Here is a 57,671-nt window from a genome sequence, read left to right on the forward strand (position 1 = left end):
CGCAGGCGTTCTGCTTGCCGGGGTTGTACAGCAGGTAGGCGACGCCGCCGGCGAACGCGGCCTGGCGCTGGACGGTGTACCCCGGGCCGCAGACGACGGCGGGCGTCTCGGCCGCCCGGCGGGACGCCGAGGCGGTGGTGGCGGTGAGGACCGCCGTCGTGCCGAGCACGGTCGCGATGACCGCACCGGCCATTCTCTTCGTGATTCTCACGTTCTTCAGCTCCGAAGGAGTCGAAAGGCGATTTGTCCGAGGGGCAATCCTGTGATGCCGGGTTCTTCGCGTCTTTAGCACAGAGCGCAGAATGTTTTGGCATTGAGCGCAGATTTCTTCTCGGCGACCGGACGGTTGTGATCGCTGGGACGGGTGGTGGTTAACATGCGAGTCGATGTTGTTTCGCAAGGGTTCGCCTTATTCATGTCGGCCAACCGGTATGCGAGACAAGGAAATGTCCACTCGGAGGTCCAGTGGCACTGTACGGAGCAAGTCCGACGCAGCTGACCAACGCTGCCGGGTACTGCGAGGACACCGCGCAGTACATCGAAGGCATGCGCCAGCGCGTTCAGACGATCAAGGGCGACCTGACCACTCAGGGGTGGCGGGGCGGCGCGGCCCAGAAGTTCAGCCACGCCCTCGACGAGTGGGACGTCGAGTTCAAGGCCGTGATCAAGATCCTTGAGGACATCCACGACCGGCTCAACATGGGCGCCGGGGTCTACCGGAACGCCGCCGACGAGAACATGGAGCTGTCGGGGTCCCTGGCCAGGGACGGCTTCACGGGCCGGATCGACAACGTCATCAACAGCAACTAGCCGGCCGACGCCACGGAGATCCCAGTGACCGTTCCCGATGATCACACATACGTCAAGTTCGGCAGCATGGAGCAGGCCTACGAGGAGCTCAAGAAGGTCGTGACCGAGCTCGACAAGGTCACCGACGACCTGTTCGCCGACATCAAGAAGGAGCTCGCCGCCAGCTGGGAAGGCGAGGCCGAGCAGTTCTTCAACACCAAGAAGGACCAGTGGGACGCCCACGAACGGGCCATGGGCAGGCAGCTCTTCGAGGCCGCCACCGCGGTCAACATCGCCAAGGGCAACTACGAGGCCGCCGAGCGGCGCAACATCGCCATCTGGACGGACTGACGCGCCTCCGCCTCCCGGTCGCCGCGGCCACGTGGTGACCGGGGTCTCGTATCAGCAGGGGTGAGCCGATGGGCAACCAGGAACCCGAACCACGAACCGACCCGCTGGGCATCCCGGCGCACACGGCCGACAAGTTCCAGGGCGACGGCAGGGTGCATGAACCCTCCGTGATGCGGTCGATCGCCGAGGCTCTGTCGAAGAATCTGCAGGCCATGGAGAAGCCGGGCGCCAGCGGGCGCACCCTGGCCGACGTCCAGCCCGGCGCCGCCCAGTTCGGCGAGTGGATCGACGCCAAGGTGTTCGGCTCGACCGCGGGCAGGGACGGCGCGGGGCAGAAGTTCGGCCAGGTCTACGCCGAGTTCGTGGAGGCGTACAAGAGCGTCATCGCCGCGATCGAGGCGAGCGCCGGCAACCACGCCGAGGCGGACACCCGGAACGAGGGCGGGTGACCATGGCCGGCGCCGGCTCCAGGCGTAAGACGCTCGTCCTCCGGGGCGACCAGGTCCCCTCCGGCGAGACGGAGGTCCATCCGAAGGCGGAGATCCAGCGCCTGCTGGCGACGTCACAGCCGGACCTGGTCAAACTCGCCGGATCCACCTACATCAGCACGGCCGAGGCGGTCCTCAACGCGGTCGTCGGGATCGAGGACGAAGCGGGCCGGATCCTCACCATCTGGAAGGGGCCGGACGCCGACCGGGCCCGCATCGCGCTCGAACTCCTGTACGCCACCGGCAACGAGCTGGCGCACAAACTCGCGGAGATGGGCCGCAGCCTGGAGGGCTACGCCGACTCCATCCCCGTGGCCATCGCCGAGGTCGAAGGCATCAAACTGGACAAGAACGACCCGGACGTCCAGGAGGTCGTACGGGTCCACCGGGCGCTGTACGGGCTCGACCGGCAGGGCGACGACGAGGCCAACGCCGTCGCCCTGCTGGAGAACATGCGGGCGCAGGCGGCGCTGCGGAAGCTCAACGAGAAGATCCGCGACCTGCATCTCGGCTCGGTCCCGTACGACATCACCTACGAGCTGCCGGCCGTCACGGTCCCGGGCGGCCCGCTCGCCACGACGAGCGTCGCCTACGGCGGGACGGGCGGGAGCGAGTCGCCCACGACCGGCGCGGGCGCCCCGGACGGGACGGGCACGGGCGAGGGGGGCACGACAGGCGCCGGCGACCCGGGCGCGCCGGACCAGATCCCCCCGGACGGCGAGGACGACGCCGCTCCGGGGACGCCCCCCGGCGAGCAGCCCGCCGGCGGAGACCAGCCCACCGGCGGGGACACACCTGGCCAACACCCCGGCGACCAGGCCGGCAACACCGGCACAGGCACAGGCACGGGCACGGGCACGGGCACGGAGGACGGCACCACCCCGCCGGTGATCGGCGCCCAGGACAGGACCGAGCTCGACGACGCCACGCCCGAGGCCGACCCGGTCCGGACCGAGAGCTCGGCCTACCAGCCCACGGTCGGCGAGCGTCCACCTCTCGTGGTGACCCCCAACACGACTGCGGCGCCGGTCGCGACGAACCAGCCCGTGCCGTCGGTGATCGGTTCGCCGAACGGCGCGTACACACCCGGCGGGCGGCTCGGGGTGATGCGCGGCGGCAGTGCGGCGGGCCTGTCCGGCACGCCGTTCCTCCCGATGACGGGCGGCGCGGGCCCGATCGGGGACGCGGGCGGAGACCTGGAGCGCACCACCTACCTGTCGGAGGACAGGTCGGCCTGGAACGGCAACCATGACGTGACGGACCCGGTGATCAGGTGAGCGACCAGCAGAAGAACGGCGCCGGCGCGCAGCCGACCGGGCAGCAGCCCTACGGCCAGTACGGCATCCCGATGAGCACCCAGGTGCCGCTGCCGTCGTCGGGCATCTCCTTCACGGACGGCGCGCTCAACGCGGCGAGCGGCCAGATCAACGGACAGACCGCGATCATCGACGCGCTGCGGGCCAAGTCCGGCCACATGGGGGTGCCCTTCCCCGCTTTCGGCGTGATCGGCTACGGGCTCACCAGGGCCCATGACAGGGCGATCTCGGCCCAGTCCACCGCCCTGGAGCGGGGCAAGAAGGCGCTGCAGAGCTGGCAGGCCGCGCTGAAGGCGGCCGACGCCAACTACCACAAGGCCGAGGAGGAGAACGCCGGCCTGTACCGCAAGGACCAGGAGTACGACCCGACCGGCGGCGGAGTGCCGACCCCGAAGATGCCCGAATCGCCGGACCTGAACATGCCGGACGCCGACCTGCCCGACGGCGACCTTCCGGACGCCGACCTGCCCGTCACGGACCGGCCGGATACCGAGCTGCCCGGCACGGACCCGCCCAACGGTGGCCTGCCGGACGCCGACCGGCCCGGGAGCGACCTTCCCGGCACCGACCTGCCGGGGATCGACCGGCCGGACTCCGGCCTGTCCGGCGCCGGTGATCCGAACATGAAGGTCCCCGACATCGACTCGGCGATCAACTCGCCGCAGGACACGACCGGCCTGTCGTCGTACGACCCCAGGGCCCTGAACGGGACGCCGAACCCGAACCTGACCGACCTGAGCACCCGGCCGGGGACCACCTGGGGGTCGCCGACCGGCAACGGCGCGGGCTCGGGCGGTGGCGCCGCCGCCGGTCCGAGAGTGCCCGGCATGGGCACGTCCGGGGGAATGGGCAGCGGCATGCCGATGATGCCCATGATGCCGATGGCCGGTTCGGGCAACGGCCTCGACGAACGCGACCGGCAGGAAGGCTCGCTGCTGTCGGAGGACGAGGGCGTCTGGGAGGACGACGAGGACATCGCTCCCGAGATCATCGGCAAGGAGACGTAGATGAGTTACGAGGAGGGCAAGGGCCTGTACATCACGGCGGTCGGTATCGCCTCGGGCGCGACGGTCCTGATCAGACGTCCCTGGGCCTTCTACATAGTGGCCATGATCGGGCTCATGACCTCCGATCCGGGGCGCATGTCGGGGTCGTCCAAGACCTGGCGCACCACCGACAACGGCGGGACGACCTCCGAACTGGCCGCGCTGGAGGAACAGCTCAAGCAACTGCAGGCCACGGTCACGGGCACGGGAACCACCTGGGAGGGCACGGCACGCGAGAAGTTCGACGAGGCCTACGCGGACTTCACCAAATCCCTGGCCACGCTCAGGTCGACACGGAACGCCACCGGCGAGGCGGTCGACCAGAGCGCGAAGTTGTACTACGCGGGAGCGATCACCTGCGTCGGCGTCGCCAGTCTCATGATGGCTGTCGCGTGGACGCTGTTCTATGTCCGCCGCAACGTCTTCACCAGCCCTCTCGGCGAGGTGATCCAGATAAGACTGGCCCGGACCGCGGTCGGCTCCGTGAGGAAGGTGCTGATCAAGCACGGCATCGCGGTCACCGTCCTCGGCACCCTGTTCTACCAGGCCGTCCAGCAGTCCGAGGCCAGCGGGAAGTTGTTCCCCACGATGAAGGGCATACCGAACGAGCTCGACACCCTGAAGTCCGGCGACCTGCCGGAGTTCAGCACCGCCGCGCTCGAGTACAGCGTGGAGACCCACTCGCTGGTGCCCAAGCAGGACACGCAGGCCGGTCTCCCCCGCACCTGAGCGGACGGGCTTCAGGACCGGCCGGGGAGGCGTTCGGACGACGTCTCCCCGACGGGCTTCCGCGCGGCGGCGGGGTCCAGGAGCGGGCCCTCCGGGATGAGCCGCAGCAGATGCGCGGGCACCGGCGCCACCTGGGCGGCGTCGTAGCCCAGCGTGCCGACGAGGTCGGGGGAGGCCAGCCGGAATCGTCTGCCCTCGTCGGTGATGAGGGAGTACTCGTGGATGGCGTCGATCTGGCCTTCACCCGAGAGTTGACCTGCCAGCGCCGCGCCGCCGGGCGGCAGCAGCACCTGGTCGACGCGGTCGGGGTTGCCGCTGCTCGGCGGCTTCGGAATGGCCAAGGTCGCCCCGGTCGTCAGCCGTGCCCGGACCGAGCCCCTGACCGTGTCGGCGTACACCGCGCACAGGGGGGCGTCCGCCGACGGGGCGCGGAAGCGCGGCATGGTGGTCGGCAGCCCGCCGCCCAGGAGGCGGAGGGCCGACATCTTGGCGGCGTTGACGGTGGCGGCGTCCACGGCGATCGGGCGTACCCGGCCGCGGCCGTAGGCGATCTTGGTGTCCGGGTCCTGGAGCAGGAGCGTCGCCTGCGTGTGGGTGACGGGCGTGAGGCCGTCGGCGAGCAGCACGTACCAGCGTTCCGGCACCCCCGGGACGGCGGCCGGCGTGAAGACCTGCCCCACCCGCGCGGGCGAGCCGCCGGGACCCGGCACCCGCTTGCCGCGCTGCGCGATCGCCGGCGCGGCGAAGTCCGGGCCCGCGGGGATGGAGTTCACCCAGGAGATCGGCACGCGGCGCGGCGCCTGGTCGGTGAGCCGGCGCGGGCTCCTGACCAGCATGCGGTAGTTGTTCCACAACACCCAGTTCTGCTGGCCGTCGTCGACGAGCAGCGCGTCGGTGCCCACCGGCGTGCCACCGACGTCGATCCCGCCCAGCAGCGTGACGTACGGACGGCGGACCCCTGTCGCGTCCTGCTGTTCGACCACGCAGACCGTCCAGGGAGATCTGACCAGCTTCTGGGGCTTCGGCAGCGAGTCGGGCGCGCCCGAGATGCCGACCTTCTGCCCCCGTGCGAAGCCGGCCAGCGACTCCGCCGACACCGTACGGACCTTGATCTCCTGGCTGTCCAGCAGGAGCCTGGCGGAGACGTAGTTCTCCACCGGCTGGAGCTTGCCGTCGCTCTGGTTGTAGACGTAGGAGGCGCCGGTCTCCTCCTCGACCAGCAGCTGGCCCGCCTCCTTGAGCTTGGTGGCGCCGCCGGGGCTGAGCATGCCCCAGATCCCGAACCCGGCCGTGATCAGCACCAGCAGGAGGATGCCGGCGAACGTCGCCACGTTGTACCGCCGCATGGGGGACTCGGGCAGGTCCGGCTCGCCCTGGAGCAGTGCCAGTCCCAGGCGCTGGGTCATCAGTTTGTGCGCCTGATAGAGATCCTTTCGGGTCTGCATGACGGACAATGTTACGCAGGTTCCGAAAGAAATTTAACGAGGGTGGATATCACGCTTTTATACGGCTGAGGAGACTAGTAGGCTCCTTGATCAACCACATGCGGGAGGCTGTCATGGCACCAACCGACAATGGTTGGCATTTGGAGCAGAGCTGGCCGGGTCTGGTCGCCGACAGGGACGGCGTCGAATACAGTTCCACCGAACTCGAAAAGGTCGCCAACGCCTTTTGGGAGAAGCTGCCGGAGGTTTACGGCAGCGACCCGACCGGACAACGGTCGCCCAGGAACGCCGGCCAGGGGTCCAGTCCTGACGTGGCTCAGCTCGGCCAGCTGCTGAACACGTTCGCCGAGCCACTGGAGAGGATCCAGAGCTGGGACGGCGGCAGGAACTTCGCCGCGACCCTGAAGCAGAGCCACCAGGGGCTGACCCAGGTGTACCACGAGGTCAACCAGAAGCTGGCGCTCGCGTTCGCGCTCATCGACGCCGGCGCGGGCAACTACAAGCGGGCGGACGCGGCGATCGCGGTGAGCAAGGACATGGGATGGCAGGAGACCTGACAGCCGACCACGCGATGCGCCCCGCCGGGAGCGTGTCCTTCTCCGTCAACACCCACCAAAGCGTGGCGGCGGTCAAGGACCTGATCACGGAGCTCACCCCGCAGACCCTCGAGACCGCGGCGGCGACCTACCGGATGGCTGCGGACCGGCTCACCTCGATGAACGAGACCCTGGTCTCGGGGGCGACCCAGATGGCCAAGTACTGGGAGGGGGCCTCGTCGGTGGAGGCGCAGCAGTCGCTGCGCACCCTGCACGCCACCATCCGCGAGCTGGCGGCGAAGTTCAGGGCGATGAGCGGGCCGCTGGAGGGGCTCGCCAAGCGGCTCAAGGAACACCAGAACTTCGTGAACCACAAGTTCGGCGCCTGGAGCCAATCCGACGGAAGAACCTGGGACGACGACTTCCCCGGCGTGTACATGACGATGGACAAGGGGCTCGAACTGGGCTCGCAGAACCACCTCGCCGGTCAGCACCTGCGGCTGCTCAACAATGACCTGCGCAAGGTCTTCGAGGAGTTGCCGGCCAGCCTCCGCAAGGTCGTGCCCGACCTCAAGCCGCCCACCGTCCCCGCTGCCGACGAAGGTCCGGGCGGTGAGAAGGAGGACTACAAGATCGATCCGACCCCCTACAAGGATCCGGGCGGCGACCCGAGGGCCGACGAGGTCGACTTCGACGACATCACGTCCGACGACACGGGCCCGTCCGGCGTGCCGGACGACACCCTCGACACGGGCGGCGGCTCCCCGGAGTCCGGGACCGACGTTCCCGGCACGGACGGCCGTGATCCGGACGGAACCTACCCCGGCGTCGCGGGTTCGGGCGGCAGCGGCCCGGACGGCGTCGACCGGACCGGCGCGTACCCGAGCGGCGGCGCCGGCCCGGACACCGCCGCCGGGACCCCGGGCATGGGCGGCCTGCCGGACGTTCCCGGTTCGAAGACCACCCTGGAGGACTTCCAGCGCCCGGCCGGCTGGGGCTCGGACACGTCCGTCCCGAAGGGTGGCTCCCCCAACCCGTTCACGGGCACCGGGAGCGGCAACGGCACCGGTGTCGGTGTCGGCGGCAACCTGCTGACCGGTCCGGGCGGCCTTCCGCTCACCTCCAGGTCCGCGTCGGCGATCGGCAGCGGCATGCCGTTCATGCCGATGTCCGGCGGGGGCGCGCACGAGTCGGAGGACAAGGAGAACAGCACCTGGCTGCACGAGGACGACGACGTCTGGGGCAACGACCCGGGCGATGCCGTCTCCGGCAGAATCGGCTAACCCGCAGAGGACCGGCGCAGCTCCCGCAGCGTGCGTTCGGCGACGGCCTGGCTCACCGCCGGACATCGGAAGTCCTGTGCCACGATGTGCGCGCAGAGCTCCTCGTCCGGCCGGATGCCGTGCTCCTCCAGGTAGTAGGTGACGGTGTCCGTCCAGACCCAGGTGCCGTCGGTCCGGAAGCTGAGCGGCACCACCGCGCCGCGCGCCGGGTCGAGCCGATCGAGGTCGAGATTCGCCGTGGAGAGAACGGCCGCGCCGGCCCTCAGGTAGTCGACCAGCCGCGGGTCCCGCACCCGCGGACGGTCGGGCAGGAAGTACGGCACGCCGTCCCTGACCCCGTCGAAGACCCTGGCCACCGAGATCTCCGGAACGATCTCCACGTAGCCGTCGCTCCAGCCGCGCAACCCGTCGAACGCCTCGGCCGGGCTCCACTCCCGCGCGGCGGCCATCGCCTCGATCAACGACCGGACGTCGGCCGAGCTGTACTCCACCTGGCCCCCGGCCCGCGTCACCCTGCCGATGACCGTGCCGGAGGCGATGACGACCACCTTGAGCGTGCTCATGCGCCGCTCACCTGGACGAACCCCGCCCGCCCGAGACTCGACAACAAGGAGAGGTCGTCCGTGGGGTCGATCCAGACGATCTCCCCGGTGGGCCTCGGCGGCGGGCAGAGCGTGGTGACGAGCACGAGCGGCACGGCCGCGGTCCAGTGCTCGACCAGGGGCATCCGCGCGCGGTCGGTCAGGATCACCTCACGCTCTCCGTCCGTGCAGTCGCCGAACCGTCCTGCCGCCGCCAGCCCGGCCTGCAGCCGCGCCGCGGCGGCGAGCGCGTAACGTTCCCTGTCCTCCAGGGTGCCGGCATAGCCGGGGATCAGCTCCGTGATCAGTTCGGCGGGCTCGTCGCCGTAGATCCGCCACCAGCCGTCGATGACCTCGTAGGCGTACGGCGTGCCGTCGGCCCTGGCCGGGGGTGGCGGCGGCGCCTCGGCCGCCGACGTGTTCCTGACGCGTACGCTCATCTCGCTCACCATCGTCCGTCGTCCGAGGCCGGCTGCCATGTCGTGATCGCGAACAGGGCGGTCAGCTGTTCCTTGTCGGCCTGGCGGGGGAACAGGGTGTTCACCATCTCGATGAAGGAGGCCGCGTCCCGTCGCGGGTCCCGGTCGTGTTCGAGGTGGGTGCCCAGTTGTTCCCGCGCGGGCAGGTGCTCCTCGCCGTTGCGCGCGTAGTCCACGATGGCGGCGACGAGCTTGATCCGTGCCTGGATGAACGAGGGATCCAGGTGCCCGTCGTTGTGGCGGAACTCCACGTGATCGTCGGCCGTGCCGATGACATGGGCCAGGTTGAGTGCGGAGGGGCGGCGGTGGACCTCGCGGAGCTCTTCCGTCGAGCGCTCGGTGCCGCCGGTGACCTCGTTGGGCTCGCAGTGCCGGTAGGGCCGGTGCATGCCGAAGGGCTCCCTGGGGTCCTGCCCGAGCCGGAACAGGATGTCCTCGTAGCCGTAGTAGAGCGTGAGCAGCCGGTGCATGGCCTTCACATCGGTGCCGAGACCCGGGGCGCCGACATGGATGTGCCCGCCCGTCGCCGGAGTGATCTCGCCGCCGTGGGACTTGATGATCTCGGTGATCCGGGCCAGCTCCGCCCACGTCCGCTCGGTGTCCCGGAGGATGCCGGAGACGAACTCGCCGGCGATGAGACGCGGGTTCGCCTCCCGCTCCATGTACGGCCGGCCGCTCATCGAGTCGGGGGCCTTGTGGTGACCGAACACCTCCGGGCTCGCGGCGAGCCCCGCCCGGTGGAGCTCGGCGGCCATCAGGCGCACGTCGCCGGCCCGGACGTCCATGGTCCCGCCCGCGTGGGCGAACTCCAGCTCCAGCCCGAAGGCCACGTCCGTGGCCATCGCGTCTCGCGTCATGTACGGCACGACGGACGCGACGTCCTCGCCGGCCGCCAGCCGCCGGGTCACGTCCTCGACGACCTCGTTGTGGTCGTCGAAGTCCCAGCCGAAATGGCTCTGGACCCGGGCCGGCGCCGGTGCCGGCGGCGCCAGCAGCGAGATCTCGCCCTTGGCGTGCATCCCGATGTGGTACAGCCTCTTGAGCGCCTCTTCGTAGGCGGGAAGGAAGCCGCTTTCCCGGTAATGGGAAGCCAGCGACACCATGACGTCGGTGAGGAAGTCCACGTCCTGCCGGCTCAGTGGGTTGTCGACCCATACGGGACGGTCGTCGGGTCCGGCCGCGACGAAATTGCCGCGGAGAGTCTTACCGACTGCCGGGACGGACCTGGTGTCGGTGCCGGTCACCAAGGCGGCGCGTCCGCGATCGACGCGGGGCACGATGAAGGCGCGTCCGGTATCGACGCCGGCCAGACCGGAGCCCGTGTCGTAGAGGTTGTTCAGGTGCCGGTCGTTGTTGAGGATCAACAGGTCGAGGAGTTCGATCAGGATCGCGTTGCGCTTGGCGTCCGTGTCCGTCCTGCCTTCGGCGGGGTGCGTGCCGTGGACGTACTCCATGAAGACCGTGCGTGGATCCGTCGGGTGCGCGACCACGATGGGGACGTCGGCGCCGATGAGTCGTCCCACCAGTGACCCGAGGATCTCGGCCCTGGCTTCGACGATGCCTGTCCGCTTCCGTACGATCTTGGTGCCGTCCTCCAAGGTGAGGTGCGCCACGGTGCCGTCTTTGCCCTGCTCCCCGAACAACTCCCACTCGTGCGGATCGGCCGCGAGCGCTTCGTCGACGACGCTCTGGGGCAGGCCACGCCGTTCGAGGACGGGCGGCGGTGCCGGGACGGCGAAGGGCGTGGCGGGCGTCACCCTCCTGGACGGGTGGGCCTGCAACCACTGGCCGTCGTCGTCGAACGGGAAGACCGGCCGCCCGTCCGCGTCGTATCCCTGAACGGCCGCGGTGTGAGCCTGCCCGTCGGCGCCGATGTAGACGATCTCGTTCCCGGCCAGGATCGACCGGCCGGTGAGGTCGGCCAGCTCCTGGAGCACCGCCGGGTCGCGGGCCGTCTCGCAGCCCAGGATGCGTATCCACGCGTCGGGCTGCGCGAGCACGCGCGGATCGTGGGCGAGCATGGTGCCCAGGTCGGCCGCGCTGAGTCGTTCGGAGCCTATGAAGAAACCGGTGCCGTCACCGGCGATCGCGACGTCTATGGTGTTCATGGTGCGTCGCAGCAGGCGTGGATCGGCCGTGGGCATGACCGCGGAGTTCTCGTCGCGGTACCAGATGCCCGCGTTGACCTCGCGGCGATGCTCGGAGATCAGCTCCCGGTGCCGGGCGCTCAGCGGTGGCGCGGACACCGGGCCGGACGACTCGACGGGCCTGACGGCCGCCAGACGCGGGACGGGACGGCCGGCTCCCTTGCGCTCCACCCGACTGGCCCGCGGATCCTCCGGCATCGCTGCCAGCTTGGGACCGAGCCAGGCCTTGAGCTGCTCCCCGACCACCGCCGAGGTGTCGGCGGGCAGGAAGAACCGCAGCTGCGCCGATGGCTCGGCGGCGTTCCCGACACGGAGGTTGCCCAGAGACGTGGTCTCCACGGCTCCGTCCGCGGCCAGCACGACCCGCCCGGTGTACCAGGCGAGCTCCTGCGCGAAGGCCGTCGTCCCGTCATGGGGGCCGGCCAGGACGATCGTGGCGTCCTGCGGCAGGTCGGGGGAGCACAGCAGCATCGCCGCGACCACCTCGGCCCGCAAAAGCCGGTCGTCGACTATCATCCCCCGCTGGGAGTAGCGGCCCTCGACCACGAAGGCGCCGTTGACGGGCCGCACCGTGTGCCGCCTCGCCGCGTCGACGTCCAGACCGCTGCGGACGCGCAGGCCCGCCGAGGTCGAGGTGACCGCGTTCCGCCGGAGATGGCTCGCCACGTCCTGGGCCAGTTCATCGGTGAGCCCGATCGTCGGCGTGACCACCGGTCCCGTTGGTTCCTGGGCCTGGTGCTGCTTGAGGAAGTAATGGACCTCACCGTTGTCGGCGGTCATCACCGCCGTCACGGTGAACCGGGCGCCGGACCTGAACAGCGCGTGATGCGGCTTGCCCGACACGTCCGCGACCGGTACGTAGTCGGACGCCAGGATGGTCACCCGCGTGCCGTGGGGGCCCTCGGCCAGATGGCCGGCGTCGTCGACACCGTCGATCAAGGTGTCCACGGTGAACTCTTCCCCACAGAGGATGCCCTGGGGGATCAGGCCGTCGGGAACCCGGGCGAACACGTGCCCTTCCGCGCTCGCCCGTGCCGCCAGCTCGGCGTCGGCCCGGGAGATCACGTCGGTCCGGTTCTCCGCGTTCACCTGCGCCAGGTGATCGTTCCGCAGGAGGTCGCCCAGGATCGGGTCCGTTCCCGGTGCGGGCCGCCACGCGGGCACGCGATACTCGACGGTCGTCCGGTCCTCGGAGAACGCCAGCGGGATCAGCCTCGCGTCGTCGGAGCCGGTGAACCGGCTCAGCATGTTCAGCAACCGCTCGTACCGGTCGCCGAGGGAGAACGCGCCGAAGGTGTCACGCAGCGCCTCGAAGGCGGCGGTGACCCAGGCGACGTCGCCGGGGGCCAGGACCGGGGCGCCGCCCCGGAACTCCCAGTCGCCGGCCTCACCGAACCGGACGAGCAGCGGGTTGACGTCGAGCAGCCGCCGCAGCGTCGCGTGGTCCAAGGGCTCGCCGTGGGCGAGGAAGGTGTACAGCGCCCGGGTGGCCAGGCGGGCCTGCGTCTCGGGGGTGGGTTCCCCCGGCTGCCGGACCTCTTCGTAGAGGACGTAAGGCGTGGCCCGATGGGAGCCGGGCAGGCCGTCACCGGCCTCGTACGCCTCCTCCAGCCTGGCCTCGTGCTCGTCCGCCGCCGCGCGGGTCGGGAACTCGCGGCGCAGGGCCCGCCGGCCGTCGCCGAAGACCACCTCGGTCGTCCGCCCGTGTGACCCCGGCACGTCGAGCACGCGGGAGACGCCCGTGGCGACGCTCGCCCGCAACGCGTCGCTGCCGAACGTACGCCACACGTACCCGTCCTCGTCGAGGTGCAGGGCCGGGCCGGCGAGGCCGAGCGCCTGTCTGGCCAGCGCGCGGACGAGGACCTCCGGGGCGTCGACGATGGGCATCCTGAGAGCGCGGGACCCGTCGGCGAACGTCACCACGTCGCCCAGTGCCGACGCCCGCTCCGGCAGGACGCCCTGCTTGATGGCCTGCTCGACGTTGACGCGGAGGCGTCGAGCCGCGTTGATGGCCCGGCCCTCGGCAACCGGATCCAGGCCCGTCAGCGAGGCGGACGGGCCCTCGTCCATGGCACTGAGCGGCGCCACACGGGCGAGGGGCAGCTCGGCCCCCGGCACGGCGGCCAGCACGCTCTCCAGGCCGACCGCGTTCCCGGCGAACGGCCCACCCGCGAGGCCCTGGTGCCGTCGCACGATCTCGTCGTAGTGGGACTGCAGGCCCATCCGGGCGAAGTCCTCGCGCGCGGTCTCCAGCATGGCTCCCAGCACCCGCACGTCCGAGGGGGACAGCGGGTTGCTCACCCAGTCGCGGCGGCCGGAGGCGTCCTCGCGCAGGAACAGGTCGAGCAGCGGGCGGGTGCTGGGCAGCACATGGAGGGCCGGTCTGGTGACCAGCGGCGTGATGTCGGCCAGGGTGGCGAGGTATCCGGCGAGCACCGCCTCGCGGGTGCCGAGGAAGCCGCCGGAGGTGGCGGTGGGTGTCCAGTCGATCAGGATGTGCCGGTCGCCGGCCGCCCTGGCGGGGCCGACCAGGCCCAGGCGGTGGGCCAGCTGCGTCATCAGCAGGGTCAGGTTCCTGCTCTGGGGGGTGGACTCCTCAAGGAGCAGGGCGGGGGAGCCGTCGGCCAGCGTCACCTGGGAGACGTTCGCGCCGAGGGGCTCCGGCTCGCCCCGGACACCCAGAGCCGCCAGCTCCGGATCACTCGGAATGCCCAGGACCTCCGGCTCCGGGGCGGCTCGGGGGTCTGAAGCTTCCTGGGTGTCGGTTTCTTCCGTCCAGTTGATCAGGGCGTCGATGGGGTGCGAGGGGCCGGTGCGCGCGGCGAGGTCGGCCTCCACCGCGGCGATCTCGACGGCCAGCCGGTCCGCGGCCGCGGTGTCGCCCGCCGCCAGGGCCTCGCGCTGCTTGCGTTCCAGGAAGCGCAGCTCGTTGCGGCGGGCGGTGACGCACTCGTCGCGCGTGGCCTCTCCCGGCGCGTGCGGGTGCGTGTGCTCGCCTGCCGTACGGAACTGGAGCACGTCGCTGATCTCGTGCAGGACGAGCCGGGCGACCTGGTCGGAGGCGACGCGGGGAGCCAGGGTCACCAGGTGCGCATCGTCCCGCTCGCCGGTGTTCGTCGCCGTGGTCTCGCCCAGGTAGCCGCCCTCGACCGGCCCCACCCGGAACTTGAAGTGCACCTGTCCGAGCAGGGCGGAGTCCAGGACGAGGGTGTCGCCGCCGTCCCAGACCACCCGCCAGGCGCCGGCGACGCCGCCGAAGTCCTCCAGCAGCAGCTCGTTGTTGAACGCCTTCCTGGCCTCGTCGACGGTGAGGTCGCCCTCGTCGGCCGGGCGGCCGTCGGCGACGAACGCGGAGTTGAGCGGGGAGGCGTGGGTGTGACGGGGCGCGCCGCCCGACCCGTTCTCCGCGTCGTCGGGCTTGTTCTTGGCCGGCCAGGCAGCCGGATCCGCGGCCGGCAGGATGCCGCGCCTGCTCAGCTCGTTCCTCAGGTGCTCGGCGAGGCTGGGGGCCTGATCCGCCTCCGCCTGCCGCTCGGGGCGTCCGGCGGGGTCGACGGAGGCGGCGGGGTTCGTGTCCGTCCTCGGCGTGGTGCGCTCGTGCAGGGCCAGCAGGTCCATGCCGTGCTGCTCGGCCACCGCGATCAGGGAGGACGGCAGTCCGGCGAAGCGCCGCCCGAATCCTCCGTCGTCCCCCTGCGCCGTCAGGCGGCCGTCGGGGGTGGCGACGTAGGTCAGGGGCGGCCCGTACGGAGGCCGGAGCGTGACCAGGACGTTCTCGTTCCGATCGCGGGCGTCCACTTGCGCCTGCCTGAGCTCCCCGTACGAACGAACGGGCCGCCCGGTCTCCGGGCCGACCGGCCCCGGCAGGGCGGCGGCAGCGGGGGCGACCGGCCCGGGAGCCCCGTGGCCGGCAACCGGCGGCGGGTTCTCGGCCTGTTCGGCCAGCTCCCGCATGACCTCGTCGAAGACGATCACATCTGCGTGGCCCGTGGCGACGCGGACGGCCCCCTGCGGCGGCCTCTGCCCGGATTTCTGGGCCGGCGAGACCTCGACGCGTACGGTGTAGTCGACCCGGAACCTGACCGAACTGCTGTCGGCCTTCTCGAAGACGCTGGTCTCCCTGCGGTTGCCGCCGCCGACCGACGCGCCGTCGACGCCCTGGCTGCGGTAGCTCCCGCCCATGCCGAACTTGAGGCCGAACGGGAGCCACCTCCCTATGTCCTTGCTCCCGCCGGAGAACCCGGCCGGCAACCACCGGGTACGGTCCGCGCTCGCGGACGTACCCCACTGCCTGCGGTCGACCTGCCCGATCTCGAAGTCCTTGTGACCCTGGGCGATGGTCACGGGTTCGGACAAGACCGCTCCGACGTGCACGCGCGCCACCCTGCGGTGCGCCAGCGGCACTTCGAGCACCATGAGCCCGTCCTCGGCCGTCATGAGCTCGAAGTTGACGTTCCGGTTGCTGCCCGTCAGGATCCGGGCGAGCGCACGGGACTCCCGGAGGGAGAGGTCGCGGCCCACCGTCGCCTTCAGGTGCTGTTCGACGGCCTTGGCGAGGTCCTTCACCCGCGTGCTCTCGACCATGAAGTTCTCGGGCACGGGGAAGGGCCGCGGATCGGCCACGGCGGGCTGCGGAGCGGTGCCCGCGCGCGCGACCATGCCGGGCGGGACGAGCCGGTCGATGGTTCCCGAGACTTGCCGGGAAACCTCTGCCACCAGCGACGCGTCCTCCACAGGCGACGTGGACCTCACCCGCCGTACGTCGACCACGAGCCTGATGCCCTGGCGCACCTCCGCCCTGGTCCCCTCGAACGAGGCCGCCCGCTGCACCCGGGTCTCTTGCAGGTTGCTCGCGGCCGAGGCGCCGCGTCCGTGGTCGGTGCCCGTGGAACCCGACTCCATGTCGTCTTCCGTGTCCTTGCCGCCGAAGGTGCCGGTCAGCGCCGAGGACTCGGAGACGTTCTCCTCGTGCATGGTGTAGAGCTGGAGGATCTGCCCCACGTCGGAGACCTCGCCCCGATACTGGACGTCATCGCCGAGCACGGCCCGTACGGTGACCTCAAGGGTGTCCGTGAGCCCGTCGCCCCTGACGGTGTACTCGGCGGGCGGGGAGTCCGGGTCGAGCAGAGTGTCGATCTTGCCCAGCCAGCTGTTGCCGGAGAAGTCGGCCGACAGCGCGCGCCACAGTTCGGTGTCCCGGGCGAGCGCGCCCGGAGCCACCGCCTCGACGGCCTCCTTGATCTCTTCCAGCAGCTCGACCTCGGCGCCAGGCTGGTCCTCCGGACGGAGGCTGACGCCCTTGACGGTGCTCATGCCGATGGCGTCCTGGTACGGCGGCGCGAGCACGGCGGCCACCTCGCCGTTCTCCAGCCGCCGGGCGGCCGCCTCCAGTTGCGCCTGGACGTGGTGGTGGAACTCCGGCCGGCTCAGCATGCGGTCGATGGTCTCGGCGTCCGTCTCGCCGGGCCGGCCCGGCGGAACCCCCGGCGGCATCATCTCGGCCAGCGTCTCGGAGGAGAACAGTTCGAGGAGCGCGGCGAGGGCCCTGCCGATGTCGTGCCCCCGGCTGAGGGGGACGCCGGGCAGGGTGGTCAGGCCCGGGACGCCCGACGGATGGGCGGTCCTCGCGCTTTTCAGGTCCTCCAGGTACCGGGTGATGAACCTGACCGCCACCCGGCGGCCGAGCTTCAGGTCGCCGTTCATCACCCGTTCGGCCGCGTCGGCGAGCTGGTGCAGCGGCAGCTCGACCTCTCTGTTCGCGTACAGGTCGAGCGCGTCACGTTCGGCGACCAGGTAGACGGCGGTGCCGTCGTTCCGCGTGACCGTCTTCGCGCCGATGCCGGAACCCACGGTCACTTTCGCGGCGACGTCCATCACGAAGGCGTAGTGCCTGCCCGTGTCGATGGTCAGTCGCTCGGGGCCGGAGATGAGCTTCCGCTCGTTCGAGGTCGTACGCCCCCATGAGGTGGTGCCGCTCCCCTCCTCCGCCCGCTCACCGGGCGCCGGCACTCCCATGGAGCCCCCGACGTCCCGCGGTCTGGAGATCCGGGTGGTGCTGCTCTGGGAACTGAGGGTGAGGTTGATGTCGCCGACCAGGATGTCGGTGGCGGACAGGAAGCGCGACTGGCCCTGCGTCAGGCGGAGGCGGACCGGCTGGTGCCGCGCCGTCCCCTTCGCCGTCTGGCGGTCCACCCCTGTCCGGTGACCGGTGGTGAACACCTCGGGGTGGCTGACCAGGCTGCGTACGTTGAAGAACGCCGCGAGGTGCTGGAACGCGGGCGAGCCGCGGTCGAGCGAACCGTCGAGCAGGTCCGCGACGGTCGTCGCGATGTCGCCGACGTCGAGGTGGGCGACGGTCGCCCGCCGGAGCACCGACGTCGAGGTGCGGTGCCGCGGCCCCGGCGGACGCGGGTGCCCGTCGGACGACAGCGCGAGCGGGAGCAGGTCGGAGGGGAGCACGATCCGCGCGTCCCCGGCCCGTCCCTCCGCCACGGTCCAGGGCTTCGCCCCGGTCAGCCGCTCGACCTGGACGACGTGCGGGATGCGGAAGACCGCGCTCTGCCCGGTGCCCTCCAGGAGTTTCACCTGGTTGACGGTGCTGCCCGTCGTGAGCTCCACCTGGCGGTTCCGGCCGAGGCCGGCGGAGAGGTTGGATCCCCCGAGATCGAGGCCGGGGTCGTCCTTCAGGGAGAGTCCGCTTCCCAATCCCGCTCCCCACGACCCGGTCAGGTTCCGGGACGAGGTGTAGGTGTCGGAGCCGATGTCCAGGTTCACCACCGGCTCGGCGCCGGTCACCCCCTCGTAGACGGCGTTGTCGAAGTCCTGTCTCAGGCTGATCCGCAGGGTGTAGTGCTCGGCCGGGCCGAGGGGGCTGTGGTGGACCAGGTTGACGATCAGGCCCGCCTGGGCTGCCTGGTCGTAGCCGGTCTCCAGGCGTTCGGCGGAGAACTGCTCGGCGACCAGTTGCTCGTTGGCCATCTGGCTCGCCCTGACCGAGGCGTCGAGGGAGTAGTGGGGGACGCCGTTCTTGAGCTTCGGCAACACGCCTTCGCGGCGCAGATACTTCTCGACCTGTTCCCGGACCGAGTCCATGCCGGTGATCCGCTGAACCAGCGCCGGGCCCGCGCCGCGCGTCTGGTTCTCGCCCGTCCCGTACCAGGTGGGCAGTGCGCCGATTCTGCCGGGCGGATCGACCTTGGCGGGATCGCCTCTGAGCACGACGTTGCCGTCCGCGTCGCGCCCGATCTCCGCTGCCGGGTCGACCGGCAGGCCGTAGCGGTAGGCGTCCGGTTCGGGGATGCGGAACAGTCCGGTGCTCGGGTCGGAGACGAGGGTGATCGGGTCCTGACCGTCCATCTGGATCGTCACCGTGTGCACCATGTTCAGCAGGTAGCCCTGGGTCTCACCCGCCCATCGATGCACGCTCGGATGGATGGCCACGCCGGTCACGCCGGTGGACGCGGATGCCGCTCTGTCCACATCGCCGCGGAGGGCGGCTTCCCATGCAGGGTGGTGCTGACCGGTCTGGTCGGCCGTCTGCGAGGTCCACCCCACGGCACCCCCGAGGGCCGTGTCGTGGCTGTCGGAATGGCTCTGGCCCGCGTGGGAGGATCCGACGCGCAGCCGTTCCTGGTGGTGCTTGGTGCTGGGGCCGCCGACACGTGTGTCCCCGGGGAGCACGGTCGTGCGCATCGTCATCACGCCATGGATCCGGCCGTTCACGATGATGGTCCGGCGCAGCCCCGCCGGATCGTTGACGGCCGTGCCAAGGTTGCCGGGCAGGTCCTCGGTGATCGCCGTGACGACCTGGTCGCGGGCGACGGGGCTGCGCATGACCTTCGGCAGCCGCCCGGTCACCCGCTCGGCCATATCGAGCAGGCCGGTCATGCTGACGACGACGTGCTCAGGGAAGGGGGAGCGCCGCCGGTCGGCCTCGGGAAGCTGGAGGGGCTGGTCACTGGGATCGAGGAGATAGGCGTGCGAGAGCCACAGGCTCTGACGCGTGGTCTCCCCGGCGGGCGGCGAGGCGGTCACCGGGGTGCCGGACGCGGTGCGCAGTTCCACGCTCCAGCTCGCCCTGGCGGTGAACATGGTGGCCGTGCCGCGATTGTCCTCGACGTTGCCGCCCAGCCAGTTGTCCTGAGCCGAGGTGGAGACGGAGTGAGTGCCACCCCGCCTCCACTTGAGCTTCAGGACACCGTGGTCGGCGATGTGGTGGAGGGTCTCCCAGGGCGTACTCCGCATCCAATGCCGGCCCAGGTCCATTATGTCCCGGTCGAAGGTCAACCCCCTGGAGCGGCGGCCGGTGGCGGATGCCCTGCCGCCACCCTGCGGCAGCTGTCCGAGCATGGTCTCGGAGTGGGAGGCGGCCGGCTTCACCACCTCCATGAGGTCGTCAAGCGTCAACCGGATCCGCAGTTCCGCGCCTGCGGTCCCGTTCAGGCGCAGCAGCAGGCCGTCCGGCGCGAGCGCGGTCTGGAAGGCCTGGCGGATCGCCCGCCTCAGCTCCTCCTGGGAGAAGCGTGCGGACAGGCCCTGGTCCGTGAGCAGCTTGTTGACCAGCTCGGTCAGCGGGGCCAGGTTGGCGATCGGGCCGGCGGTGTAGGCGGCCAGCAGGGCGTGCGGCGGCGGCAGTGCCTCCCGGTGTGCCGAGTCGTAGGCGTCCGATCGGCTCCGCATCTCCTGGAGGGCGACTTCGACCTGGAGCGTTCTGGGCTTGTCCGGCCTGTTCACCCTGTTCAGGGCGGTCAGTGTCGCGTCGGTGGCATCGAGTGCCTGGTTCGCGGCGATCGCGGCGGCCGCGTACCGCTCGGCTGCCCGCGCGTGGTACCTGGCGGCGGACTCCGCCTGCTCGGCGGCCAGCACCTGCCGACGCGCGCGCTCGGGAGCGCCGTCGTCCTCGTTCAGGCCGTGCAGGAAAGCGTGATTCCAGGCCTCCCGAGCCTGGTCCCAGGACTCTTCGGCATGGTGCCAGTGACGGCTGCTGAGTTCGAGGTTGTGCGCCCAGGCGGCCTCCAGCCTCCTCTCCTCCGCTTCGACCTCCGCCCTCAGCTCCGACAGCGCGGTGGGCGGGGGCTCGGGCACCGAGAGGGCGGGCGGTGTCGCGGGCGGCAGCGCGGCTACCGCATCCTGGTACGCCTCCATGGCCGTGGCGGCCGCTCGCGCGGCGGCGTTCAGCGCGGCGTGGTCGACCGGCTTTCCCGAGGCCACGCCCTTCAGCATGTCGGCGAGCACCTCGTGGGCGTCGCGGGCGGCGATCGCCAGGCCTTCGGCCGCCTCGTGCAGCGCGCCGAGCCGGGCGAGCTGCGCCGCGATGGCCCGCCACCTCCGTGCGCCCTCCAGGTCCCGCGCGGCCAGCGCCTCCGCGGCGAGCACGTACGGCGCGCTCGCCGCCTCGTTGTAGGCGCGCACCGCCGCGCGCTGCGCTCTGACGACCCCGTCGAACCCCTCGATGGTGGTACGCAGCGCCGTGGCGGCGGCCCGCCGGTCCGACACGCGCTGGAGGAGGTCGCCGAGCGTGGCGTCGATGGCCTGGGCGTCGCGCGTGTTCGTCAGCAGGTCCGGCGTCGTGAGCTTACGGTAGTACCCCTCGTGGGTGGCGCCCAGGCGGAGCAGCTGCGAGGCGAGCTCGTGCGGCGGGGCGATCAGGATGCGCCGCGCCTGAACCGTCTCGTCGAGGAGCAACTGGTACGTCTCGGCGGCCCGTACGGCCGAGTCGGCCGCGCTCTGGCGTTCCGCCGCCGTGCCCGGTGAACGTCGCGCCGGGTTGGTGAGCTCGTCGGCGGCCGCCCGCAGCGCGGCGATGTGGGCGCCGAGCACGTCCGGTTCGGCGGCCTGGGGCAGCGCGGGAACGAGGACGGCCGGGTCGGCCTGCTCCTCGTACCGCAGGCGGAGCTGGTGGGCCGCGTGCAGCGCCCTGACGAACTCGGTGCCCTTCCTGCCGGGAGCGCCCGCGGTGTGCACGAGCGACTGGGCGCTCTCGTACGCGGCCCTCGCCTGGGACGCCGCCGTCAGCAGCGAGGAGGTGCCCATGTCGGTGACCGTCATCGCCAGGAGCCGGAGGTCGGACTCCACGCGCAGGAGCCGGTCGATCTGCTGCGCCAGCACCTGGTCGAGATCCTGTTCGAGCTGGGCGACGGCCTGGTCGTGGCGGGTCAGCAGGTCGATCAGGTCGTTCGTCGACTGACGGGCCGGCGCCGGTCGCGACTCACCCACTTCCAACTCGCCGTGGGCCTCCAGAATCCTGCGTACGGCGTCCCGCTCCGCCTCCATGACGGACCGTTCGATGCCGCTCGTCTCGCCGATCCGGCGGGTCAGGAACACCAGCTCGCGACGGCGGGCGGTGAGGCACTCGTCGCGCTCGTTCGGCTGGGTGATCAGGCGGCGCATCAGGCCCTGGCGCGGCTGGTTCCTGGCGTGCAACGTGTCGGCGATCTCGTGCAGGATCAGCCTGGCCACCTGGTCGGGGGCCACGCCAGGTGCCAGCCGCACCCTGTTCTCGCCGTTCGCGTACAGCACGGTCCGGCCCAGCCGGCTGCGGGTGACGCGGCCCACCGTGAAGGTGAACCGCTGGTCGGGGAGACCGGTGACCTCGACCACGAGCGTGTCGGCGGCGGTCCAGCGCATGCCGGTGACCTCGGGTCCGAGGTCGGAGGCGAGGACCTCGACCTCGAACGCCGCCCTGGCCTCCGCCACCGTGAGCGCCGGCACGCCCCTTTCGCGGCCGTTCGCGACGAACCTGGTGCGCTTGACGGGACGCCCGCTCACGAGGGCATGGGCGTCCCTGGTACGGCGGACGGCGCCGATCAGCCTGGTGACCAGGGCGGGGCCGGGGGTGGCGGGCTGCTGGGCGGGTGCCGGGGTGGGGTCAGCCTGGGTCTGCAGGGTGGGGCCGGGGGCGGCCGCCGTCTCGGCCGTGGTGAGGGTGCCGGTGTCCTGCGGGGCCGGAGCGGGTTCGCCGGTACGGGGCTCCCCGACGCTCTGCGGGCCCCCGGTCCGCGCGGTCTCCGGGGTGCCGGTGCTGTCCTGGGTGGTGTTCTCGGCCGGGGCGCCGGACGTGTCAGGGGTGCCGCTGGTCCGGTCGGGAGCGGGCGTCGTGTCCGGGGTGGTGGTCGTGTCCGGAGCGGGCGTCGTGTCCGGGGTGGTGGTCGTGTCCGGAGCGGGCGTCGTGTCCGGGGTGGTGGTCGTGTCCGGAGCGGGGGCCGTGTCCGGGGTGGTGGTCGTGTCCGGGGTGGTGGCCGGCGTCTGGGAGGCGGCGGTGTCCGAGCCGGGGGAGGTGTGCGGCGTTTCGGCGGGCGCCTGGTCCGTCGTGGGCGCGGCCTGCTGATCGGCGGCGGGGGAGGCGTCCTGCGCGGCCGGCTGGGACACCGGTCGCGCGTCTGGGCGCGGGTCCTGCGATCGGTCCTGCTGGTCCTGCGGCTGGGCCTGCGGTTGGGATTGAACTTGAGGGGTGGGGGCGTCCTGGCGGGGTTTGGTGTCGCCGGTGTGCTGGGGGCGGGGGGCCTGCGGCGTGTCCGGGGCGGCGTCCGGCGTCTGGACGGCTCGGGCCGCCTTGGGTGCGGGCTGCTGGGGCGCCGCCGGTTCGGTGACCGTGCTCGTACGGTCCCGCCTGCCCCCGCCGGAGAGGTCGCCCTGCGGCAACACCGGGCTCCCGCCGGCGTCGGGCGAACCGGTCTGAGGGGCGGGGACGGAGGAGAGGTCCCCGAGGCCGGGAGCCGTCGTGATGGTGGACGCGTTCCGCTGGGCCGCCATCGCCTCGTTGAACACGCCGCTCAGCGAGGTCACCGGGGTGACGGCCGCGTGCAGGACCTCCAGGTTGGTCGGGCTGAGGGTGTTCGTACGTCCCGCGCCACCGAGGAAGCCGCCGTAGAACCCCTCCGCGCCCGGCAGCGCGAACTGGTCGTAGACGGCGTAGTTGGCGACGATGCTGCCGGCGGGCGAGGCGACCATGTTGTTCAGGCCGGTGTTCAGCGCGCGTCCGGGGAAGCGCAGGAACGCGTTGCCGACGCCGCGGTTGTCGCCCGCGATCCGGTTCAGCCGCGAGATGCCGGGCAGGTCGTTGGCGAAGCGCGACATCGGATCGCCGAGCTTGGTGCCCGCGATCGCGCCGGCGCCCGCGCCGATCGCCGCCGCCTTGACCTTCTTCCAGTCCAGCGAGTCGCGGGTGCCCATCCTGATCTGCTGGTACTGGGTGGTGAGGTCGATGACGAGCTCTTCGGAGATCTCCTCGAACAGCTCGGCCGCCAGCGCCGCGTTGAAGAAGCGGCCCGCGCCGGCTCCGGCGAGCTTGGAGATCTGGCCGCTCGCGGCGACCGGGCCCGACCTGGCCGCCACCAGCGCCAGCCGTTCCATGATCAGGGCGATCCTGGACCCGCCCGCCGCGCCCACGCTGCGCAGCATGAGGCTGGCCAGCGGGAAGAAGCCCGCGGCGATCAGGGCGACGAACGCGGCGATCACCGCGATCCAGAAGGCGACGTTGATCGACAGCTTGGTGTACTGGGTCTCGCGGGCGAAGTTGTCGACCATCTTCGCGTAGGAGAAGGACTCCTGGGCCTTGGCGACCACGCCGGCCTTGTCGTCGTAGAGCTTGGCGAGCCGCTTGAAGATGGCCGGCTTGGCGGGCGACTGGAGGCTGCCGTTCAGGGTCTGGACCGTGGCGGAGGTCGGGTCCAGGGTGCTGATGAGCAGGTTCATCAGCTTGACGTACTCGACGCGTAACTCCCAGAGCTTGCTCTCGCTGCCCTCCGGCCAGCTCTGGCCCGCCGTCAGCAGGGGGACCAGGTGGTGGACCACCCAGCCGGGCAGCGCCTCCGTCTGCCAGACGGGCTCCACGTCCTTGGTGGCGATCCCGCCGTCGAACGCGCCGGTGCCGCCCGCCGGCTTCCGGGCCTCGTCGGTCGCGGTGGTGACGTCGCCCTTGCCCGCCATCATGCTTTTCGGTAGGCGTTCGACAGGCCCACGTCGATCGCCTGCTCGGTGGTGAGGGTGTTGGAGACCGTCGCGCGCAGCAGCGGCCCGGAGCCGGAGATCTCCTTGATCAGGTCATCGGTGTCGCGCAGGAATCTCTCGGGGCCCCCGCCCGCCAGGTACTGCTTGCTGAAGGACAGGCCGTCCGGCCCGCCGCCCTGGGGGTGGGCGGCGTTCAACGCCCGGATCCGCGCCGCGATGGCCGGCCAGGCGGTGCTCAGGTCGGTCGCCATGGCGTCCCACTGGTTCAGGCTGTTGCTGATCGGTTCGCGGATGTGCACGTCCGCCCGGTCGTCGGCGCTCATCGGCGGCGTCTCTCTCCCGGCAGCGGGCCGGAGAACTGATCGAGCACGGCCTCCAGGTCGCCCTCCAGATGGGCGCGCAACTGCTCGGGCGGCACCACGGGCTCGAAGAGCTCGACCAGCTCCTCCAGGGCCTTGGCGGTGGCCCGCCGGATGGTGTCGGTGATCGAGTCGGCCAGCCCCCTGGCGTTGGGCCGGCGGTACAGCCGGGGGTCGAGATCGAGCCTGATCAGCTCGCCGCGGACGCTCACCGTGGCCGAGACGAGCCCGTCGCCGGACTTCTCGGTGACCCGGATGGCCTGGGCCTTGGCGTTGAGATCGCTCGCCTCGCGTTGCATGCGCATGAAGGTCTCGCGTAACTCGTCGGCGTAGGCCTGGAGGCCCACCACGTCCGCGTCTTCCATCAGGCCCACCCCCTAACTGGGGTGAATATAACAACAACATCATCTGGCCTGAAAGAGATCAACAGCCTTGTTGTTCATCAGATGCCGACAAGTGCCACAGCCTTCTCACTGAGCGCCGACACCTCGTCCCGCATCACCCAGGCACGGTGCACTCCGCGCTCGACGCGTTCCAGGCCGAGCTCCGCGGCGTGCGGCGCGTTCGCGCCCAGGTACTCGATGAGCAACTCCGCCTCGCGCGCCGCGCGGACCAGGAAGGGGGCGCCACGCCACTCGCAGACGACGGTCAGGTGCCAGATCGCCGCGCAGTCGGCCGCCGGGACCGCGCGTACGTACCGGCCAGGCGCCACCTCCTCGAAGCCGTCGGCGGGCTCCGGGGCGTACAGACGCATGAAGAGCACGCCGTCGACGAGGTCCGGCGACGCCTCGTGGTCGGCGCCCGCCCAGCGGACGCGGTAGGAGCCGGGGTTCATTCGTCCTCCACCATCAGCCACCGGCAGCGGTCGGCGTCGTACCGCGCCTGTGTGCGTTCCCTGCCGTCGGCGGCCAGCTCCACGATCTCGGCGCCGTGCGGCAGGCCGATGCCGTCGATCTTGTACTCCCTGATGGTCTCGGCGGGGTTCGGCACCAGGCCCGTGCCGACGAACGGCGGCTCCTCGACCACCCAGCCGGCCATCGCCGTCCGGCCCCTCTCGTCGACCCCGCCGTACGGGGTGCGGTAGAGCTCCACCCCGACCGCCGGCCAGCGCAGCAGGTTGACCGCGCCCTCGGCGGTGAGGGCGTCGTCCTGGAGCAGCGCGTCGGCGAGCACGGACGGAGTCGCGATGTGCTCGACGTCGAGCGCGTGGTGGCAGTAGCCGGACACGCGCGGCCGTTCGCTGTCCAGCAACTCCTGGATCTGCGCCACCTCCAGCAGCTTCTGCACGATCGGGACGCCGTGGCCGGGCTCGGCCACCAGGTCCTGCTCCAGCGTGGGCACCGCCAGCCGCGCGACCGTGCCCGGCTCCAGCAGGAACGACGGTTCGAGCCCCGGGTTGACCGCCAGCCCCCAGCGGGGGTCGGGCCAGCCCGCCGCGAGCTCGACCAGCGACAGCACCCGGCAGTGCCGGACGGCGCCACCCGTGGCCTCCGACATCGCCTCCTCCGACGTGTACACCGCCACCCACACACGATCGGCCCTCGCGAACGTCGGCCAGGCGACCTGCTCGTCACCTCTGGCGGCGGCGTCGCCGACCGGGCAGGCGAAGTCGGCGTACCGCAGCAGCGCGAGACAGGTGGACAGGTCCTGCCGGTCGTGCGCCTCCTTGAGCCGCTCCTCGAACGCGGTCGGTGCCTGCATGGCGACACCCTAGTGGGTTGATCCGCGTTCCCTGTAGGTTGCCCGTGTGACGGATCGGCCGATTGCCCGCACCCGCGACGAGGCTCTCGTGTACCTCGACCTGAATCCCTGCCGGTGCGGCTCGGTGGAGACCGAGTGGGACAGCGGCGTGGTCAGCGTCGAAGGCTCGCTGGCCACGTGCTGGTCGGGTGCCTGCGACGACTGCGGCGCGGCGCGGGAGTACCTGTTCTCACTGCCCAGGCGCGAGGTCATGCCGGTCGGCTGGCCGACGTTCGGCGGCGCGGAGCCGTCCGAGCTGCTCGACGCCGGGGAGTGGATGTGGCTGGCCGACCTCACGGCCGGTAACGTCCCCGACGATCCGGAGGACGCTCGCCGGGCGCTCTCCATGGCTCGTTCGGCCATGGACGAGGTGCTCAAGTTCATCCCCGAGGGGCAGGACGACGTCCCCGCGGAGGCCTTCTGGTCCGCCCGCGGGCGGGAGGTGCGCGCCGCCGAGCCTCCCCGGTTCCGCCGCGACCGCCTGATGGTCGTCCGGGACACCTACCGCGAGCTCGCCGACCGCTGAGCTTCCCCGGCGGGCCGGCCGTCGTGGTCGTCGTGGTCGTCGTGGCCCGCCAGCGACCGGCGGCGGTGGTCCCGCGGGCTGAGGTCGTAGGCGGTGCGGAACGCGCGGCTGAACTCGGCGCCGTTCCTGAAGCCCCAGCGCATGCCGATCTCGCCGATCGGAAGGTCCCGCAGCCGCGGGTCGGCCAGGTCGGCGTGACAACGTTCGAGCCGGCGCCGGCGAACGGTGGCGCCGACGGTCTCGTGCCGCTGCTCGAACAGCGCGTGCAGGGTGCGTACGGAGATGTGGTGGTGCGCGGCGATGCTCGACGGCCCCAGGTCGGGATCGCCGAGATGCTGGTCGATGAAGGCGTCGATCCGCGCGGCCAGCATCCGGTGCCGGCTCTCGGCCGGCAGCTGGCGGCCGGCGTCGAGGCGTCCGGCCAGGAAGGCGGCGGCCAGGTCGACGCCGATGGTGCCGAGGCGGGGCAGCTCGGCGGGGTGGCAGCCGCTCGCGTGTTCGAGCAGGCCGGTGAGGTAGCGGGCCAGCAGCGCCCCTGAGCCGGTGGCCGCCCGGAGCCTGGTGGCCAGCAACGGCTCCAGCTGGCCGCGGGTCAGCGGCAGCGCCTCGCGCGGCAGGAACAGGAGCGTCACCCGGGTCGGCCGGTCACCGTCGAGGAACTCGGTCACGTACGGCGAGGAGGTGTCGAACAAGGACATGTCGCCGGCCTGTAACAGGGATTCGTTGCCCCGCTGCCGCAGCCGGTTGGCGTTGCCGTGCAGCAGGAAGAGCTCGTAGCCCTCGGGATCGTGCCGGCTGATGTGGGCCGGGGTGCGCCGGCCCTTCAGCGGCGACATCGTGAAGTCGCCCACCCGCACCTGCGACAGGTCGATGGACTGCACCCGGCCGTGGAAGTCGTCGGCGTGCTCGCTGGACAGCGCGGTGGGCACGACCTCGTGCGCGGCGAGGTGCGCCCACCACTCCAGGCGATCCTTCCTCGGGATCGCGTCGGTGGACGCGGACACCACCGGGCTCGGTCTGGCCATGCGGTGGATCCAGGAACTTCGGTACGGGTGATCGCACACCGCGTCGACGCTGTCGGCCACCGTCCAAGGGTCCACAACCCCGGCCTCGGCCGCAAGACCGGCGGCGCGTCCTGTCGCGGTCCGCAACCTACCGGCCGTCCGTGCGATCCGCCGGCCCCTGGGCCTCGGGGGTCGTCCGGCGGGGCGCGGACTGTCCGGGACGGACGAGGCCGGAGTCGTACGACACCACGACCACCTGCGCGCGGCTGCTCAGCCCCAGCTTGGCCATCAGCCGGTTGAGGTGCGTCTTGACCGTTCCCTCGCTCACCGACAGCCGTTCGGCGATCTCCTTGTTCGATAATGCGTGCCCGACCAGCCGCAGCACCTCCGTCTCGCGCCCGGTGAGCCGGTCGAGGGAGGGGGAGGGCAGCGGGGCGGGCGGTTCGGTGAACGCCTCGATCAGGCGCCTGGTCGCGGCCGGGGCCAGCAGGATGTCGCCCGCCGCGACCGTGCGGATGGCGGCGATCAGGCGTTCGGGCGGCGTGTCCTTGAGCAGGAAGCCGCCGGCGCCCAGGCGCAGCGCGTTGTAGACGTACTCGTCGAGGTCGAACGTGGTCAGGATGAGCACCTTGGGCGGCGGGTCGTGCGCGGCGGCCAGGATGCGCTCGGTCGCGGTCAGGCCGTTGATGCCCGGCATCCTGATGTCCATGAGGATCACGTCGGGCCTGAGCGTGGCGGCCAGGCGCACGGCCTCCTCGCCGTCGGCGGCCTCGCCCACCACCTCCAGGCCCGCGGCCCGCAGGAGCGCGGCCAGACCGGCGCGGATGAGCACCTGGTCGTCGACCACGAGAACCTTGATCTCGCACCTGCCTCACGGTCGTCACGGCGGCCGATCGCCCTCACCGGGTGTGGGGAGCGGGAAGGTCGCCAGCACCTCGAACCCGCCCTCGGGCAGCGGCCCGGCGGTGATCGAACCCTGGTAGAGCCTGACACGTTCAGTCATGCCGATCAACCCGTGGCCGCCGGAACCCCGGCCCCCGGCCTCGACGGCGGCGCCGTCGTTGCTGACACGCAACGTCAGCGTGGCCGGACCGTAGCCGATGCGGATCTCGACCCGGCCGGGGTCGGCGTGCTTGAGGACGTTCGTCAGCGACTCCTGGACGATGCGGTACGCGCACAGGTCGAGGCCGGGCGGCAGCGGCCGGGCGCGGCCCTCGACGGTGAGCTCGGTGCCGACGCCCGCCGCGCGCATGCGTTCGACCAGCGGATCGAGGGCCAGCAGGCCCGGCGCGGTGGCGTAGAGGCCCTCGTCGTCGTCGTGGGCCTCGATGCGCAGGATCGACAGCAGCCGGCGCATCTCGGTCAGCGCCTCGTGGCTGGTGTCGGCGATGACGCCCAGCGTGGCGTGGGCGGTGGCCGGGTCGCTCAGCGCGACGTAACGCCCCAGCCCGGCCTGTACGGAGATGACCGACATGTGGTGGGCGACGACGTCGTGCAGCTCGCGGGCGATGCGCACCCGCTCGCGGGTGACGGCCCGCCGGGCGGCGGCCCCCTGCTCGGCGCGGAGCTGCGCGGCGAGGTCGGCCAGCTGCGCGGTGCGCTCCGACAGCAGCCGTACGCTGGCCCCCGCGCCCACCCCGCACGCCGCCACCAGGACCGACTGCGCCAGCGCCGACCACGTCGCCAGGCCGGGCTGCTGCCCCGAGGCGTACGTCCACTCGGTGACGACCAGCACCGAGCCGGCCGCGCACCAGGCCCACGACCGGTGCGCGGCGACGGAGTAGAGGGCCACCAGCGGGCCGATGCTGTTGAGCCCGTGGTGGTAGCCGAGCACGTGGTAGACCAGCGACGCGCCCACCGACACCAGCAGCACCGGCACCGGCGCCACCCTGCGCAGCGCCAGCGGCGCGTTGACCAGCAGGGTCAGGCCCATCGACAGGCCGTCGCCGGGCCGGCCCCGGCCCGGCTCGAACACCTCCCACAGCCAGGTGCCGACGACCAGCGTGAGGGCCGCCGCGCCGTCGAGCAGCAGCGGGTGGACCGCGACCACCCGCCGGAGAAGGGACGAGGGGGTGAAGGGCACCCGTCACGCTAACCCCGGCGCCACCCCCGGCGCATCAAACCGGGGGTGGACATCGACTGCCGCGGAAGTTGCAGTCCCGCCCGCTACTGATGCCAGGATTGGTTCATGGACGTGCTGCCCCGCAGGACGAACTCACGGGCGTAGCCCAGCAGGTGCATCTCGTAGAAGCCCCGGAAGTTCGCCTTGCGGTTCAGGATCGGGACGGACGCCGCGTCGTTGGGGTCGAAGTTCCAGTCCTTGTGCATGCGCAGCGTGTACTGCGCGGTGATGACGCGCTTCTTGGGGTTGTCGCCGTTCTCGATGAGGAATTTGCCGTCCGCGCGGAACATGCTGCCGCCGAGCGTGTAGTAGGTGTCCTTGTCCTTCCCGCTGACGTGGGCGCTCTTCCAGAAGGAGTCGAACGTCAGCTCGCAGGTCGCCGCGCGGCACTTGGCGATGGCCTTCTTCGCCATGCTCCGCATGACCTGGTCCACCCGTTTCCCGATGCCCTCGTTGTCGGAGTAGATCTGGTACGGATCCACGATGAAGTCCTTGCCGCTCTTGCCGCGGTAGTGGCTCCAGGTGTCGCAGGTCAGCGTCCAGGCCGCCACGCAGGCCCCCGCGGTCAGGGCGTCGTACTCGGTCAGCACCTTCATCATCTTCAGCACCCGCTTGAGCGTCCTCTTCCACGTCCGGTAGCCGCCGTGCTCGGGCTCGCCGGGGGAGCGGGGGACGTAGTTGCCGCCGCCGGAGACGTCGGGGTGGTGGGGGCACGTGCCGCCGCAGCCGTCGAAACCGCCGCAGAAGCCGCCCGTCGGGTGGCAGGGGTTGGTGGCGCAGCCGCCCTCCGGGCTGCACTCGCCCGAGGGGTCGCTGTTGGTCGCCGGGTTGCTCTCGGCGTAGCCGTAGCCGTTGAGCTGCGCCGGGTTGTCGGCGTTGAACACCGGGTCCACCGAGATGAAGCGGCCGGTGTCCGGGTCGTACTCGCGGGCGCCGAGGTGGGTCAGGCCGGTGCTGACGTCCACGGTGCCGCCGACGAAGCCCTTGTCGCCCGGCCAGCCCGCCGCGGCGCTCCCGCGCGGCTGCCCGAACGGCGTCAGGCGGCGCTTGACGACCGCGCCGGTCCTGGCGTCGATGGCCACCTCGCCGGTGCCGTGCCGGTCGGCGGCCAGGAACGTCACGCCGGTCGTGCTCCTGACCGCCACCACCTGGTCGCCCTGCGTGTAGTAGCGGGTGGCCACCGTGGCCGTGGCGCCCTTGTTCAGCCGCACCTCCATGCCGTCCAGGTACAGCGTGGTCCCGCCGGGGTCGCGGCGCAGCAGCCGGCCGCCGTCGGCGTCGTAGACGAAGGAGGTCTCGCCCTTGCCAGGGTCGGACACCTTGGCCAGCTCGCCCTCGGCGTCCCAGGTGAGGGTCTGGGCGGAGGTCCCGATCCGGCGCGTGGTGGTGTTGCCGGCCGCGTCGTAGGCGTAGCTCTCGGCGCGGGCCCCCGGTCCGGTCTGGGTGACCGCGCCGAGCTGGTGCCCCTTGAGCCCCGCCGCGGCGCCGTCGTCGCCCGCGTAGGTGTAGGCGCGGGTGGCCGACGGCTGGTTGGCCGCGTCGTAGCGGGTCTCGCCCGTACGGTCGCCCGCCGCGTCGTAGGTGTAGGCGTCGTGGTAGGGGGCGGGCCCGCCCAGGACGGCGGCGGCCGGGTCGGCCGCGCACCCGCCGGAGCCCTGCGCCCACGCCTCGGTCAGGCGGGCCAGGTGGTCGTAGCGGAAGCACTGGTTGTCGGCGCCGTCCCTGGAGGCGTCGGCGATCTGCGTGACGTTGCCCGCGTCGTCGTAGCCGTAGGTCTCGCTGCGGTCCACCCCCGCCGCGCCCTCGTGGACGGTGGTCAGGGTGCGCAGCCGCTGGCTGCCGAACTCGTAGGAGTAGGTGAAGTCCACCTGCTTGCCGTCGGCGCCGGTGTCCAGCCGCTGGGCGAGCAGCTTGCCCGTCCTGCTGTAGTCGGTGCCGACCACGTACGACGACAGGTTGCTGGAGGCGGTCAGCGGGCGCCCCAGCTCGTCGTAGGAGGCGGCGATCACCTCGGCGGGCAGGCCGCCCGCGGCCGGGCTGCCGGTGGACTGCAGCGTGCCGTCGGGGTTGTAGACCGTCGAGAAGGTGTATCCGCCCACCGGGGCCAGCGCGCCCTCGGCGGCGGGCACCAGCACGGTCGTCCGCGTCGGCCGGTTCAGGTTGTCGTAGAAGTCCACCTTCTTGGTGTAGGCGGCGCCGCCCGACCAGCGCGTGGAACTGGCCTGCTGGCCCTTGCGCACGGTGTCGTACGTCCACTCGGCCAGCTTGACGCCGGCGCCGTCGTACTGGGCGGTCTTGCGCCCCAGGCCGTCGAGGGTCAGCGTCAGCTTCTGGCCCCGGGCGTCCACCGACTGCACGAGCCGGTCGAGGTCGTCGTAGGCGAACGTGGTCAGCCCCTTGTCCGGGTCCAGCTCGCTCGTCTTGCGGCCCCGCACGTCGTAGGTGTAGCGCCACACGTGCCCGCCCGGCCCCTTGACCTCGGCCGGCCGGTCACCGCCGGTGTAGGTGTAGAACGTCGAGTCGTAGCCGCCGTCCGGGCGGTGGCGGCGCAGCTCCGAACGCCTGCCGCGGGCGTCGGTGACGGTCGTGGTGACCACCCCGCCCGAGGGTGGCGTCACCCGCGACCAGTCGCCGCCGTAGGCGAAGGTCGTGCGCCACAGCTCGCCGGTGTCGCTGTTGCCGGCCCGCAGGATCTCGGCGGTCTTGCGGTTGCGGCCGTCGTAGGTGTACACGGTCTGGGTCTCGACCTGGCCGGTCTGGGCCACGCCGAACAGCGCGGGCGCGGGCGGCCCGTCGGCGAAGTAGGGGGCGTAGGTGCGGTCCACGGCGCCCTGGGCGTTGTAGAAGGTGTCGGAGACGAGCCGGCCGCCGCCGGGGCCGGCGTCCTGGGTCTGGCGGGCGCGCAGCCAGCCGTCCAGCAGCGAGACCGACGTCTCCTGGCCGCCGTCCTGGTCGAGCTTCTTCGTGGTGACGGCGGTGATCTGGCCGGCGGCCACCCGGTAGGCGTACTCGCGGTCGGGCACCTGGCCGGTGCCGCGGGCGGGCGTCCAGACCTTGACCAGCCGGCCCAGCGCGTCGTACGCCATCGTGACCGTCTTGCCGCCCGCGTCGGTGGTCGTGACGGCGCTGCCCCACGCGGGGTCGAGGTCCTTGGCGGTGGTCATGGCCGAGCCGGGGACGCCCGGCGTGGCCGGCGGGCCGGTCTCGGCGGTGCGGGTGTTCAGGCCCTGCGTGTCGGTGTACACGGTGGTGGTCGGCCGCTCGACGGCCGGGGAGGAGGTGTGGTCGATCTTGACGACGGTGGTCGGCCTGCCGTAGGCGTCGTGGGAGGTCCTGGTGTCGGAGACGTACGCCAGGGCCGCCGCCGTGGTGCCGCCGGCCGACGCCTTGTCCGCCGAGGTCGCCCGTCCCTTGCTCGGGGCCTGGCGGTACGCGCCGCCGTCGTAGGCGGTGCGCGTGGCCGAGACCAGGTCCTTGGTGTAGTCCACGGCCGCGCCGCAGCGCCTGGCCACCTTCAGCTCCTCGGCGACCGCGTCGACCAGCCACGCGCCGGTGTTGCGCGCCGCCATCGTCGTGGTGGTGCACACGTCGTCGGTGTCCAGCGCCACGTCGCCCTGGTCGTCGACCTGCAGCACCCGGCCGGTCACCTCGTCGAAGGACAGGTTGGCGGTCTTCGACTCCCGCCAGCGGCCGCCGTCCAGCGCGGTGAGCGTCCGCGTGGTCCTCGGGGCCGACAGGTAGGCCGAGACCGTCCCCCACGAGCGCGTACGGCTCGCCGTCCGCTGGTACCAGGGCGAGGTGACGACCTTCTCCACCGGCGTGCCGCCGGCCCGGTCGTAGGTGACCTTCCGCACCTCGAAGCCCTGCAACGCCTCGCTGTCGGGGGAGGAGCCGCCCTCGCCGTCGGAGACGTCGACGTCCTTGCGGCCGCCGTCCGGGCCGAGCCGGTCGCCGTCCATGCCCTGGAAGTACCAGTGGTCCACCTGGCCGGGGTTCGGGCCGGTCGCGCCCGAGATGACGCGCACCTTGTCGTAGCCGTGCCACTGCGACCACGTCTTGTACTTCTCCGGCGTCAGCCCGTCGTCGTCGTCGAAGTGCCAGGCGGGCCGGCCGATCGAGTAGTCGTAGGCGGTGACCTGGTCGGGCGCGCCGCCGGTCAGGTCGGTCTGCACGGTCTGCGTCACCACGTACTTGTGGAACCAGTCCAGCGTCGGATGGTCGTCCACGCCGCTGGTCTTCATCCAGTAGACGGGGAAGCAGCGGCGCCGGTTCGTCTGCGGCGACGGCAGGTCGGACGTGGTGCAGTCGGCGGCCGAGTAGTTGACGTCGAGCACGCCCCCGTACTCGTTGTAGATCGTGCCCAGCCGGTTCTTCACGAACGGCCCGAGGTCGTCGCCGAGCTTGTCGACGCGGTTGGGCAGCTGCGTGTACACGAACGACACCGGCGGCAGGGTCACCGGCGCGACCCCCGCGTGCCCGGTGTGCACGACCGAGGTCAGCAGCAGCTGGCGGTCGACGTCGGCCATGCCCCAGGCATGCTGGAGCGTCCAGGAGTCCACCGCGCGGTGGCCGCTGCCGTCGGCCTTGGCCACCTTCGTCGTCACCTTGACCAGCCGCTTGCGCGACCAGAACGTGGGCGAGCCGGTGCCGTGGTCCTCCTCGCACTTCTGACCCTCGTCGCAGTGCAGGTCCCAGGGCACGTCCTGCCAGTAGTCCGGATGATCCTTGATCTCCGCCTCGGCGCAGTCGGAGGCCGTCTCGCGCATGCACCGCTCGGCGGTGGTGAACTCCACCCGCGCCGGGGCCGGCGTGGGGAACAGGTCGCCGGCGCGCAGGCCGTACTCGGCGTAACGCAGGTGGCCGCCGCGCACGTACGGGGTCTCGTCCTCGGCCTTGAGGTTGCGGCCGTAGTGGTTGCGTTCCTGCTCGTAGAAGTAGACGACCGCGTTGCCGTCGGTGTCGACCACCTTGTCCAGGTTCCACCGCCAGGCCTGCTGGCACCAGGAGTCCTTGAAGTCGGACTTGTGGCACGGCTCGCCGTCGTCGTCGCCGAACACCGGGACCGTCCAGGCCGACTTCGTCTGCGGCTTGCCGGCGGCCAGCGTGTTGAGGCCGAAGAAGTACTGGGTGCCGTCGGTCGTGGTGACCTTCCAGTACTCGCCGTCGTCGTCGCCGTTGGCGGTTCCCGAGCCGGTCAGCCGTTCGACGCGGGTGCCGTCGTCGCCCTTGGTGCGCCAGGTGCCGTCGCCGGCCGGGATCAGCTCGCCGCCCTTGCCGTTCAGGCTCAGCGTGGCGTTGTCGTACCCCCAGCACAGGTCGCCGGGGTAGATGTTCCAGGTGGTGTTCTTGGGCGCCTTGTCGTCCTCGCAGGAGTTGTAGCGGCGCTCGATGTAGCCGGGCCACAGCTCGAAGCCGTCGCCCACCCACGACGGCTGGCTGTTGCCGTTGGAGGTGCGGCCGTCGATCGAGGCGGAGCTGTAGGACAGCGCCACCGACGGCGTCAGCCCGCCCGGCACCGGCGGCATCCGCATCGGGTACGACCAGGTGAAGTCGCCCGACTGGGCGCCCACCTGCCAGGTGTCGGAGGCGGCCAGCGAGGTCGCCTTGTAGTCGCCCTTCTCGCCGCCGCTCTGCGCGGTGGCCGCCAGCACGGTCTCGGCGGCGGGCACCTGGGCGCTCAGCGTGGCGGCCGCCGTGTCGTTGACGGCCGTCAGCGGCCGGATCGTGCGGCATTCGTCCCGGCCCGGCGTGGTCAGGGCGCACGCGGGCAGGCCGACCAGGCGCAGCCGGGAGCCGTAGTCACCGCCGTAGGCGGCGGCGAAGCCCGAGTAGTCGAGCCGCACGTCCACGGTGTCGCCGGCGGGCTGCTCCAGCGCGAAGACCACGCCGTCCAGCCCGGTCCCCGCCACGGCCGCGCGGTCGAGCACCCGCGCCCGCGCCGCACCGGAGATCCGCAGCGGACCCTTCCCCCCGGCGTCCCGGGACGCCCCCGCGGACAGTCCCGGGGACGCCTGGGGGGAGCCCTCCACCACGCCCGCTTCGGGCCAGCGCACCACCGGAGGCGGCGCGGGACGGGCGACCGACGCGTCCAGGACGCGCGGCCTGGCCTTGACCGGCCCGCCCGCCACGACCCTGTCCGGGTCCTTGGGGGCGGCGGCCCGGTCCGCGGCCGCCGGGGCGGCCGGTAAGGCGGCCAGCAGGCCCGCCGCCAGCGTCAACGCCGTCGTGATGCCGACGGCACGCCTTGACCTCGTCACGGCGCCCTCCCTCACAGCTCGTCGATCTCGGTCGGATTGGCCAGGTAGGCGACCTCGTCGTCGGTCGCCGCGCCGCGCAGCACCCACACGTCGTCGATCTGGCCGGCCCAGTTCTGTCCCGCCGGGTACGCGCCGCCGCTCCTGGCCCGGCCCAGTTGCAGCGAGGAGATCGGGGCGAAGACGCGGGTGCCCTCCCGGTAGGAGACCGTCGGCGCCTCCGCCGCGGCCTCCAGCACGCCGTTGACGTAGAGCGAGACCCGGCTGTCGAAGCCGTCGAAGACCACGGCCAGGTGGTCCCAGTCGCCGAACCCGCTCTGGTGGAAGGAGGAGTGCTCGACCGTCGCCACGCTGGCGCCCGTGCCGTCCTTGTTCGGGACGTCCAGGACGTAGCGGCCCTTGGCGGCGTCGAAGCGGACGGTGATCGCGCTGTTGGCGGCGCCGCCCAGGCTCAGCACGGTCATCGACCTGGCCGGCACGCCCGCCGTCTGCGCCCAGGCCGCCACGGTGAAGCTCGCGGCGGTGTCCACCACGGCCCCGGACGCCGAGGCGTAGTCGCCGTCGCCGCCCGGCAGGTCGAGCGCCCCCGCCACCTGCCCGGACGGCGGCGTGACGACGCTCAGCCCCGGGTCGGTCACGATCCGCGCGCCGCCCGACAGCGTCAGCGGGTGCCCGGCCGCGGCCGGCGCGGAGTCCGCGCTGACCGGCGGCGTCCCGGATGCCTGGTTGACCCGCCAGCGTCCGGACACGTCGGACTTGACGGTGAACAACGTCCTGGCCTCCTCGGCCGAGACGACCCGGTCGAACAGCCGCACGTCGTCGAGCGCGCCCGGCCAGTAGTCGCCCATCACGCCGTTCCACCTGGCCCGGCCGAGTTGCAGGCCGCCGGTGGAGCGCCAGGGCTCGGCCATGTCCACGCTGCCGCTGTCGACGCCGTTGACGAGCAGGCGCAGCTTCCTGGAGACCGCGTCGTGCACGGCGACCAGGTGCGTCCACTGGCCGGGGACCGCCGCGGCGGCCGAGTAGACCGTCGCCGTGGTGGGGGACGTCGCGTCGGCCGCGGTGACCATGAAGCCCCACTTGTTGGTGCTCGCCCGGTATTTCAGGTAGAAGCCGCTCTGGGTGATCCCGTCCTGGCTGACCATGGTGACGTCCTTGGCGGGCAGCGTGGCGGGCAGCCGCACCCACGCCGAGACGGAGTACGTGCCGCCGGTGTCCACGACCGGGCCGGCCGTGGCCGCGTAGCCGGTGGAGCCGTTGAACTGGGCGGCCGTGCCGACCTGGCCGGGCACGCCCAGGGTCAGGCCGGACGCCGCCGCCGTCGGCGGGGCGCTCTCGCCGTAGACGCGCGAGCCGCCGGCCGGCTCCTCCATCCGCCACACCGCCGCCGCGCCCTGCGGCACGGTCCCGGCCGCCAGGCCCGCGGCCTCCTCGTCGGACACGGCCCTGCGCAGCACGGCGACCTCGTCCACGTCGCCCGGCCACCAGTTGGCGTAGCCGCCGTCGTACAGGCTGCGGCCGAGCTGGAAGGCGCCCTGGGCATCCAGCACCGACGTCACCGGGGTCTCGGCGACCCGGGTGCCGTTGACGTACAGGCGCAGCACCTTGGCCGTGGCGTCGTAGACGCCCGTCAGGTGGGTCCAGGTGTCCAGCTCGGGCAGGACGGGCGCGCCGGCCCTGGTCCACGGGCCGCTGCCGCCGCGCACGTCGCCGGCCGGCGTCTTGAACACCCAGCCGTTGGGGGCCGGGTCCACGCCGAGCTGGAACCCGCTCTGGGTGATCGCGTCCTGCGCCAGCACGTTGTAGTAGCCGTCGTTCCTGCGCAGCCGCACCCACGCCGAGACCGTGAAGCCCTCACGGGTGCGCACCAGCGGGACGGAGGTCGCCGCGTAACCGCCGCCCAGGCCGTCGAACCGCAGGCCGCGGCCGGTCCGGCCCTCGGCGCCGAGCGTCGCGCCGGCCCCGGTCAGCGCCGCCACGCCCGGCGTCTCACCGGTCAGCGCGGTCGCGCCCGCCGGTTCGTCGAGCTTGAGCCTGACCTGCTCGGGCGCGCCCTCGCTGACCCAGAAGCTGTGGTCGCCGATGGAGAAGTTGCCGGCGGCGTCCCACACGGTCACGTACAGGGTGTTGATCCCCGCTCTGGTGGGCGCCTGCCGGACGACCTGCGGGTTGGCGGTACGCGCCTGGGCCGAGGCGGGGTCCGGCGTGGTGTTGAGCGCGTAGGCGAACTTGACGACCTCGGGGTCGAAGGCGAGGGAGAAGCCGCCGTACCGGCCGACGCCGTCGCGGGCGACCGCGTCGGGGTCGTCGGGGTTGAGCGCCGGGTACTCCGACGAGCTGACCTGCGGCGTGCGCGGCGCGGTCGGGTCGTAGCGCAGGTAGCAGGCGGTCGCCGAGCCCGCCCAGCTCCACGGGCTCCACGCCGCGCCGTCGTAGGTGCGCACCATGTAGCTGAACCCGGCGCCGACCGGGATCAGCCCGGACGGGATCTGCACCGAGAACGACGACTTCTTCGAGCCGGCGGCCGACTGCTTCTTCGGCGTCGTCGTGTGCCAGTTCTTCTCCACGCCCTGCGCGTCCGTCCACACCACCGCGAACTCGGCGCTCAGCTTCTCGCCCTCGGTGCCGCTGTTGTCGGCGTCGGTCAGGTTGTCCGCGTAGATCATCGGGATGCGGTTGACCGCCGTGGGCTTGCCGTACACCGCGCACGGGCCGCCGGGACTGGAACGGAGCTGGCTCATCTTCGGCTGCGGGGGCGGGGTGTTGTAGTACACGCGCAGGACGGCGTCGCCGTCGAAGCGCTTCCAGCCGTACTCGTCGTCCTCGTGGCCGGCCCGCAGCCCGAACGTGGTGGCCGACCAGCCCTTCGACGCGGCGGCCTTGACCGCGCTCAGCACGTTGAACACCACGTCGCCCGCCGGGCAGCCGGTACGGCCCTTGGCCACGTCCCGGTAGGTCAGGTAGTCGGCCCAGTTGTCCTTCGTGGAGTTCCAGGTGGACGTGGTGCCGAACCCGGTGGCCCGGTAGATGTGCACCGAACGGCCGTCGCAGGAGGGCGCGAACGTCTCCTTGACGGAGAACTCCGCCGAGATGATCTGCTTGCCGGAGAACCGGCTGGTCGGCATCCGGTAGAACAGCCGCTTGACGAACGAGCTGCCGCAGTACGCGCCCGCGGGCGGCAGGCTGATCGGGCAGCGGCCCATGCCCTCCTCCTTGAACCCGTAGTCCTCCCATCCGCCGCTGGAGACCATGAGGTTGGCCGATTCGCCGGGGGAGTACCACACCGGGTCGATGTAGACCGGGAAGACCGTTCCGGGCGAGGTGAGCATGCCCTGGTCCGGCGTGAGGGTCAGCGCGCCGTCACCGGTGGCGGCGGGCATCACGGCCACCTTGGAGGTGTCGCCCGGCGCGGTGGCCGAGGCGGCGCGCAGGCCGTCGTCGACCGCTCCGGACCTGGCCAGCAGCCCGGCGGGAGCGCTGGAGTCCCACATGCGCGGCGGCGCGGCCGTGAACAGCTCGCCGCCGCCGGCCGCGTCGGTCACCGACTGGCGGCCCCGCGCGTCGGCCGACACCCGCAGGCCGGGCGTGACCAGCCCGAACCGCAGCCGCCGCAGCCGGGGATCGCGGGCCGCGGCCGGGGTCCTGACGACCAGGACGTGCGAGGCGCCCCTCGCGGTCACCTGCACGCGCAGGTCCACGTCCGGGCCGAGCACGCCGCGGTACAGCGCCGTGTCGCCCTGGAGCTCGGGCGCGGGCAGCGTCCCCGGCCAGGTGAGCGACATGGTCCGGCCCGCCCTGGTCATCGCCAGCATCGCGTCGTCGCCGCCGCCCGACAGCCGTACGCCCACAGGCGAGGCCACCGGGCGTACCGAGCCGTCGTCCGCCTTGACCAGGGTGGTGTCGACCGGCACCCAGGCGCCGTCCTTGAGCGTGCGGACGGGGAACAGGTGCTCGGTCGCGACGAAGCCGCCGTCCGGCTGGGCGTACACCTCGCGGGCCTCGCCGCGCAGCCCGAGCACCTCGACGGGCCGGCCGCCGCGCGCGGCCTCGGCCGCCGCCTCGGTCTCGGTCACGTGCGGCCCCGGCTCGGGCGCGGCCCGCCCGGCCGGACCGGCGTCGGCCCTGGACGGAACGGTCAGAAAGCACAACGCGAGCACGCTCGCGAGTGCCGCGTTCCAACGTCTTCTCACGGGTGCTCCTCGGTTGCGGCCCTGATCGGAGGCATGACGGGACCCCGGGACGGCCCGGGACACGGCGATGCCGAGAGCTGCCAAGACGGTAGGACCCGCGGCATGACGGTGGCGTCAGCCCATGGGTTGAGAAGATCGTCAACTTTGGCGGTAGGAACCCCGCCCGGCACGGGGACGGCCTGTCGGCGCAGCAAATGATCTACATTGTAAAGGGGCTCGCCGGAAACTCGGATGCGGTGCCGCACGGCCCCGCCTAGGCTGTGCGCGCCGAGGGCGCGGCGCCGTCGGCGGATCAGGAGGTGCGTGCGGCATGACCAGTCACCTGTTCGCGATCTGCTTCAACGCGACCCGTCCCGCGGATCTGGCGAGGTTCTGGTCCGGGCTGCTGGGATGGGAGCAGGCCGACGGTCCTGACGGTGACAGCGCGATCCTGCCTCCCGACCCCGCCGGGTTCCGCGTGCGATTCCTGCCCAGTCAAGAGCCGAAGATCGGCCAGAACCGGGCGCACTTCGACCTGACGAGCACCTCCCCGGAGCACCAGCAGCGGACGGTGGCCCGGGCCCTGGAACTCGGCGGGAAGCACATCGACGTGGGCCAGCTCCCGGAAGAGGGGCATGTCGTGCTCGCCGATCCGGACGGCAACGAGTTCTGCGTCATCGAGGCGGGCAACAGGTTCCTCGCCGGCACCGGCGTCATCGGAGCGCTGGCCGGCGACGGCACCCAGGAGGTCGGCTACTTCTGGAGCGCGGCGCTGGACTGGCCGCTGGTCTGGGACCAGGACCAGGAGACCGCGATCCAGTCGCCGGACGGCGGCACGAAGCTCACCTGGGGCGGCCCTCCCGTGGCGCCGAAGACGGGCACGAACCGGCTGTCGTTCGAGCTGGCGCTGCCCGCCGACGCCGACTGGGAGGCGGAGGTCGACCGCCTGATCGCGCTCGGGGCGAAGCGCGCCTCCGGCGAGGACGACGGCGGCCGGCTCCTGATGTTCGACCCGGACGACAACGAGTTCCACATCCGGAAGCCCCGGTGACACGGCGTTCCGCGTCCAGAAGCCCCGGTGACACGGTGCTCGACGTCCAGAAGCCCCGGTGACACGGTGTTCCGCGGACGGCCGTGACCGGTGGCGCCCGCCCCCCGATCCCGGCGGCGCGTCGAGCTCAGCCCTGCCAGGCCCGGCGGAAGCTCGACCGCGCCCGATGCAGCCGCGACTTGACCGTCCCTGAGGGGACCCGCAACATCCGCGCCGCGACCTCCTCCGGCACCCCCTCCAGGTCGCGCAGCACCAGCACCGCCCGGTGCTCCGGCGACAGGCGCTCCAGGACGTCCCGGACGTCCACGGCGCGTTCGACGTCGTGCGGCGAGGGCAGTTCGGCCAGCTCCGCAGGACTGGCGCGGCCGTCGCGCCGGGCGATCCTGACGGCCTCCCGCACGGCGATCGCCCGGGCCCAGCCGAGCAGGGCCTCGGGTTCACGCAGGTCGCGCAGATGCCGGAAGATCGCGATGAGGGCCTCCTGGACGGCGTCGGGCCCGCTGTCCAGCGCGATGGGCCCGCAGATCCGGCCCAGGTACGGCGTCAGCTCGGCGAGCAGGTCGTTCATGGCCATCGTGTCGCCCCGCTGGGCGGCGGCCACCAGGGCGGCCGTCATGACCGGTTCCCGGCGACCCGGGCCGCGAGCCTGGCCAGCGCCCTTTCCCCGGCCGACCGCACACCCCAGGGCAGCAGCGCGGCGCGGCCCGGGACGCGGACCCCGCCCGTCTGCGCGACCAGGGTCCCCTCCGGCACGGCCGTCGCGGCGACACCGACGAGCAGGAACCGGCTCTGCATCCAGCACCAGCCCGGCCGCAAATCGACGTCGAACCGGGCGCGCATGCCGTACCGGCTGCGGGCCCTGGCCACGAGGCGGCCGTCCGGACGCGCGGGCTCGACGGTGATGTGCCGCATGTCGGGCTCGAAGGCGCCGAACTCCTTCTCCAGGTCGCTGACGACGGCCCAGACCGTCGCGAGGGGTGCGGGGATGACGCGTTCGGCGACGGACGCCCCGGGGATGGCCGCGGCCAGCGCGCGCAGGCGCCGTACGGGGTCCAGGTCGGAAACAGGCCAGCTCATGTCCATCCAGAGGCGGGCGAGGCGCGAAAGGTTCCATGGAACCATTGCCGGATTCGCCGACTCTTGCCGGGAATGAAGACCTCACGCCTCGGCGCCCTGACCGCCTCCGTCCTGCTCGCCGACGCCACCGCCCACCTGTACTGGCTGACCGGCCGGACCTGGCCCGCCCGGGACGTCGGATCACTCTCCCTGGCGGTGCTGAACTTCGAGGTGCCCTTCACCGCCCGCGTCCTGGTGCCGCTCGTCGTCGTGCTCGGCACCGGGGCGGCGGCGGTGCTCGCCTGCTCCCGGGGCCGGGGCGGTCTGCCCGCCCGTCTGGTCACGGGAGCCGTCGCCGCCGGGACCCTGGTGCGCGCGGTGGCCGGCCTGGTCTGGATCCTCGGCATCGGGGCGGACACCGCGACCCCGTTCTACTGGCTGAACCTGTTCCTCTACACGCCGCTCTGCGTGTTCATGGCCACGGCGGCCGCCGTCGTCGCGACCCGCGCGTCCCGGGTTGCCGTGGTTCATCCGGGTTGAGTCGTCGGGCATAGGGTGAGCCGCATGGGGTTGCGGCTTGTTCAGGTGAATGTCAAGGCTCGGGACGACGCGGCGCTCGGCCGGTTCTGGGCGCAGGCGCTCGGCTGGGGACTCTCCAGCGAGGGCCCCGGTGTGACCAACGTGGAACCCGTGGGCTTCTCCTGGCCCGACCCGGCCGCCGTCTGCGTCGACCTCGTCGCCGTCCCCGACCCCGAGACGGTGCGGTACCGCCTGCACCTCGACCTCGCCACCACCTCCGAGGCCCATCAGGCGGAGCTGGTCGCGCGCCTGAAGGAGCTGGGCGCGCGGCCCGCCGACGTCGGCCAGGGCGACGTCCCGTGGACGGTTCTGGCCGATCCGGAGGGCAACGTGTTCTGCGTGCTGGAGCCCCGGGAGATCTACCGGGACACCGGCCCGATCGCCGCGGTGGTGGTCGACTGCGCGGACCCGCGGGCCATGGCCCGGTTCTGGGGCGAGGCGGCCGCCTGGACCGTGCACGAGGTGACCGACGACCACGCGCGGCTGCGCTCACCCCAGGGGGTCGGGCCGTACCTGGAGTTCCTGCGCACGACGCCCGGTGAGAAGACCGTGTGGAACCGGATCCACCTCGACCTGCTGCCGTACCGCGGCGACGACCAGGCGGCCGAGGTGGCCCGGCTGCGGGCGCTCGGCGCGACGCCCGCGGACGTCGGCCAGGGCGACGTCCCGTGGATCGTCCTCGCCGACCCGGAGGGCAACGACTTCTGCGTCCTCGCCGCCCCGCGCTGAGGCGCGTTCCTTTCTGACCGGGCCGGGCGCGGGAGGGGCGCAGCCGCCGCGGGTCAGAGGGCTCCGGCGCGGGCCGCCGCCAGCGCCGCCGCGGCGGCCCGGTCGGCGGCGGCCTCGTCGAGGGCCTCCCCGGTGTTGAGCAGGGCGTAGTACAGGGGCGCGGAGACAGCGGCGATCACCCGGCGCGGGTCGGCGCCGGACGGCAGTTCGCCGCGCCCGATCGCGTCGGTGACGCACCCGGACCACTCCTCGATGCGGACGGCGTAGAAGCGGTGCAACGCCCGCGCGGCCTCCTCGTCGCAGAGCGAGGCGGCGATCAGCGCCTTGAACAGGCGCCCCTGGCGGGGGTCGGTGAGGGTCTTGACGACCAGCCGGGCGTTGTCGCGCAGGTCCTCCGCCACGCTGCCGTTGCGGGCGCGGGGGAGTGAGGTTTCGGCCATGTCCTTGAGCAGGTCGGCGGCGAGCGCGCCGGGCGTGCCCCAGCGCCGGTAGACGGTGGTCTTCCCGACGTCCGCCAGGCGGGCGATGTCGCCGAGGTCGAGCCCGGAGAAGCCCTTCTCGGCCAGCGTGTCGCCGGCGGCCTGGAGGACGGCCTCGCGGACCCGGGCGGTACGCCCACCAGGACGGACGGCACCGGGCGGTGGAACGGCGGCCATGACGCACTCCTTCTCGCAGACCTCTTATCGGCACCACAGTTCCCTTAACGCGGATTGTGGTGCTACTCTCCTCTCATCTTAACGGAACCACGGAACCGTTTACGGCGGCGTGCCGACCGGCGCGCCCGAGAGAAAGCCCTGCCATGACCACCACCACACCCCTGCCGGCATCCGCCCGGCAGACACCGCCACGACACCTGACCGGCCGCCTGCGCCTCGTCCTCGCGGTGCTCCTGGTCGCCCAGTTCATGCTGGCCGTCGACTTCTCGATCCTGAACGTGGCCCTGCCCGCCATCGGCGACGACCTCGGCTTCTCCCTGGGCGGCCTCCAGTGGATCGCCACCGCCTTCGCCCTCAGCGCGGCCGGCTTCACCCTCTTCTTCGGCCGCATCGGTGACCTGATCGGCCGCAAGCGCATCTTCCTCGGCAGCCTGGCGCTCCTCGGCGCGGCCTCGCTGGCCGGCGGGCTCGCCCCCACCCCCGAGATCCTCATCGCGGCCCGGATCGCCCAGGGCCTCGCGACCGCCGCCGCCACCCCGGCCGGGCTCGCCCTGCTCACCACGTCCTTCCCTGAAGGGCCGCTGCGACAGAAGGCGCTGGGCCTCAACGGAGCCCTCATGTCCGCCGGGTTCACCGCGGGGGCCGTGCTCGGCGGCGTCCTGACCGACCTGCTCTCCTGGCGCTGGGCGTTCTTCATCAACGTGCCCGTCGCCCTCGCCGTGCTCCTCGTCGCGCCCGCCGTCATCGCCGAGTCCCGGCCCGCCGAACGTCCCCGGATCGACCTGCCCGGCGCGCTCAGCGTGACCCTCGGGCTGCTCGGCGTCGTCTACGGCCTGACGCAGGCCGGCGAGCGCGGCTGGACCCACCCCCTGGCCCTGACCGGGCTGCTGGCCGGCGCCGTCCTGCTCGGCCTGTTCTACCTGGTCGAACGCCGCTCCGCCCAGCCCCTCGTGCCGCTGCACGTCATGCGCAAGCCGACCGTGGCCTGGGGCAACCTGATCGGCCTGCTCGCCTTCGTCACCGAGACGTCCCTGGTGTACCTGCTCACGCTCTACCTGCAGAAGACCCTCGGCTTCACCGCCCTGGCCGCCGGGCTGTCCTTCGGCGTGCTCGGTCTGGGCACCGTGGCCGGCGGCCTGCTCGCCCCGAGGGCGATCAGCCGTACCTCGACCGTGACCGTGCTGGTCGGCGGCGGGCTGTTGCAGGCGGTCAGCACCGCCGCCCTGCTGCTCCTCGGCGGCACCTCGGCCTCGATGGGGCTGCTGCTGCCGGCCACCTTCCTGGGCGGCGTGGGCAACATGCTGGTCATCGTCGGCTTCATGGTCACCGCCACCACCGGCCTGCCCGACCGCGAGCAGGGCCTGGCCACCGGGCTGGCCTCGATGTCCCAGCAGATCGGCATCACCATGGGCACCCCGATCATGTCCGCGATCGTCACCGCCGTGACGGCCGGGGCCGTGACCGGCGCGGCCGTCCTGGACGGCGTCACCGTCGCGATCGCGGTCAACGCCGCCCTCGTCCTGCTCGGCGTGCTCGTCGCGGCGCTCTTCCTGCGCGGCCGGCGCGACCGCGCGCACGCCTGACCCGCCCTTCCCCTGTCGTCACGGAGCACATCATGGATCTTCAGCTCACCGGCCCGGCGGCCCCCGTGACCGACGCCGCCGGCGGCAGCGGCCCGGTCGTCCGCGCCGAGCTCCGGGAGTCGTCCTGGTCGAGGCTCGTCCTGCCCGGCTCGCCTCCCGTGCCGGTCCGGGTCCATCTGCTGCAGGGCCGTCCGCCCGCCGGGCTGCTGGTCTGGGCGCATGGAGGCAGCTGGCAGCGCGGCTCGGCCGCCGCGTGGCACCACGCCACCGAGGCTCTCGCCGAACGGTCCGGCTGGTCGGTGATCAGCGTCGACTACCGGCTCGCGCCGCGTCACCGCCACCCCGACGCCGTGCGGGACGTGCTCTCCGCCCTCGGCTGGGCCCACCGCCAGGCGGCCGGGATGCCGCTCGCGGTGGGCGGCGACAGCGCGGGCGGCACGCTCGCCGCCGGCGCCGCCCTGGCCGCCCGGGACCGCGGCCTGCCGCTGGCCGCGCAGGTGCTGGCCTACCCGCCGTTCGATCCCGACTGCGCGGGCCCGTCCTACCACCGGTCGCCCGCCGCGTTCCCGCAGGCGGAGCCGCTGCGCCGGGCCTGGCGCGCCTGGCGCGGCGACCGGCCGGCCGCCGTCCGCGACGCCGACGGCACCCGCCTGTACGCGACGCACTGGGAGGCGCCCACCCTGGCCGGGGTCGCGCCCGCCGTCCTCGCCGTCGGGCGCGAGGACCCCGTGCACGACGACGTCGAGGCGTACGCGCACCGGCTGCGCGAGGACGGCGTCCCGGTACGGCTCCTGCGCCCGCCGGGGGCCGTCCACGGCGACGTGCTGCGCCCCGACCGTCCCCTTCTCCCTCTGCTCGCCCGTGCCCTGCGCGGGCTCACCCCGTCCGACCGGCGAAAGGACCTCCGATGAAGCTCGACGTTCCGCCCGCCCCGCTTGAGGCTCTCGTCCGCCACTTCGCCGACCTGCGCGACGGCACCCACGCCGGGCACGCCACCCGGCAGGGCAAGCAGGACGCCTTCCGGCAGGCCGTCACCCTCCTCGACGCGCCCGCGCGGCAGGTGCTGGCCGAGTTCGACCGGCACCTCCTGCTGGGCTCCGGCACCGTCGAGGCCACCGGCGCGCAGGACGACGCCGCGGGCGGCAGCTTCGCCACCTGGTCGTTGTCGTGGCCGGAGCAGCGGGCGGCGGCCGTCGCGCCGATCACGCTGATCGCCCACTACGGCGCCGGTTTCCACCACCCGCACCTGCGGGGAGCCACCGTGGGGGAGTGGCCGCTCAACGTCACCGACGCCGGGCAGGCGGCGGAGCTGGTCCCCGTCCTGCGGGCGATCGCCACCGCCGACCTGCACAACCTGGTGTTCCAGCGTGACTGGCGGCTCGTGCCCGCCCTGCGTCCTTGACGCGACAGGACCGGCGGCGTCCGGCCTCCGAATCGAGGCCGGACGCTCCGGCGCTGTCAGTCGACCACGTTCAGCCGGTTCGGGATGGTGTTGAGCTCCTCCGGGCCGGACGCCGTCAGCAGCACGGTGCCGCCGATGCACACGCGCTTGCCGTCCCGCAGCGCGTTGGGCTCGAACGCGAAGGCGTGGCCCTCGGTGATCTCGAAGTCGCCGTCGAGTCCCATGCCGCCCGGCAGTCTCTCCAGGTGCGACAGCGCCGGGTCCACCTCGTAGGACTCCCGGCAGACCTCCTCCAGCTCCCGCAGCAGCGCGTCGGGCTCGCCGACGCACACGTCGATCTGCTGCTGCGACTCCATGCCCCCGTAGAACGCGAAGATCTCCGCCGCGATGGTGTCGCCACGCCGGAGCACGTGCGGGGCGCCGCCCATGCCAAACCATTCGGGGATGTTCCAGGCGAAGCCGGACCGTCCCGCGCGCTCCAGCATGAACGGCCAGCGCATCCAGCCGCCACCGGCGATGACCGCCTGGAAGGAGGCGGCGGCGATCTCGTGCTCGTTCGCGCCCTCGCGCGCCTGGCCGACGAACGCCGCGCAGGCGGCCTCGCAGCGCCCGGATCGAGGCCCAGCGGCGGTCGCGCTCGCGCAGGCTCAGGGTGGGGTACGTGGCGGTCATCTCGTCCAGGGTGTCGCTCATGTGCGTGCTTCGCTCTCTGTGGGTGACGGCGGGAGGGCCGCGACGAGCTCGCGCAGGCGACGCGCGCTCTCCCTGATGAATTCGAGTGGCTCGCCCGGGGTGACGGGCGCCCTGAGCCGCCGCAGGCCCGGCGCCGACCCGGCGGCCGCCCGAGCCTCGTACGCCCGCGTCGGCCGGACGACCTCCAGCGCCTCGGCGGCGGTGAGATCCGGATGCCCGCGCAGCCAGCGTTCGTCGTCGAGTGCCCCGCCGCGGCGCGGTGGTCGCCTCGCTGACGGTGCGCGACGTGAACGAGCTCTACGACGTGCGCGGCTCGCTGGAGGTGCTCGCCACCCGGCTCGCGGCCGAGCAGTGCGCGCGCGGCACGTCCGCCGAGATCCTCCGGGAGATCCTCGACGAGGCGGAGCGGGCCGCCGCGCTGGCCTTCGCCCACGGGGAGCACAGCCGGCGCTACACGCTGCCGGTCGTGCGGTCACTCCTCGACGGGGCGCCGGAGTCGCCGCCGCGGAGGCGGCCGGAGCCGGGCGGGCCCGCCTCCGGTCGCGGTGAGGGGCTCGCCGGGAGTGGTGCGAGCGAGGGCCGTCCTCCGTCCGGCGGGGGCCGGGTCCTCCCTCTGGCCGCGATGACCGCCCTGTGGGAGGAGCCCGGCCCCTGGTGACCGGTCGACAATCGGCAGTGCGGCCTCGGAGATCATCGGGGCATCCGGTGGCCGCCGCAGATGCAGGACCCGCACCTCGCGTACGCCGCGACCTCACCGCAGGAGTCCATGTTGACCCGTCTTCGTCCCGCACTCACCGCCGCACTGCTGGCCGCCGCCTTCGTGGGGGCAGTATCCCTGCCGGCCCACGCGACCGGTAGCCAGCCGTGCACCACCGGCCCGAACGGTCCGGCCTGCCATTCGCCCGGCTGGGGAACCAAGTAGGAGGAAGGATCGAGCTGCGGCACGCACGCCGTCTCGTCATCGCCTCGCTGCCGGCCGCCGCCGAGGCGTTCGCCGTCTTCGGGGAGTGCCGGCGCCTCGACGAGAACCCCGCGACGGACCACCCGACCGACTGACCCGACGGGGCTGCTTCCCCGGACGGAGAACGTGCGTGGAAGCAGCCTCTCCGGCCCCTCGTCCCGGGCTCCGGAACCCAGTGGGACGGCACGACGGTGATCGCGCCTCCTGCTGACGGGCGAGTGCCCCCTCAGGCGTCCGGCGGGAGGAGGTCGAGCGAGCGGGCCTTGCGCAGCGCACTCACCCGGTCGTGCACGCCGAGCTTGCGATAGAGGTTCTCCTTGTGCTTGTTCACCGTCGCCTCCTTGATGGTGAGCCGGCGGCCGATGGCGTACGCGGTCAGCCCTTCGTTCAGCAGCGCCAGGACCGCCATCTCCCGCAGGGTGATCCGGTACTCGGCCGGGTCGGCGAGCGCGGGCAGGCGGAAGACGGCCCTCTCGTGCGCCTCGACCGTGTCGAGGAGCGAACGCGCGAGCCCGGCGTATTCGAGGTCCCGTTCGCTGTAGCCGGTGCCGTCGCGGCTCATGATGACGCCGCGGACCTGGCCGGGCGGCGAGTCCAATGGCAGGGCAAGCTGGCGGTCGATGCCGATCGCCGCCCGGCCGGCGCGGTAGGCCTCGCTGTTCCACCAGCGGCCGTCGGCGACGTCGTCCATGGCCAGCGGCGTGCGGTCCCCGGTGCGGGCGTAGTGGCGCAGCAGAGGGTGCGCGCGCATGTGGGAACGGATGAGGGCGTCCAGCGGCGCCTGGTGCAGCCAGTCGGGCGAACCGGTCAGCGCGTGCCCGGTGCCCGCCGCCCAGTCCAGGTCGATGAGGACGGCCAGGTCTCCGGGCAGGTCCTTCGTCAGCCGTTCCATCAGCAGGGGCCAGACCCGGACCGGCTCCCTCGTGGTGAGGATGTCCATCGCCAGGTCGTGAATGCGTCGGCCGTCCCCCCTGAACAAAGACGTCATGGACGCATTGTGCATGAACGATTACCATCTGGCACAACGAATGAGAAGTACGCACTTCTTCGTATTCATCGGCATGGCTGACCGGCGGGACAGTGAGGGCGTCCCGTACGAAAGGAGCCCGTATGAAGCGAGGAACGGCCCGTCTCGGCGCACGCCTGGCGGGAGCCGCGCTGCTCTTCACGACCACGCTGACGGTGATGACGGCGGCCCCCGCCCACGCCGGCCCCGCCGACGCGATGCGCCGGTGCGCCGGGGGCCAGATCGCCAACCACGACATCCCCCATCTGATCGTCTGGGGCAACGGCGGCGGCGGGGTTCCCGTGGGCCGCGACCCGGGCAACATCATCGACCCGGGTGACGTGTTCCAGATCGTTCCGGACCTGAGTTCACGCGTGGACCCCGACAGCTGGGAGGGCGGGACCGTCGGCCCCGACGGCAACGGGCAGGTCGCGCCGCAGGGGTGGCCCTACCCCGGCCTGGCCCAGTACTCGGCCGTGCTGCGCTTCAACAACAACCCCGCAGGCTGGACGAGCGACGGGCAGCAGGCGACGGCGTTCAACCGGTGCACGGTCTTCCAGGACAACGCCCCGGCCAGGTTCTCCTTCGGCGTGAACGACCCCGGCCCCGGCGACAACCGCGGCGCCTGGACCTTCCATGTGCTGATCTGGAAGGCGTCCGCCCCGACCACCGGTCCCATGGACAGGTGCAGCCGCAACCTGCCGGCGACCGGGCCTCGGGACCGGGCCGACACCTCCTTGGCGGTCGCCGGCAACGGCAGTTTCGGCAGCTTCCCGGCGGGGGCCACGCCGGGCAACTTCCTGCGGCAGGGGGACGTCCTGCGCCTCGAACCCGACTACGCGAGCCGGGCGCGCATGGACTACTTCTTCGCCGACCACGGTCCCAACGGCACCGACAGACTGGCCGCCGCCTCCGGCTGGCCGTACCCCGACCTGTTCGAGTTCTCGCCCGTCCTGCGCTTCAACAACAACCCGGTCGGGTGGGTGGGCGCTCCCATGCAGGCGACGGCGTTCGGAGGATGCCTGCTCTGGACCGACGCCCTGCCCGTCCGGCTGCTGTTCGGGGTCAACGATCCCGATCTGTCGGACAACTCCAGACAGTGGAACTTCCGGATCCGGATATACGGACGTGACTAGCGCCCCGGCGACGTTCCGAACCAGCCCGGCTTCAGGCGACGTGACCCGCCGAGGAAGGAGTGAGCAGAGGCCGTTCGACGACCACCAGCGGGAGAGTTCGCGCCGGATAGACCACCAGCGCGAGATGGTCCGGCGCTCCACCGACGAGTCCGCGCGCCCGGCTTGCCGGAGCGGTCACACCTTGGCGTGCACCCGGCGCGCGGCGACCAAGGAGGCCACGACCAGAGCGGTGAGCACGCTCCAGTACAGGAAGCCGCGGGCGCCGGTCACCAGCAGGTTCTCGGCCAGGTAGAGCAGGCCGGGTAACAGGTACACGGCGGACGCCAGCGCCCAGCGGGACGAGCAGCCACCGGGCCGACCGGGCGGGCATCGTCGCGCCCCACCGTCGGGCCCTCCCGGACCCGCGGTCCGCGCCCGCCCGTCGCACGGCGAGCACCGCCGACGCGGCCGCGACCACCCAGTAGGGCGCGACCGGCGCGAGGTCGCCGTACAGGGGGCCGAGGTCGAGCGCCGGGATGAGCCCCGGGATCATGGGCTGGCTGGTCCACAGCGCGGCGAAGGTCGCGAGGCAGGCCGCGACCCGCATCCAACCCCGCACCAGCGCCACCATCAGGACGATCCCCAGCGCGGTCCACGTCTTGAAGATGAAGTACGGGAGAACGGGAAGCTGCGCGAAGGTCACCAGCGCCACGACGAGCGCGCCGAGGTGCAGGCCGTCGCGCCACGACGGCACTCCGGACGCGCGGGCGGCCAGGACGCGTGCGGTGAACCCGCCGGCGAGGAGATGCAGCGTCTCGCGGAGCGACGGCCGACGGGCCCCGGGCGGGGCCGCCTCCAGCAGCGTGCCGATCAGCTCCTCGCCGTGCTCGGCCCGGTACTCCTTCGGATAGGCGCGCAGAAGGCGGCGGTACCGCAGTTCGAGAACATGGTTCATGCGCTCGGCACCCCGTTCGGCCGCAGGACGAGTGCGGCGGCGCGCTGGAACCGGGCCGCCTGGGCGCGGACGGCGTGCACGCCGTCGTCGGTGATCCGGTAGTAGCGTCGTGGACGCCCGTTGACGGTCTCCTCGCGGTCCAGCCGCACCCAGCCGGTCTCGGAGAGCCGGTCGAGCGCGCTGTACAGAGTGCCGACGGCGAGGTCGACCTCGCCGAGCGACTGCGTCCGGGCCCGTTTGATGATCCCGTATCCGTGGAGCGGTTCCTGCATCAAGGCGACGAGGATGAAGTACGTCGCCTCCGTCATACCGATCACGGTTCGACCATATGTCGACCGTCGAAGTATGGAGTAGGGGTCGGCTGGACGGCAGAAGTGATCTACAACGTAAAGGCGCTCGCGACGTGCCCGAAGCCGTCCAGCCGCTTCGGGCTCTCGCGCGAGCCGCGATCACCGTCTACGTGGCCTTGGGTCACCCTGCAGACTAGGACCGGGGTCCTGGATCGCCTCTGCTGGAACCGTCTCAAGGCAGGAAGAAGTCGGCCGCCCGCGACGGCACGCTGGGATCATGATCACGATACACGCGCGGAACCCTGGTGAGCGCCACGGCGGCGAACGCCGTGGGAGCAGGTGGCCGGTCATCGCCGTAGCCGCGGCGGTGCTGATCGGGATGGCCCCGGCGGCGTCGGCTGCCGGGAATGACGGACCGCTGAGATGGCAGGACTGCGAGAGCGAGGGCGTACCCGCGGGCATGCAGTGCGCTGCGATCGATGTCCCCGTGGACTGGGCGAAGCCGCAGGGACGGAAGATCACGCTGGAGCTGGCCCGGTTGCCGGCCACTGAGCCGCCACGCCGGCTCGGCAGCGTCCTGGGCATCTCCAGCGGTTATGGGATCCAGGACCTGACCCGTTCCGCGGCGGATCTCACCGAGCTGCGACGCACGTTCGATCTGGTCGGCTACAACACGCGTACCACCACGTGGATCGCACACATGCCCCAGGCATGCACGCAGCCAGGGGTTTCCCTGCACGATCCGCGCGACGCGAAGGAGCTCGCGGCGCTGGCCGCGGCGATGAACGACGCGTTCGAGGAGTGTCAGAAGGCGGACACGACGGGGCTGTTCGCGCACCTGGATGCTCTGTCGATCGCCAGGGACACCGAGGCGATCCGTAAGGCGCTGGGCGAAGAGCGGCTGAGCTTCATGGCCAGCGGCATCGGCGGGTCCGCGGCCGCCGCTTATGCCCGGTTGTTTCCCCAGCGCATCCGGGCCATGTACCTCGATGGAGTGAACAATCAGACCGAGGGCTGGCCCGCGCAGCGGCTGCTGAGCCTGCCGGTCATGCAGCGGATGTTCACCAGGTTCGCCGACTGGTGCGCGGAGACTCCCGCCTGCGCGCTGCATGGCCAGGACGCCGAGGCGGTGTGGCGCAGGCTCCTGCGGTATGCCGACCGCCATCCGATTTCGGTCACCTCATCCCAGTACGGCAAGGGGAAGCTCACCGGATGGCTGTTGACATCCACCCTCCCCCTCGCCCCAGGGCCGGAGAACGCCAACTGGCTGACCTTCGCGGCCGCGGTGGACAAGGCGCGGAGCGGGGACGGGTCAGGGTTCGCCGATCAGGCGCTCTTCAACGCGCGGTATTCGGCAACGCCCGGGGCACAGGTGATGAGCTGCGGGGACGACCGCGGATACACCAGCTATGCCCAGCTTGAGGACTTCCGCAGGAGAGCGCGGAAGATCGCACCTGAGTACGCGGGAGCGGCCATCGACGCGCTCGGCTGCACAGGCTGGCCACTGCCGGTCGCCAATCCATCCCGCCCGCTGCTCACGCGGGGTCTGCCGCCCTTCCTGGGGGTGGGCACCACGTGGTTCGACCACACCTCGACCAAGAGCTTCACCAACATGATCCCGGGATCGGTGGCCATCGCCTATGACGGACCCGGTCACGTCATGTACCTGTCAGGCAAGAAGTGCCCGATCCGGCACGCCACCAGGTACCTGACCGACCTGACACTTCCAGAACCGGGCACAGTCTGCCCCGCCGAATGATCGACGCTCAGAGCCGGGTCAGGGGGGCGTCGGTGTCCTCGGCTCACGTCTGCACAGCACCTGCCCGTCTCGTCGACAAGTAGGTCTGAACGAACTCGGCTCGAAATCGTCCGTGACGAGATGTCGTCTCACAGGTCAACCGGCTGCCTACCGCCATATCCCCTGACGCCCGGCTCGGCGAGGGTTCACAGTCCGCCGGCGGCGGGGGAGAAGGGGCCGTTCAGGGCCGCCCACTGCAGCAGCATGATGGTCTTGGCGTCGGCGATCTCCCCGTCCCTGATCAGGTCGAGGGCGTGGTCGAAGTCGAGCTCGACGACCTCGATGTCCTCGCCTTCCTCGGCGACCCCGCCACCCTGTGCGGTGCGGGTCGCGGCACTGTACGGCGCGGCGTAGAAGTGCAGGCGTTCGGTGACCGATCCCGGGCTCATGTAGACGGAGAAGACCCGTTCGACCTCGCCGACGGTGTGGCCGGTCTCCTCGGCGGCCTCGCGCCGGATCGCCGCCTCCGGCGCTTCGTCGTCCAGCAGGCCGGCCGCGGTCTCCAGGAGCATCCCGTCGGGATGTCCGTTGACGTAGGCGGGGTAGCGGAACTGCCGGGTCAGCAGGACGGTGCGGCGGGCGGGGTCGTAGAGCAGGACGGTCGCGCCGTTGCCGCGGTCGTAGGTCTCCCGCTGCTGGGTGCTCCAGTGGCCGTCGGCGTGCTGGTAGTCGAAGGTGGTGGCACGCAGCACGTACCAGTTGCAGGCCAGCAGCCGCACGTCGCGCACGCGTACCCGGGGGTTGCCGGTCAGGTCGCGTCCCGCCTGGTCCAGGCCGGTACGGCCGCGCCGGTCCGGTACGTCGACCCCCTCCGTCACGACGACCTTCCACTTCGGGCGGACGCGCCTGCCGGGCTGGTCGTCGCCGAGGTCCCGTCCATGCGGACGGCAGGAGGCCGTCGGGCCGATCGTGCGCTCATCTCGCCCTTTCGTCTGGGGGCCCGGCGGGCCGGTGATCACAAAGTATGGCAGGAACTTCCCGCATATCAGCAGGGCTGCCACTGCCTCACGATCTTCCCCCGCAGACTCGTACCATGACCTCAAACGCACGCCCTTCGCTGGTGCCCGGCTGTCCGGCGGCAGTTACGAGCCGCGCACCGAACCGGTGACGCCTACCGGCTGAGGGGCGTCATCCTGATCGCGTGCCCGAGGCCAGCGCCTTGACCTCCGCGGCCGTCACAGGCTTCCCGCCGACACCCCAGTCGCCGTCCTTGATCTCCTCGACGACGACCACGGTCAGGGGGCGCATGTGCTCCCCCTCGATGGCGACGATCGCGTCGGTCAGCTTCGCCACCATCTCGGCCTTCTGCGTGGCGCTGAACACGCCCTCGATCACCTTCACGTTGACGAGTGGCATGGGGTCCCCCTCCCTCTCGATGCGGTGCACCGACGGCACCTCACGCCGTGAGGGCGACCTGCCCGTGGGGGTCAGGGACAAACTCCGCACCCGGGTGAAGGCCGTCAGGTGCCGGTTCCCAGGAGTTTGCCGAGGAGCGTGCTCAATTGGTGGCGTTCGTCGGGTGTGAGGGGTTGGAAGGTGTCTTCGAGGAAGGCCGGGATCGACGTCTGCGCCTGGGCCAGCCGCCGTCGGCCCAGGTCGGTGAGGGTGACGGCGTAGGAGCGGCGGTCGCGGGGGTTGCGCTCCCTGCGTACGAGGCCCTGCTGTTCGAGGTCGTCGCAGACGCTGACCATGACGCTGCGGTCGATGCGCAGCTCTTCGCTGAGCGTCTGCTGGGAGCACGGGCCGACGGCGTCGAGCATCTGGAGCACGAGGTGCTGGCCGACGCCGAGCCCTTCCTCGCCGGCGTGGGCGTCCGCGGCGCGGGCCACGGCGGCCGAGGCCCGGCACAGCGCGATGTCCAGCCGCTCGGCCGCCAGTCGCGGGAAGTACGTCGCCCGCGTGCGGCCGGGGTTCTTGGTCGTGGGGGCCATCGATCTCCTTTTCGCTCCGGTCAGGAGCCTACACCGCATTCATCTGACTACCAATCGTTTGACAGCAGATGATTTGCAGGCATACGTTCCCGGTCGAACGACGTCCCGCACCCGTTCCCGCCGTCTGACAAGGAGATCCGTCGTGACGCTGAACCTCACCCCTGACGAACTGCTGAGCACCACCCGCGCCGTCCGCAAGCGCCTGGACTTCACCCGGCCGGTTCCTCGCGAGCTGATCGAGCAGTGCGTGGACCTGGCCGTCCAGGCACCCACCGGGCGTAACCGGCAGCGCTGGCACTTCATGGTCGTGACCGAGGCCGGGCAGCGCCGGGCCGTGGCCGACGTCTTCCGGCGCGCGCTGGCCGTGGCCGCGGGGCAGCCGTTGAGCGAGCGTGACCTGTGGCGCATGAGCTACCACGCCGGCTCCACCGAGCGGGTCTTCGACGGCCTGCGGCATCTGGCCGCCAACGTTCACCGGGTGCCGGCGTTCGTCATCCCCGGCGTGGAGGGCCGCACCGACCGCCGGCCGGTGGCCGAGCAGGCGGGCACGTGGGGGTCGATCCTGCCCGCGGTGTGGAGCTTCATGCTGGCCGCGCGGGCGCGCGGCCTCGGCACCGTGTGGACGACCGCGCAGGCGCCGCTCGAACGGGAGCTGGCCGGGGTGCTCGGCGTGCCGTACGAGGAGGTCATGCTGGCGGCGTTCATCCCGCTGGCCTTCACGCTCGGCACCGACTTCAGGCCCGCTCCCCGCATTCCCCGCGAGGAGGTGCTGCACTGGGACCGGTGGTGAGCCGGACGAGCGAGGCCGTAGCGCCCTGGCGGAAGGCGAGGGCGGCGGCCAGGCAGGCGACGGGGATGACGGGCAGCACGTGCCGGTGGTCGAAGTCCAGGACCGCGACCGGGCCGACCAGCAGGCCCATCGCCGTGGCCCACGGCAGCAGCGCCACGCGGGGACGCCGGACCCCCGCCCACCGCCCCGTCGCGCAGGTCGAGTGCGGAGCCGCCGTCGGGCCGGTAGTGCAGGCACTTCGAGTACCAGGTCGAAGCGCCCTGGAAGCGCCACTGGAAGCGCACGTGGTCGGCGCCCGGGTAGGGGTTTCCGTTGTTGACGATCACCCAGAACGCCTTCCCGTCCGGGACCACCCCAGGGGTCTGGTACTTCAAGTAGCTCGGGACGGGGTCGCCGCCGTAGAGGCAGACGTTGCCCGAGTTGCAGCCGTTCCAGGCGCTGCCCGCAGCCGCCGGGGACGCGGCGACCAGAGACAGGACGGTCGCTGAGGCGAGTGCCGCCGCTCCGGTCCGAAGGAGCACTTTGATCATGCCGGTCGTTCCTTTCACGAGGGGCCCATCCATGTGGCGAAGCCCGTGCGTACCGGTGGTCGGAGCCAGTTCATCCCGCCGGGCCCGGGATCGTCACCCCGTTCCGGCCTGAGCGGGAACACGCAGGTCGAGGCCACCGTCGATCAGGTTCTGAGTTGACTGTGGTCGTGACGACCGCGGACGCGATCACGAGCAAGGGCATCGTGCGGATCGTCCTCACCGGAGAGGACCTGG

The 57,671-nt window shown here is 72.0% G+C and carries 44 protein-coding genes and 1 pseudogene (1 of these 45 cut by a window edge); 20 read left to right on the forward strand and 25 right to left on the reverse strand.

Annotated elements, in window-relative coordinates:
• Positions 1-211 carry the 5' portion of a hypothetical protein gene (locus tag AB0J97_RS26710; RefSeq protein ID WP_364092947.1) on the reverse strand. The gene continues 209 nt to the left of window position 1, outside the view, so the window shows 211 of its 420 coding nt (coding positions 1-211); it begins with the start codon at positions 209-211; its stop codon lies off the left edge, out of view.
• Between the two features lie 254 nt (positions 212-465).
• Between AB0J97_RS26710 and AB0J97_RS26715 the strand changes: the two genes are divergently transcribed.
• From AB0J97_RS26715 to AB0J97_RS26740, 6 genes are all read left to right on the forward strand, one after another.
• Complete coding sequence (locus AB0J97_RS26715) at positions 466-810, forward strand: WXG100 family type VII secretion target (RefSeq protein WP_364092949.1); 345 nt, start codon at positions 466-468, stop codon at positions 808-810.
• A gap of 24 nt (positions 811-834) precedes the next feature.
• Positions 835-1,140: a WXG100 family type VII secretion target gene (locus AB0J97_RS26720; RefSeq protein WP_357701773.1), complete on the forward strand. Its 306-nt coding sequence runs from the start codon at positions 835-837 to the stop codon at positions 1,138-1,140.
• Between the two features lie 68 nt (positions 1,141-1,208).
• Complete coding sequence (locus AB0J97_RS26725; protein ID WP_364092952.1) at positions 1,209-1,589, forward strand: hypothetical protein; 381 nt, start codon at positions 1,209-1,211, stop codon at positions 1,587-1,589.
• The gene (locus AB0J97_RS26730) at positions 1,586-2,905 is read left to right on the forward strand and encodes a hypothetical protein (protein WP_364092954.1); all 1,320 of its coding nucleotides are present in this window, start codon (positions 1,586-1,588) and stop codon (positions 2,903-2,905) included. The genes AB0J97_RS26725 and AB0J97_RS26730 overlap by 4 nt, the downstream gene beginning before the upstream one ends.
• Entirely contained in the window at positions 2,902-3,951 is a 1,050-nt protein-coding gene (locus AB0J97_RS26735; protein WP_364092956.1) for a hypothetical protein, read from the forward strand. Before AB0J97_RS26730 ends, AB0J97_RS26735 begins: the two co-directional genes overlap by 4 nt.
• Complete coding sequence (locus tag AB0J97_RS26740) at positions 3,952-4,719, forward strand: WXG100 family type VII secretion target (RefSeq protein ID WP_364092958.1); 768 nt, start codon at positions 3,952-3,954, stop codon at positions 4,717-4,719.
• A gap of 11 nt (positions 4,720-4,730) precedes the next feature.
• On the opposite strand, the gene eccB is transcribed toward AB0J97_RS26740, so the two are convergent.
• Positions 4,731-6,164 carry a type VII secretion protein EccB gene (eccB, locus tag AB0J97_RS26745; protein WP_364092960.1) on the reverse strand — a complete coding sequence of 478 codons (1,434 nt, stop codon included), beginning with the start codon at positions 6,162-6,164 and terminating at the stop codon, positions 4,731-4,733.
• Between the two features lie 86 nt (positions 6,165-6,250).
• On the opposite strand from eccB, the gene AB0J97_RS26750 reads away from it, so the two are divergent.
• Together AB0J97_RS26750 and AB0J97_RS26755 are read left to right on the forward strand one after the other, a co-directional pair.
• Positions 6,251-6,721 carry a hypothetical protein gene (locus tag AB0J97_RS26750; protein ID WP_357701784.1) on the forward strand — a complete coding sequence of 157 codons (471 nt, stop codon included), beginning with the start codon at positions 6,251-6,253 and terminating at the stop codon, positions 6,719-6,721.
• Positions 6,706-7,983, forward strand: a complete 1,278-nt coding sequence (locus AB0J97_RS26755; RefSeq protein WP_364092962.1) for a WXG100 family type VII secretion target — start codon at positions 6,706-6,708, stop codon at positions 7,981-7,983. Before AB0J97_RS26750 ends, AB0J97_RS26755 begins: the two co-directional genes overlap by 16 nt.
• Here the strand turns inward: AB0J97_RS26755 and AB0J97_RS26760 are convergent.
• The 7 genes from AB0J97_RS26760 to AB0J97_RS26790 form a co-directional block, all read right to left on the reverse strand.
• Positions 7,980-8,546 (reverse strand): hypothetical protein, encoded by a 567-nt coding sequence (locus AB0J97_RS26760; protein ID WP_364092964.1) that lies wholly within the window; start codon positions 8,544-8,546, stop codon positions 7,980-7,982. The genes AB0J97_RS26755 and AB0J97_RS26760 overlap by 4 nt on opposite strands.
• The gene (locus AB0J97_RS26765) at positions 8,543-9,004 is read right to left on the reverse strand and encodes a hypothetical protein (RefSeq protein WP_364092966.1); all 462 of its coding nucleotides are present in this window, start codon (positions 9,002-9,004) and stop codon (positions 8,543-8,545) included. The genes AB0J97_RS26760 and AB0J97_RS26765 overlap by 4 nt, the downstream gene beginning before the upstream one ends.
• 5 nt (positions 9,005-9,009) lie before the next feature.
• Positions 9,010-24,120, reverse strand: a complete 15,111-nt coding sequence (locus AB0J97_RS26770) for a hypothetical protein (RefSeq protein ID WP_364092968.1) — start codon at positions 24,118-24,120, stop codon at positions 9,010-9,012.
• Positions 24,117-24,461: a hypothetical protein gene (locus AB0J97_RS26775; protein ID WP_364092970.1), complete on the reverse strand. Its 345-nt coding sequence runs from the start codon at positions 24,459-24,461 to the stop codon at positions 24,117-24,119. The genes AB0J97_RS26770 and AB0J97_RS26775 overlap by 4 nt, the downstream gene beginning before the upstream one ends.
• A complete protein-coding gene (locus tag AB0J97_RS26780) occupies positions 24,458-24,862 on the reverse strand; it encodes a YbaB/EbfC family nucleoid-associated protein (RefSeq protein WP_364092972.1) in 405 nt (134 codons plus the stop codon). The genes AB0J97_RS26775 and AB0J97_RS26780 overlap by 4 nt, the downstream gene beginning before the upstream one ends.
• Before the next feature lie 77 nt (positions 24,863-24,939).
• Entirely contained in the window at positions 24,940-25,332 is a 393-nt protein-coding gene (locus AB0J97_RS26785) for a hypothetical protein (RefSeq protein ID WP_364092974.1), read from the reverse strand.
• On the reverse strand, positions 25,329-26,198 hold the full coding sequence (locus tag AB0J97_RS26790; protein WP_364092976.1) for an SseB family protein: 870 nt from the start codon (positions 26,196-26,198) through the stop codon (positions 25,329-25,331). Before AB0J97_RS26790 ends, AB0J97_RS26785 begins: the two co-directional genes overlap by 4 nt.
• A 46-nt stretch (positions 26,199-26,244) precedes the next feature.
• Between AB0J97_RS26790 and AB0J97_RS26795 the strand changes: the two genes are divergently transcribed.
• Positions 26,245-26,763, forward strand: a complete 519-nt coding sequence (locus AB0J97_RS26795; protein ID WP_357701801.1) for a hypothetical protein — start codon at positions 26,245-26,247, stop codon at positions 26,761-26,763.
• Here the strand turns inward: AB0J97_RS26795 and AB0J97_RS26800 are convergent.
• From AB0J97_RS26800 to AB0J97_RS26820, 5 genes are all read right to left on the reverse strand, one after another.
• Positions 26,739-27,788, reverse strand: a complete 1,050-nt coding sequence (locus AB0J97_RS26800; RefSeq protein WP_364092978.1) for a helix-turn-helix domain-containing protein — start codon at positions 27,786-27,788, stop codon at positions 26,739-26,741. The two genes, AB0J97_RS26795 and AB0J97_RS26800, sit on opposite strands and share 25 nt — an antisense overlap.
• A gap of 127 nt (positions 27,789-27,915) precedes the next feature.
• The gene (locus tag AB0J97_RS26805) at positions 27,916-28,614 is read right to left on the reverse strand and encodes a response regulator transcription factor (RefSeq protein WP_364092980.1); all 699 of its coding nucleotides are present in this window, start codon (positions 28,612-28,614) and stop codon (positions 27,916-27,918) included.
• A gap of 33 nt (positions 28,615-28,647) precedes the next feature.
• Positions 28,648-29,850, reverse strand: a complete 1,203-nt coding sequence (locus AB0J97_RS26810; RefSeq protein ID WP_364092982.1) for a histidine kinase — start codon at positions 29,848-29,850, stop codon at positions 28,648-28,650.
• Between the two features lie 83 nt (positions 29,851-29,933).
• Positions 29,934-36,146 carry an RHS repeat-associated core domain-containing protein gene (locus AB0J97_RS26815; protein WP_364092984.1) on the reverse strand — a complete coding sequence of 2,071 codons (6,213 nt, stop codon included), beginning with the start codon at positions 36,144-36,146 and terminating at the stop codon, positions 29,934-29,936.
• Positions 36,147-36,157: 11 nt separating this feature from the next.
• Positions 36,158-40,333 carry a LamG-like jellyroll fold domain-containing protein gene (locus tag AB0J97_RS26820; RefSeq protein WP_364092987.1) on the reverse strand — a complete coding sequence of 1,392 codons (4,176 nt, stop codon included), beginning with the start codon at positions 40,331-40,333 and terminating at the stop codon, positions 36,158-36,160.
• 310 nt (positions 40,334-40,643) lie between these two features.
• Here AB0J97_RS26820 and AB0J97_RS26825 point away from each other — a divergent pair, with 310 nt between their 5' ends.
• Positions 40,644-41,363: a VOC family protein gene (locus AB0J97_RS26825; protein WP_364092989.1), complete on the forward strand. Its 720-nt coding sequence runs from the start codon at positions 40,644-40,646 to the stop codon at positions 41,361-41,363.
• A 127-nt stretch (positions 41,364-41,490) separates the two neighbouring features.
• Here the strand turns inward: AB0J97_RS26825 and AB0J97_RS26830 are convergent, their stop codons facing one another.
• Positions 41,491-41,979, reverse strand: coding sequence for a sigma-70 family RNA polymerase sigma factor (locus AB0J97_RS26830; protein ID WP_364092991.1), 489 nt, complete (start codon positions 41,977-41,979; stop codon positions 41,491-41,493).
• Positions 41,976-42,440 (reverse strand): hypothetical protein, encoded by a 465-nt coding sequence (locus AB0J97_RS26835; protein WP_364092994.1) that lies wholly within the window; start codon positions 42,438-42,440, stop codon positions 41,976-41,978. Before AB0J97_RS26835 ends, AB0J97_RS26830 begins: the two co-directional genes overlap by 4 nt.
• Before the next feature lie 72 nt (positions 42,441-42,512).
• On the opposite strand from AB0J97_RS26835, the gene AB0J97_RS26840 reads away from it, so the two are divergent.
• Both AB0J97_RS26840 and AB0J97_RS26845 read left to right on the forward strand, forming a co-directional pair.
• Positions 42,513-42,959, forward strand: coding sequence for a DUF3995 domain-containing protein (locus tag AB0J97_RS26840; RefSeq protein ID WP_364092997.1), 447 nt, complete (start codon positions 42,513-42,515; stop codon positions 42,957-42,959).
• Positions 42,960-42,983: 24 nt separating this feature from the next.
• Positions 42,984-43,727, forward strand: a complete 744-nt coding sequence (locus AB0J97_RS26845; protein ID WP_364093000.1) for a VOC family protein — start codon at positions 42,984-42,986, stop codon at positions 43,725-43,727.
• A gap of 53 nt (positions 43,728-43,780) precedes the next feature.
• Here AB0J97_RS26845 and AB0J97_RS26850 read toward each other — a convergent pair whose 3' ends face one another.
• On the reverse strand, positions 43,781-44,383 hold the full coding sequence (locus tag AB0J97_RS26850; protein WP_357701825.1) for a TetR/AcrR family transcriptional regulator C-terminal ligand-binding domain-containing protein: 603 nt from the start codon (positions 44,381-44,383) through the stop codon (positions 43,781-43,783).
• A 143-nt stretch (positions 44,384-44,526) separates the two neighbouring features.
• Between AB0J97_RS26850 and AB0J97_RS26855 the strand changes: the two genes are divergently transcribed.
• Genes AB0J97_RS26855 through AB0J97_RS26865 form a run of 3 tightly spaced genes read left to right on the forward strand, consistent with a single transcriptional unit; the run spans position 44,527 to position 47,368 of the window.
• Positions 44,527-45,966 (forward strand): MFS transporter, encoded by a 1,440-nt coding sequence (locus tag AB0J97_RS26855; protein WP_364093004.1) that lies wholly within the window; start codon positions 44,527-44,529, stop codon positions 45,964-45,966.
• Between the two features lie 32 nt (positions 45,967-45,998).
• A complete protein-coding gene (locus AB0J97_RS26860) occupies positions 45,999-46,877 on the forward strand; it encodes an alpha/beta hydrolase fold domain-containing protein (protein WP_364093007.1) in 879 nt (292 codons plus the stop codon).
• Positions 46,874-47,368 carry a hypothetical protein gene (locus tag AB0J97_RS26865; RefSeq protein WP_364093010.1) on the forward strand — a complete coding sequence of 165 codons (495 nt, stop codon included), beginning with the start codon at positions 46,874-46,876 and terminating at the stop codon, positions 47,366-47,368. Before AB0J97_RS26860 ends, AB0J97_RS26865 begins: the two co-directional genes overlap by 4 nt.
• Positions 47,369-47,424: 56 nt before the next feature.
• Here AB0J97_RS26865 and AB0J97_RS26870 read toward each other — a convergent pair.
• Positions 47,425-47,961, reverse strand: a pseudogene (locus AB0J97_RS26870) (hypothetical protein); the annotation flags it as partial.
• Positions 47,962-48,302: 341 nt separating this feature from the next.
• Here AB0J97_RS26870 and AB0J97_RS26875 point away from each other — a divergent pair.
• Both AB0J97_RS26875 and AB0J97_RS26880 read left to right on the forward strand, forming a co-directional pair.
• Positions 48,303-48,719 (forward strand): hypothetical protein, encoded by a 417-nt coding sequence (locus tag AB0J97_RS26875; RefSeq protein ID WP_364093013.1) that lies wholly within the window; start codon positions 48,303-48,305, stop codon positions 48,717-48,719.
• A gap of 206 nt (positions 48,720-48,925) precedes the next feature.
• On the forward strand, positions 48,926-49,117 hold the full coding sequence (locus AB0J97_RS26880) for a hypothetical protein (RefSeq protein ID WP_364093016.1): 192 nt from the start codon (positions 48,926-48,928) through the stop codon (positions 49,115-49,117).
• A 131-nt stretch (positions 49,118-49,248) separates the two neighbouring features.
• Here AB0J97_RS26880 and AB0J97_RS26885 read toward each other — a convergent pair whose 3' ends face one another.
• Positions 49,249-50,010 (reverse strand): helix-turn-helix domain-containing protein, encoded by a 762-nt coding sequence (locus tag AB0J97_RS26885; protein WP_364093019.1) that lies wholly within the window; start codon positions 50,008-50,010, stop codon positions 49,249-49,251.
• 122 nt (positions 50,011-50,132) lie between these two features.
• Between AB0J97_RS26885 and AB0J97_RS26890 the strand changes: the two genes are divergently transcribed.
• Positions 50,133-51,164 (forward strand): hypothetical protein, encoded by a 1,032-nt coding sequence (locus AB0J97_RS26890; protein WP_364093022.1) that lies wholly within the window; start codon positions 50,133-50,135, stop codon positions 51,162-51,164.
• 31 nt (positions 51,165-51,195) lie between these two features.
• On the opposite strand, the gene AB0J97_RS26895 is transcribed toward AB0J97_RS26890, so the two are convergent.
• Positions 51,196-52,098, reverse strand: a complete 903-nt coding sequence (locus AB0J97_RS26895; RefSeq protein ID WP_364093025.1) for a hypothetical protein — start codon at positions 52,096-52,098, stop codon at positions 51,196-51,198.
• Entirely contained in the window at positions 52,095-52,406 is a 312-nt protein-coding gene (locus AB0J97_RS26900) for a PadR family transcriptional regulator (RefSeq protein WP_364093289.1), read from the reverse strand. The genes AB0J97_RS26895 and AB0J97_RS26900 overlap by 4 nt, the downstream gene beginning before the upstream one ends.
• A 259-nt stretch (positions 52,407-52,665) precedes the next feature.
• Here AB0J97_RS26900 and AB0J97_RS26905 point away from each other — a divergent pair, with 259 nt between their 5' ends.
• Positions 52,666-54,147 (forward strand): alpha/beta fold hydrolase, encoded by a 1,482-nt coding sequence (locus AB0J97_RS26905; protein WP_364093028.1) that lies wholly within the window; start codon positions 52,666-52,668, stop codon positions 54,145-54,147.
• Positions 54,148-54,332: 185 nt separating this feature from the next.
• Here AB0J97_RS26905 and AB0J97_RS26910 read toward each other — a convergent pair whose 3' ends face one another.
• The 3 genes from AB0J97_RS26910 to AB0J97_RS26920 all read right to left on the reverse strand — a co-directional run bounded on the left by AB0J97_RS26910 (position 54,333) and on the right by AB0J97_RS26920 (position 56,117).
• The gene (locus tag AB0J97_RS26910; protein WP_364093031.1) at positions 54,333-55,004 is read right to left on the reverse strand and encodes an NUDIX domain-containing protein; all 672 of its coding nucleotides are present in this window, start codon (positions 55,002-55,004) and stop codon (positions 54,333-54,335) included.
• 310 nt (positions 55,005-55,314) lie between these two features.
• On the reverse strand, positions 55,315-55,542 hold the full coding sequence (locus tag AB0J97_RS26915) for a 4-oxalocrotonate tautomerase family protein (RefSeq protein ID WP_357701873.1): 228 nt from the start codon (positions 55,540-55,542) through the stop codon (positions 55,315-55,317).
• Positions 55,543-55,646: 104 nt separating this feature from the next.
• Entirely contained in the window at positions 55,647-56,117 is a 471-nt protein-coding gene (locus AB0J97_RS26920; protein ID WP_364093035.1) for a MarR family winged helix-turn-helix transcriptional regulator, read from the reverse strand.
• A 142-nt stretch (positions 56,118-56,259) separates the two neighbouring features.
• Between AB0J97_RS26920 and AB0J97_RS26925 the strand changes: the two genes are divergently transcribed.
• Positions 56,260-56,907, forward strand: a complete 648-nt coding sequence (locus AB0J97_RS26925; RefSeq protein ID WP_364093038.1) for a nitroreductase family protein — start codon at positions 56,260-56,262, stop codon at positions 56,905-56,907.
• Here the strand turns inward: AB0J97_RS26925 and AB0J97_RS26930 are convergent.
• Positions 56,852-57,064 carry a hypothetical protein gene (locus tag AB0J97_RS26930; RefSeq protein ID WP_364093040.1) on the reverse strand — a complete coding sequence of 71 codons (213 nt, stop codon included), beginning with the start codon at positions 57,062-57,064 and terminating at the stop codon, positions 56,852-56,854. The two genes, AB0J97_RS26925 and AB0J97_RS26930, sit on opposite strands and share 56 nt — an antisense overlap.
• Positions 57,065-57,671: the final 607 nt, after the last annotated feature.

This window comes from Nonomuraea sp. NPDC049607, from assembly GCF_040675375.1.
GTDB lineage: Bacteria > Actinomycetota > Actinomycetes > Streptosporangiales > Streptosporangiaceae > Nonomuraea.

What these genes read in the sequence shown, in the direction of transcription:
- AB0J97_RS26825 (WP_364092989.1), top strand. Translation starts at nt 40,644, where the DNA reads ATGACCAGTCACCTGTTCGCGATCTGCTTCAACGCGACCCGTCCCGCG.
- AB0J97_RS26835 (WP_364092994.1), bottom strand. Translation starts at nt 42,440, where the DNA reads ATGAGCTGGCCTGTTTCCGACCTGGACCCCGTACGGCGCCTGCGCGCG.
- AB0J97_RS26845 (WP_364093000.1), top strand. Translation starts at nt 42,984, where the DNA reads ATGGGGTTGCGGCTTGTTCAGGTGAATGTCAAGGCTCGGGACGACGCG.
- AB0J97_RS26765 (WP_364092966.1), bottom strand. Translation starts at nt 9,004, where the DNA reads ATGAGCGTACGCGTCAGGAACACGTCGGCGGCCGAGGCGCCGCCGCCA.
- AB0J97_RS26770 (WP_364092968.1), bottom strand. Translation starts at nt 24,120, where the DNA reads ATGATGGCGGGCAAGGGCGACGTCACCACCGCGACCGACGAGGCCCGG.
- AB0J97_RS26915 (WP_357701873.1), bottom strand. Translation starts at nt 55,542, where the DNA reads ATGCCACTCGTCAACGTGAAGGTGATCGAGGGCGTGTTCAGCGCCACG.
- AB0J97_RS26905 (WP_364093028.1), top strand. Translation starts at nt 52,666, where the DNA reads ATGATCACGATACACGCGCGGAACCCTGGTGAGCGCCACGGCGGCGAA.
- AB0J97_RS26725 (WP_364092952.1), top strand. Translation starts at nt 1,209, where the DNA reads ATGGGCAACCAGGAACCCGAACCACGAACCGACCCGCTGGGCATCCCG.
- AB0J97_RS26850 (WP_357701825.1), bottom strand. Translation starts at nt 44,383, where the DNA reads ATGGCCGCCGTTCCACCGCCCGGTGCCGTCCGTCCTGGTGGGCGTACC.
- AB0J97_RS26830 (WP_364092991.1), bottom strand. Translation starts at nt 41,979, where the DNA reads ATGACGGCCGCCCTGGTGGCCGCCGCCCAGCGGGGCGACACGATGGCC.
- AB0J97_RS26885 (WP_364093019.1), bottom strand. Translation starts at nt 50,010, where the DNA reads ATGACGTCTTTGTTCAGGGGGGACGGCCGACGCATTCACGACCTGGCG.
- AB0J97_RS26920 (WP_364093035.1), bottom strand. Translation starts at nt 56,117, where the DNA reads ATGGCCCCCACGACCAAGAACCCCGGCCGCACGCGGGCGACGTACTTC.
- eccB (WP_364092960.1), bottom strand. Translation starts at nt 6,164, where the DNA reads ATGCAGACCCGAAAGGATCTCTATCAGGCGCACAAACTGATGACCCAG.
- AB0J97_RS26855 (WP_364093004.1), top strand. Translation starts at nt 44,527, where the DNA reads ATGACCACCACCACACCCCTGCCGGCATCCGCCCGGCAGACACCGCCA.
- AB0J97_RS26860 (WP_364093007.1), top strand. Translation starts at nt 45,999, where the DNA reads ATGGATCTTCAGCTCACCGGCCCGGCGGCCCCCGTGACCGACGCCGCC.
- AB0J97_RS26755 (WP_364092962.1), top strand. Translation starts at nt 6,706, where the DNA reads ATGGCAGGAGACCTGACAGCCGACCACGCGATGCGCCCCGCCGGGAGC.
- AB0J97_RS26740 (WP_364092958.1), top strand. Translation starts at nt 3,952, where the DNA reads ATGAGTTACGAGGAGGGCAAGGGCCTGTACATCACGGCGGTCGGTATC.
- AB0J97_RS26775 (WP_364092970.1), bottom strand. Translation starts at nt 24,461, where the DNA reads ATGAGCGCCGACGACCGGGCGGACGTGCACATCCGCGAACCGATCAGC.
- AB0J97_RS26895 (WP_364093025.1), bottom strand. Translation starts at nt 52,098, where the DNA reads ATGAACCATGTTCTCGAACTGCGGTACCGCCGCCTTCTGCGCGCCTAT.
- AB0J97_RS26785 (WP_364092974.1), bottom strand. Translation starts at nt 25,332, where the DNA reads ATGAACCCCGGCTCCTACCGCGTCCGCTGGGCGGGCGCCGACCACGAG.
- AB0J97_RS26800 (WP_364092978.1), bottom strand. Translation starts at nt 27,788, where the DNA reads ATGGCCAGACCGAGCCCGGTGGTGTCCGCGTCCACCGACGCGATCCCG.
- AB0J97_RS26790 (WP_364092976.1), bottom strand. Translation starts at nt 26,198, where the DNA reads ATGCAGGCACCGACCGCGTTCGAGGAGCGGCTCAAGGAGGCGCACGAC.
- AB0J97_RS26900 (WP_364093289.1), bottom strand. Translation starts at nt 52,406, where the DNA reads ATGACGGAGGCGACGTACTTCATCCTCGTCGCCTTGATGCAGGAACCG.
- AB0J97_RS26840 (WP_364092997.1), top strand. Translation starts at nt 42,513, where the DNA reads ATGAAGACCTCACGCCTCGGCGCCCTGACCGCCTCCGTCCTGCTCGCC.
- AB0J97_RS26760 (WP_364092964.1), bottom strand. Translation starts at nt 8,546, where the DNA reads ATGAGCACGCTCAAGGTGGTCGTCATCGCCTCCGGCACGGTCATCGGC.
- AB0J97_RS26890 (WP_364093022.1), top strand. Translation starts at nt 50,133, where the DNA reads ATGAAGCGAGGAACGGCCCGTCTCGGCGCACGCCTGGCGGGAGCCGCG.
- AB0J97_RS26865 (WP_364093010.1), top strand. Translation starts at nt 46,874, where the DNA reads ATGAAGCTCGACGTTCCGCCCGCCCCGCTTGAGGCTCTCGTCCGCCAC.
- AB0J97_RS26780 (WP_364092972.1), bottom strand. Translation starts at nt 24,862, where the DNA reads ATGGAAGACGCGGACGTGGTGGGCCTCCAGGCCTACGCCGACGAGTTA.